The 56,440-nt window shown below is 63.4% G+C and carries 54 protein-coding genes (1 of these 54 cut by a window edge); 14 read left to right on the top strand and 40 right to left on the bottom strand.

All coding sequences use genetic code 11. The features are described from left to right. Positions 1 to 196: 196 nt before the first annotated feature. The 12 genes from NKJ78_RS21415 to NKJ78_RS21470 form a co-directional block, all read right to left on the bottom strand. Positions 197 to 472, bottom strand: a complete 276-nt coding sequence (locus NKJ78_RS21415) for a sarcosine oxidase subunit delta (protein ID WP_023732171.1) — start codon at positions 470 to 472, stop codon at positions 197 to 199. Positions 473 to 482: 10 nt separating this feature from the next. After that, on the bottom strand, positions 483 to 1,736 hold the full coding sequence (locus NKJ78_RS21420; RefSeq protein WP_023732170.1) for a sarcosine oxidase subunit beta family protein: 1,254 nt from the start codon (positions 1,734 to 1,736) through the stop codon (positions 483 to 485). Positions 1,737 to 1,772: 36 nt separating this feature from the next. Then, positions 1,773 to 3,080, bottom strand: coding sequence for a type III glutamate--ammonia ligase (gene glnT / locus NKJ78_RS21425; protein ID WP_023696631.1), 1,308 nt, complete (start codon positions 3,078 to 3,080; stop codon positions 1,773 to 1,775). 30 nt (positions 3,081 to 3,110) lie between these two features. Then, on the bottom strand, positions 3,111 to 4,439 hold the full coding sequence (locus NKJ78_RS21430; protein WP_352460077.1) for an FMN-binding glutamate synthase family protein: 1,329 nt from the start codon (positions 4,437 to 4,439) through the stop codon (positions 3,111 to 3,113). Positions 4,440 to 4,445: 6 nt separating this feature from the next. Beyond that, positions 4,446 to 5,174 (bottom strand): GltB/FmdC/FwdC-like GXGXG domain-containing protein, encoded by a 729-nt coding sequence (locus NKJ78_RS21435; protein WP_023668551.1) that lies wholly within the window; start codon positions 5,172 to 5,174, stop codon positions 4,446 to 4,448. Positions 5,175 to 5,178: 4 nt separating this feature from the next. Further along, positions 5,179 to 6,075: a class II glutamine amidotransferase gene (locus tag NKJ78_RS21440; protein ID WP_023668550.1), complete on the bottom strand. Its 897-nt coding sequence runs from the start codon at positions 6,073 to 6,075 to the stop codon at positions 5,179 to 5,181. Positions 6,076 to 6,159: 84 nt separating this feature from the next. Continuing rightward, on the bottom strand, positions 6,160 to 6,483 hold the full coding sequence (locus NKJ78_RS21445) for a hypothetical protein (protein ID WP_023738434.1): 324 nt from the start codon (positions 6,481 to 6,483) through the stop codon (positions 6,160 to 6,162). After that, positions 6,480 to 7,169 carry a hypothetical protein gene (locus tag NKJ78_RS21450; RefSeq protein ID WP_023738435.1) on the bottom strand — a complete coding sequence of 230 codons (690 nt, stop codon included), beginning with the start codon at positions 7,167 to 7,169 and terminating at the stop codon, positions 6,480 to 6,482. The genes NKJ78_RS21445 and NKJ78_RS21450 overlap by 4 nt, the downstream gene beginning before the upstream one ends. A gap of 42 nt (positions 7,170 to 7,211) precedes the next feature. Then, entirely contained in the window at positions 7,212 to 8,606 is a 1,395-nt protein-coding gene (locus tag NKJ78_RS21455; RefSeq protein ID WP_023668547.1) for an APC family permease, read from the bottom strand. Positions 8,607 to 8,620: 14 nt separating this feature from the next. Continuing rightward, the gene (locus tag NKJ78_RS21460; protein ID WP_023668546.1) at positions 8,621 to 8,782 is read right to left on the bottom strand and encodes a hypothetical protein; all 162 of its coding nucleotides are present in this window, start codon (positions 8,780 to 8,782) and stop codon (positions 8,621 to 8,623) included. A gap of 27 nt (positions 8,783 to 8,809) precedes the next feature. Next, positions 8,810 to 9,187: a hypothetical protein gene (locus tag NKJ78_RS21465; protein WP_023668545.1), complete on the bottom strand. Its 378-nt coding sequence runs from the start codon at positions 9,185 to 9,187 to the stop codon at positions 8,810 to 8,812. Between the two features lie 28 nt (positions 9,188 to 9,215). Next, positions 9,216 to 9,503 (bottom strand): hypothetical protein, encoded by a 288-nt coding sequence (locus NKJ78_RS21470; RefSeq protein WP_352460076.1) that lies wholly within the window; start codon positions 9,501 to 9,503, stop codon positions 9,216 to 9,218. 283 nt (positions 9,504 to 9,786) lie between these two features. Between NKJ78_RS21470 and NKJ78_RS21475 the strand changes: the two genes are divergently transcribed. Genes NKJ78_RS21475 through NKJ78_RS21490 form a run of 4 tightly spaced genes read left to right on the top strand, consistent with a single transcriptional unit; the run spans position 9,787 to position 13,571 of the window. Beyond that, a complete protein-coding gene (locus NKJ78_RS21475; protein ID WP_023668543.1) occupies positions 9,787 to 10,920 on the top strand; it encodes an aminomethyl transferase family protein in 1,134 nt (377 codons plus the stop codon). Between the two features lie 42 nt (positions 10,921 to 10,962). After that, positions 10,963 to 11,559, top strand: a complete 597-nt coding sequence (locus tag NKJ78_RS21480; RefSeq protein WP_023668542.1) for a dimethylamine monooxygenase subunit DmmA family protein — start codon at positions 10,963 to 10,965, stop codon at positions 11,557 to 11,559. Continuing rightward, positions 11,556 to 12,521 carry a PDR/VanB family oxidoreductase gene (locus tag NKJ78_RS21485; RefSeq protein ID WP_352460075.1) on the top strand — a complete coding sequence of 322 codons (966 nt, stop codon included), beginning with the start codon at positions 11,556 to 11,558 and terminating at the stop codon, positions 12,519 to 12,521. The genes NKJ78_RS21480 and NKJ78_RS21485 overlap by 4 nt, the downstream gene beginning before the upstream one ends. Positions 12,522 to 12,530: 9 nt before the next feature. After that, complete coding sequence (locus NKJ78_RS21490; protein ID WP_023687065.1) at positions 12,531 to 13,571, top strand: heme-dependent oxidative N-demethylase family protein; 1,041 nt, start codon at positions 12,531 to 12,533, stop codon at positions 13,569 to 13,571. A gap of 122 nt (positions 13,572 to 13,693) precedes the next feature. On the opposite strand, the gene NKJ78_RS21495 is transcribed toward NKJ78_RS21490, so the two are convergent. After that, positions 13,694 to 14,404, bottom strand: coding sequence for a helix-turn-helix domain-containing protein (locus NKJ78_RS21495; RefSeq protein ID WP_023687066.1), 711 nt, complete (start codon positions 14,402 to 14,404; stop codon positions 13,694 to 13,696). Positions 14,405 to 14,671: 267 nt separating this feature from the next. Here NKJ78_RS21495 and NKJ78_RS21500 point away from each other — a divergent pair, with 267 nt between their 5' ends. After that, on the top strand, positions 14,672 to 16,030 hold the full coding sequence (locus tag NKJ78_RS21500; protein WP_023709929.1) for a trimethylamine monooxygenase: 1,359 nt from the start codon (positions 14,672 to 14,674) through the stop codon (positions 16,028 to 16,030). A gap of 79 nt (positions 16,031 to 16,109) precedes the next feature. Here NKJ78_RS21500 and NKJ78_RS21505 read toward each other — a convergent pair whose 3' ends face one another. The 11 genes from NKJ78_RS21505 to NKJ78_RS21555 form a co-directional block, all read right to left on the bottom strand. Then, positions 16,110 to 16,865, bottom strand: a complete 756-nt coding sequence (locus tag NKJ78_RS21505; protein WP_352562628.1) for a hypothetical protein — start codon at positions 16,863 to 16,865, stop codon at positions 16,110 to 16,112. A gap of 154 nt (positions 16,866 to 17,019) precedes the next feature. Then, the gene (locus NKJ78_RS21510; RefSeq protein WP_023726364.1) at positions 17,020 to 17,157 is read right to left on the bottom strand and encodes a hypothetical protein; all 138 of its coding nucleotides are present in this window, start codon (positions 17,155 to 17,157) and stop codon (positions 17,020 to 17,022) included. Between the two features lie 4 nt (positions 17,158 to 17,161). Next, positions 17,162 to 17,962: a hypothetical protein gene (locus tag NKJ78_RS21515; RefSeq protein ID WP_023738438.1), complete on the bottom strand. Its 801-nt coding sequence runs from the start codon at positions 17,960 to 17,962 to the stop codon at positions 17,162 to 17,164. 7 nt (positions 17,963 to 17,969) lie between these two features. Further along, on the bottom strand, positions 17,970 to 19,949 hold the full coding sequence (locus NKJ78_RS21520) for an ABC transporter permease (protein ID WP_023735615.1): 1,980 nt from the start codon (positions 19,947 to 19,949) through the stop codon (positions 17,970 to 17,972). Beyond that, entirely contained in the window at positions 19,946 to 21,025 is a 1,080-nt protein-coding gene (locus tag NKJ78_RS21525) for a quaternary amine ABC transporter ATP-binding protein (RefSeq protein WP_352562629.1), read from the bottom strand. The genes NKJ78_RS21520 and NKJ78_RS21525 overlap by 4 nt, the downstream gene beginning before the upstream one ends. 70 nt (positions 21,026 to 21,095) lie before the next feature. Next, on the bottom strand, positions 21,096 to 22,070 hold the full coding sequence (locus tag NKJ78_RS21530; RefSeq protein ID WP_352562630.1) for an ABC transporter substrate-binding protein: 975 nt from the start codon (positions 22,068 to 22,070) through the stop codon (positions 21,096 to 21,098). A 423-nt stretch (positions 22,071 to 22,493) separates the two neighbouring features. Next, positions 22,494 to 23,279 (bottom strand): glucose 1-dehydrogenase, encoded by a 786-nt coding sequence (locus NKJ78_RS21535; RefSeq protein ID WP_023696617.1) that lies wholly within the window; start codon positions 23,277 to 23,279, stop codon positions 22,494 to 22,496. 9 nt (positions 23,280 to 23,288) lie between these two features. Then, positions 23,289 to 24,053: an SDR family oxidoreductase gene (locus NKJ78_RS21540; protein WP_023684416.1), complete on the bottom strand. Its 765-nt coding sequence runs from the start codon at positions 24,051 to 24,053 to the stop codon at positions 23,289 to 23,291. 106 nt (positions 24,054 to 24,159) lie between these two features. Continuing rightward, entirely contained in the window at positions 24,160 to 25,668 is a 1,509-nt protein-coding gene (locus tag NKJ78_RS21545) for a sugar ABC transporter ATP-binding protein (RefSeq protein WP_352460072.1), read from the bottom strand. 29 nt (positions 25,669 to 25,697) lie between these two features. Beyond that, complete coding sequence (locus tag NKJ78_RS21550) at positions 25,698 to 26,636, bottom strand: sugar ABC transporter substrate-binding protein (protein WP_023668529.1); 939 nt, start codon at positions 26,634 to 26,636, stop codon at positions 25,698 to 25,700. Positions 26,637 to 26,765: 129 nt separating this feature from the next. After that, the gene (locus NKJ78_RS21555) at positions 26,766 to 27,749 is read right to left on the bottom strand and encodes an ABC transporter permease (RefSeq protein ID WP_050587411.1); all 984 of its coding nucleotides are present in this window, start codon (positions 27,747 to 27,749) and stop codon (positions 26,766 to 26,768) included. A 284-nt stretch (positions 27,750 to 28,033) separates the two neighbouring features. Here NKJ78_RS21555 and NKJ78_RS21560 point away from each other — a divergent pair, with 284 nt between their 5' ends. Next, a complete protein-coding gene (locus tag NKJ78_RS21560) occupies positions 28,034 to 28,996 on the top strand; it encodes a sugar-binding transcriptional regulator (RefSeq protein ID WP_023668527.1) in 963 nt (320 codons plus the stop codon). 16 nt (positions 28,997 to 29,012) lie between these two features. Here NKJ78_RS21560 and NKJ78_RS21565 read toward each other — a convergent pair whose 3' ends face one another. From NKJ78_RS21565 to NKJ78_RS21600, 8 genes are all read right to left on the bottom strand, one after another. Further along, positions 29,013 to 29,606: a hypothetical protein gene (locus NKJ78_RS21565; protein WP_156929750.1), complete on the bottom strand. Its 594-nt coding sequence runs from the start codon at positions 29,604 to 29,606 to the stop codon at positions 29,013 to 29,015. A 97-nt stretch (positions 29,607 to 29,703) separates the two neighbouring features. Further along, on the bottom strand, positions 29,704 to 31,191 hold the full coding sequence (locus tag NKJ78_RS21570) for a xylulokinase (RefSeq protein WP_352460070.1): 1,488 nt from the start codon (positions 31,189 to 31,191) through the stop codon (positions 29,704 to 29,706). Positions 31,192 to 31,211: 20 nt separating this feature from the next. Continuing rightward, the gene (locus NKJ78_RS21575; protein WP_023709918.1) at positions 31,212 to 32,534 is read right to left on the bottom strand and encodes an NAD(P)H-dependent oxidoreductase; all 1,323 of its coding nucleotides are present in this window, start codon (positions 32,532 to 32,534) and stop codon (positions 31,212 to 31,214) included. Positions 32,535 to 32,695: 161 nt separating this feature from the next. Further along, positions 32,696 to 33,799: a mandelate racemase/muconate lactonizing enzyme family protein gene (locus NKJ78_RS21580; protein WP_352460069.1), complete on the bottom strand. Its 1,104-nt coding sequence runs from the start codon at positions 33,797 to 33,799 to the stop codon at positions 32,696 to 32,698. A 17-nt stretch (positions 33,800 to 33,816) separates the two neighbouring features. After that, the gene (locus NKJ78_RS21585; RefSeq protein WP_352460068.1) at positions 33,817 to 34,524 is read right to left on the bottom strand and encodes a GntR family transcriptional regulator; all 708 of its coding nucleotides are present in this window, start codon (positions 34,522 to 34,524) and stop codon (positions 33,817 to 33,819) included. Between the two features lie 180 nt (positions 34,525 to 34,704). Beyond that, positions 34,705 to 35,859 carry an efflux RND transporter periplasmic adaptor subunit gene (locus NKJ78_RS21590; protein ID WP_352460067.1) on the bottom strand — a complete coding sequence of 385 codons (1,155 nt, stop codon included), beginning with the start codon at positions 35,857 to 35,859 and terminating at the stop codon, positions 34,705 to 34,707. Positions 35,860 to 35,873: 14 nt separating this feature from the next. After that, positions 35,874 to 39,062 carry an efflux RND transporter permease subunit gene (locus tag NKJ78_RS21595; protein ID WP_023687080.1) on the bottom strand — a complete coding sequence of 1,063 codons (3,189 nt, stop codon included), beginning with the start codon at positions 39,060 to 39,062 and terminating at the stop codon, positions 35,874 to 35,876. Next, positions 39,056 to 39,316, bottom strand: a complete 261-nt coding sequence (locus NKJ78_RS21600; protein WP_023668519.1) for a hypothetical protein — start codon at positions 39,314 to 39,316, stop codon at positions 39,056 to 39,058. Before NKJ78_RS21600 ends, NKJ78_RS21595 begins: the two co-directional genes overlap by 7 nt. A 242-nt stretch (positions 39,317 to 39,558) precedes the next feature. Between NKJ78_RS21600 and NKJ78_RS21605 the strand changes: the two genes are divergently transcribed. Beyond that, a complete protein-coding gene (locus NKJ78_RS21605) occupies positions 39,559 to 40,140 on the top strand; it encodes a TetR/AcrR family transcriptional regulator (protein WP_023668517.1) in 582 nt (193 codons plus the stop codon). Positions 40,141 to 40,476: 336 nt separating this feature from the next. Here the strand turns inward: NKJ78_RS21605 and NKJ78_RS21610 are convergent, their stop codons facing one another. The 7 genes from NKJ78_RS21610 to NKJ78_RS21640 form a co-directional block, all read right to left on the bottom strand. After that, on the bottom strand, positions 40,477 to 41,499 hold the full coding sequence (locus NKJ78_RS21610) for a LacI family DNA-binding transcriptional regulator (protein WP_352460066.1): 1,023 nt from the start codon (positions 41,497 to 41,499) through the stop codon (positions 40,477 to 40,479). A 136-nt stretch (positions 41,500 to 41,635) separates the two neighbouring features. Continuing rightward, positions 41,636 to 42,430 carry an ATP-binding cassette domain-containing protein gene (locus NKJ78_RS21615; protein WP_023668515.1) on the bottom strand — a complete coding sequence of 265 codons (795 nt, stop codon included), beginning with the start codon at positions 42,428 to 42,430 and terminating at the stop codon, positions 41,636 to 41,638. A gap of 4 nt (positions 42,431 to 42,434) precedes the next feature. After that, entirely contained in the window at positions 42,435 to 43,421 is a 987-nt protein-coding gene (locus tag NKJ78_RS21620) for an ABC transporter permease (RefSeq protein ID WP_023668514.1), read from the bottom strand. Positions 43,422 to 43,530: 109 nt separating this feature from the next. Further along, the gene (locus NKJ78_RS21625; protein WP_023687083.1) at positions 43,531 to 44,463 is read right to left on the bottom strand and encodes a substrate-binding domain-containing protein; all 933 of its coding nucleotides are present in this window, start codon (positions 44,461 to 44,463) and stop codon (positions 43,531 to 43,533) included. A 296-nt stretch (positions 44,464 to 44,759) separates the two neighbouring features. After that, a complete protein-coding gene (locus tag NKJ78_RS21630; RefSeq protein WP_198024918.1) occupies positions 44,760 to 45,788 on the bottom strand; it encodes an ABC transporter permease in 1,029 nt (342 codons plus the stop codon). Next, complete coding sequence (locus NKJ78_RS21635) at positions 45,785 to 47,329, bottom strand: sugar ABC transporter ATP-binding protein (protein ID WP_352460065.1); 1,545 nt, start codon at positions 47,327 to 47,329, stop codon at positions 45,785 to 45,787. Before NKJ78_RS21635 ends, NKJ78_RS21630 begins: the two co-directional genes overlap by 4 nt. A gap of 137 nt (positions 47,330 to 47,466) precedes the next feature. Beyond that, positions 47,467 to 48,624 carry a fumarylacetoacetate hydrolase family protein gene (locus NKJ78_RS21640; RefSeq protein ID WP_352460064.1) on the bottom strand — a complete coding sequence of 386 codons (1,158 nt, stop codon included), beginning with the start codon at positions 48,622 to 48,624 and terminating at the stop codon, positions 47,467 to 47,469. A 175-nt stretch (positions 48,625 to 48,799) separates the two neighbouring features. Between NKJ78_RS21640 and NKJ78_RS21645 the strand changes: the two genes are divergently transcribed. The 6 genes from NKJ78_RS21645 (at position 48,800) to NKJ78_RS21670 (ending at position 54,907) form a co-directional block, all read left to right on the top strand. After that, positions 48,800 to 50,077, top strand: coding sequence for an NAD(P)/FAD-dependent oxidoreductase (locus tag NKJ78_RS21645; RefSeq protein ID WP_352460063.1), 1,278 nt, complete (start codon positions 48,800 to 48,802; stop codon positions 50,075 to 50,077). A gap of 96 nt (positions 50,078 to 50,173) precedes the next feature. Continuing rightward, complete coding sequence (locus NKJ78_RS21650) at positions 50,174 to 51,055, top strand: ABC transporter permease (RefSeq protein ID WP_352460062.1); 882 nt, start codon at positions 50,174 to 50,176, stop codon at positions 51,053 to 51,055. After that, positions 51,052 to 51,879 carry an ABC transporter permease gene (locus tag NKJ78_RS21655; RefSeq protein WP_023709184.1) on the top strand — a complete coding sequence of 276 codons (828 nt, stop codon included), beginning with the start codon at positions 51,052 to 51,054 and terminating at the stop codon, positions 51,877 to 51,879. Before NKJ78_RS21650 ends, NKJ78_RS21655 begins: the two co-directional genes overlap by 4 nt. A 25-nt stretch (positions 51,880 to 51,904) precedes the next feature. Further along, positions 51,905 to 53,011, top strand: coding sequence for an ABC transporter substrate-binding protein (locus tag NKJ78_RS21660; protein ID WP_023668506.1), 1,107 nt, complete (start codon positions 51,905 to 51,907; stop codon positions 53,009 to 53,011). 212 nt (positions 53,012 to 53,223) lie between these two features. Next, on the top strand, positions 53,224 to 53,832 hold the full coding sequence (locus tag NKJ78_RS21665; RefSeq protein ID WP_352460061.1) for a helix-turn-helix domain-containing protein: 609 nt from the start codon (positions 53,224 to 53,226) through the stop codon (positions 53,830 to 53,832). After that, positions 53,822 to 54,907: an ABC transporter ATP-binding protein gene (locus NKJ78_RS21670; protein ID WP_023687090.1), complete on the top strand. Its 1,086-nt coding sequence runs from the start codon at positions 53,822 to 53,824 to the stop codon at positions 54,905 to 54,907. Before NKJ78_RS21665 ends, NKJ78_RS21670 begins: the two co-directional genes overlap by 11 nt. 440 nt (positions 54,908 to 55,347) lie before the next feature. Here the strand turns inward: NKJ78_RS21670 and NKJ78_RS21675 are convergent, their stop codons facing one another. Beyond that, positions 55,348 to 56,052 (bottom strand): SOS response-associated peptidase, encoded by a 705-nt coding sequence (locus tag NKJ78_RS21675; protein ID WP_352460060.1) that lies wholly within the window; start codon positions 56,050 to 56,052, stop codon positions 55,348 to 55,350. Between the two features lie 186 nt (positions 56,053 to 56,238). Here NKJ78_RS21675 and NKJ78_RS21680 point away from each other — a divergent pair, with 186 nt between their 5' ends. Beyond that, positions 56,239 to 56,440, top strand: partial view of a nuclear transport factor 2 family protein gene (locus NKJ78_RS21680; protein WP_023684393.1) — the 5' portion only. The gene runs 152 nt beyond the window's last position; only the first 202 of its 354 coding nucleotides appear in the window; its start codon is at positions 56,239 to 56,241; its stop codon lies beyond the right edge, outside the window.

Here is a 56,440-nt window from a genome sequence, read left to right on the forward strand (position 1 = left end):
GGTATCAATCTGGGCGCGGGCGCCCCGCGGCCGCCCCGCCCCCGCCGCGCCCGCCGCGGGGGGGGCGGGGCCGCGGGCGCGGGGGGGGGGGGCGCCGCGGCACCGACCCCCACCCGGACCTGCGGTCCGACCTCCCCACAAGGGGGAGGTAGGGGGCTGGCGCTTTTCGCGACGGCTACGATTTCGACAGGATAGCTCATTTCGCCACCTGCCTCGCCCCGGCGCCCGCCGCCGGCTCCACCGCCGAGATCTCGTGCGTCAGCGTGTTGCGGGTGACCTTCAGCCAGGCCCGGCAGCCACCGCCGTGATACCAGTTCTCTGCCATCACGCCGGCGATGTTGTCGCGCAGATAGACATAGTCGTAGACGGCATCTTCGCCGGCATCCGCCGCCGGCCGTACAGGCTTGGCGTCGCCGAGATAGCTGAACTCGCCGAGTTCGCGTTCGCCGCAGAAGGGACAGACAATACGCATCTCGCCAGCCTCAGTGCAGGTTCGGTTGGGCGCCCTGGCCCTTTTCGTCGATCATGGCGCCAGTCCGGAAGCGGTCGAGGCGGAAACGAGCCGCCTCCTTGTGCGTTTCGTCACGCGCCAGCAGATGGGCAAAGACCAAGCCCGACCCCGGCGTCGCCTTGAAGCCGCCATAGCACCAGCCGGCATTGAGATAGAGTCCGTCGACCGGCGTCTTGTCGATGATCGGCGAGCCGTCCATCGACATGTCCATGATGCCGCCCCATTGGCGCAACAGCCGCACGCGACCGATCATCGGGATCAGCGCCATGCCGCCCTCGCAGACATCCTCCATGACAGGCAGATTGCCGCGCTGGGCATAGGAATTGTAGCCGTCGATGTCGCCGCCGAAGACCAGCCCGCCCTTGTCCGACTGGCTGACATAGAAATGGCCGGCGCCGAAGGTCATGACGCCGGGAATGAGCGGCTTGATCGCCTCCGAGACGAAGGCTTGCAGCACATGGCTTTCGATCGGGAGGCGCAGGCCAGCCATTGCGGCGACGCGCGAGGAGGAACCCGCAACCGCCATGCCGACCTTGCCGGCGCCGATCTTGCCGCGCGAGGTCTCGACACCGGCCACCTTGCCGTTGCCATCCCGGACAAAGCCGGTGACCTCGCAGTTCTGGATAATGTCGACGCCGAGTTCGCTCGCCGCATGGGCATAGCCCCAGACCACCGCGTCGTGGCGCGCCGTACCGCCGCGGCGCTGCAGGAGGCCGCCCTGCACGGGAAAGCGCGCATGGTCGAAATTCAGGAACGGCAGCATCTTCTTCAGCGCCGCCTGGTCGAGCAGTTCGGCATCTATGCCATTGATGCGCATGGTGTTGCCGCGCCGCGCATAAGCGTCGCGCTGCGCATCGGAATGATAGAGGTTGAGGACGCCGCGCTGGCTGACCATGGCGTTATAGTTGAGGTCCTGCTCCATCCGCTCCCAAAGCTTCATCGAAAGCTCGTAGAAGCCGGTATTGCCGGGCAGGCCGTAATTGGAACGGATGATGGTGGTGTTGCGGCCGGCATTGCCGGAGCCGATCCAGCCCTTTTCCAGCACGGCGACGTTTCTGATGCCGAACTCGCAGGCGAGGAACCAGGCGGTGGCGAGCCCATGGCCGCCGCCGCCGATGATCACCACATCGTAGTGGTCCTTGGGCGGCGCATCGCGCCAGGTGCGCTGCCAATTCTTGTGGCCGGAAAGGGCAGCACGGGCGAGCGAGAAGATCGAATATTTCATCAGGTCATTCCGAGGTCGCTCGCACAGCTGGGACGATTATATGTCCAGCGTGTGGTCGCGCTCCCATTGCGTGAAGTGCGAAGCATAGGAATTCCATTCCTGGTGCTTCAGCTTTAGATAAGCCGACGAGAATTCCTCACCCAGCGCCGCCTTGAGCGATTTGTCCTTGTCGTATTCGCGAAGCGCGTCGAGCAGATTGAGCGGCAGCTTCGGCGCGCCTTTCACCGTGTGGCCGTTCTGGTACATGTCGATGTCGTAGCGCTTGCCGGGATCGGCCTTGGAGCGGATGCCGTCGAGACCGGCGGCAATGATGACGGCCTGCAGCAGATAAGGGTTTGCGGCGCCGTCCGGCAACCGCAGCTCGAAGCGGCCGGGGCCGGGCACGCGCACCATGTGGGTGCGGTTGTTTCCGGTCCAGGTCACCGTGTTCGGAGCCCAGGTGGCGCCCGAAATGGTGCGCGGCGCGTTGATGCGTTTGTAGGAGTTCACCGTCGGGTTGGTGATGGCGGCCAGCGCCGAGGCATGTTTCATGATGCCGCCAAGGAAATTCTTGCCCTTAGCCGACAGGCCGAGCTCCATCGCATTGTCGGCAAAGACGTTGACCTTGCCGGCCTTGTCCCACACCGAAATATGGGCGTGGCAGCCATTGCCGGTCAGGCCCTGGAAGGGCTTAGGCATGAAGGTCGCGCGCAGGCCGTGCTTTTCCGCCACCGACTTGACCATGAACTTGAAGAACGAGTGCTTGTCGGCGGTCGCCAGCACATCGTCGAAGGCCCAGTTCATCTCGAACTGGCCGTTGGCGTCCTCATGGTCGTTCTGGTAGGGGCTCCAGCCCAGCGCCAGCATATGATCGCAGATCTCGGCGATGACATCGTAACGGCGCATCACCGCTTGCTGGTCGTAGCAGGGTTTTGAAGCCGTGTCGTATTTGTCGGAGATGACGCTGCCGTCCGGCGAGATCAGGAAGAACTCAGCCTCGACGCCGGTCTTGACATGCATACCGTCAGTGGCGGCTTCCGCAATCAGCCGGCGCAGCGTGTTGCGTGGCGCCTGCTCGACTTCCTTGTCGTCCATGATGCAGTTGGCGGCGACCCAGGCGACATCGCGCTTCCACGGCAGCTGGATCACCGAATCCGGATCCGGCACCGCCAGCATATCAGGATGCGCCGGCGTCAGGTCGAGCCAAGTGGCGAAACCGGCGAAGCCGGCGCCGTCCTTCTGCATGTCGGCGATCGCCTGCGCCGGCACCAGCTTGGCGCGCTGGCCGCCGAACAGGTCGGTGTAGGAAATCATGAAATATTTGACGCCGTTCTCTTTGGCGAATGCGGCGAGATCGTTCCCCATTATAGTTCCTCGCTTATTTTGATGTGTTTTTTAGAAGCCGTTTTTCCCCGGTATCCAGTTGGTGCCGGCCAGCGGCACGCCGGCCATGGCGGCGGCTTCGATGGTGAGGGCTACGAGATCCTCGGGCTCGAGATTGTGCAGGCTGTTCTTGCCGCAGGCACGCGCAATGGTCTGCGCCTCCAGTGTCATCACCTTGAGGTAGTTCGCCAGACGCCGTCCCGCGGCGACCGGATCAACCCGCTTCATCAGTTCGGGGTCCTGCGTGGTGATGCCCGCGGGGTCGCGGCCCTCGTGCCAGTCGTCATAGGCCCCGGCGGTGGTGCCGAGCGCATTGTACTCCGCTTCCCAGCGCGGATCATTGTCGCCGAGTGCGACCAGCGCTGCCGTGCCGATCGACACCGCGTCCACGCCGAGCGCCAGCGCCTTGGCGACGTCGGCGCCATTGCGGATGCCGCCCGACACGATCAGCTGCACCTTGCGGTGCATGCCGAGATCCTGCAGCGCCTGCACCGCCGGCCTGATGCAGGCAAGCGTCGGCTGGCCGACATTTTCGATGAATACTTCCTGGGTGGCCGCCGTGCCGCCCTGCATGCCGTCGACGACGACGACATCGGCGCCGGCCTTCACCGCAAGTGCTGTGTCATAATAGGGGCGGGCGCCGCCGACCTTGACGTAGATCGGCTTTTCCCAGTCGGTGATCTCGCGCAGCTCGAGGATCTTGATCTCGAGATCGTCCGGCCCGGTCCAGTCGGGATGGCGCGAGGCCGAACGCTGGTCGATGCCCTTCGGCAGCGTGCGCATTTCGGCAACGCGATCGGAGATTTTCTGGCCAAGCAGCATGCCGCCACCGCCCGGCTTGGCGCCCTGGCCAACGACCACTTCGATGGCGTCGGCGCGGCGCAAATCCCTGGGGTTCATGCCGTAGCGCGACGGAAGGTACTGGTAGACCAGTTGCTTGGAATGGCCGCGCTCTTCCTCGGTCATGCCGCCGTCGCCGGTGGTGGTCGACGTGCCTGAGAGTGTGGCGCCACGGCCGAGCGCTTCCTTGGCCGGGCCGGACAGCGACCCGAAGCTCATGCCGGCAACGGTGATCGGGATTTTCAGCTCGATCGGCTTCTTGGCATAGCGCGAGCCCAGCACCACCGACGTGGCGCACCGCTCGCGATAGCCTTCCAGCGGATAGCGCGAGATCGAGGCGCCGAGGAACAGCAGATCGTCGAAATGCGGCAGCTTGCGCTTGGCCCCGGCGCCCCTGATGTCATAGATGCCGGTCGCCGCGGCGCGGCGGATTTCGGAAAGCGTGTAGTCGTCGAAGGTCGCGGATTTGCGCGGCGTCGTCGGCGGGTTCTTGTAGGTCATGCTGCCTCAATACGCGTCGGCGTTGTCGATATTGAAATTGTAGAGCGTGCGCGCCGAGCCGTAGCGCTTGAATTCCGACGGCTTGACGCCGGTGACGCCGGCGCGGTCGAGCAGTCCCTGCAGCAGTTCGATATGCTCGGGCCGCATCTCCTTGGCGATGCAGTCGGCGCCCAGGCTTTCGACCTTGCCGCGCACGAACAGCCGCGCTTCGTAGATGGAATCGCCAAGTGCGTCGCCGGCATCGCCCAGCACCACCAGATTGCCGGACTGCGCCATGAAGGCCGACATGTGGCCGATATTGCCGTGCACGACGATGTCGATGCCCTTCATCGAGATGCCGCAGCGCGACGAGGCGTTGCCCTCGATGACGAGCAGCCCGCCCTTGCCGGTGGCGCCGGCATACTGGCTGGCGTCGCCCTTGATGACGATCGAGCCCGACATCATGTTTTCGCCGACGCCAGGTCCGGCCGAGCCGTGCACTGTGATCGCAGCGCCGTCATTCATCCCGGCGCAGTAGTAGCCGACGCTGCCGCGCACATCGATGCTGACCGGCTGGTCGACGCCGACGGCAACCGAATGGCTGCCCTTCGGGTGCAGCACTTCCCACGCCGTTTCGTTGGAGCCGGGCGTCAGATTGTGAAGCGCCTGGTTGAGCTCTCGCAGCGACGACACATCGAGATCGAAGACCCGGGACGCCTGGTCTTGCGCCGCCTTCGAAAGTTTGGTTGCCGGCATGGGCTCAATGCTCCCAGAAATAGACGGTTGCGGGTTCCGGTTCCCAGACCCTCGCATTGTCTATGCCGGGCAGTTTGGTCAGCGCGCGATATTCCGAGCCGAAGGCGACATACTGGTCGGTCTCGGCCATGACGGCGGGCTTGCAGGCGATCGGATCGCGCACCACGCCGAAACCGTTCTTGGTGCCGACGACGAAGGTGAAGAAGCCGTCGAGGTCGGACAGCGTACCTTCCAGCGCCTCGCCGAGGTTCTTGCCATGCGCCATCTGCGACGAGAGATAGGCGGCGGCGACCTCGGTGTCGTTCTCGGTCTCGAATTTCATGCCCTCCCGCACCAGCTCACGTCGCACATTATTGTGGTTGGACAGCGAGCCATTGTGTACCAGGCACTGGTCGGCGCCGGTCGAGAACGGATGCGCGCCCATCGTGGTGACGGCCGATTCCGTCGCCATGCGGGTATGGCCGATGCCATGGGTGCCGGTCATCGAGCGGACGTCGAAACGGTCGACGACCGCTTCCGGCAGACCGACTTCCTTGTATATTTCCACCGCTTCGCCGGCGCCCATGATGCGCACGTCGGGGCGGATTGACTGCAGCGCTTCGCGCGCGGCATCGACCTTGTCGGGCGCGGTCCGGAGCACCGCATGCGTCGACTTCACTGCTATGCTCACCGGCGCGCCGATGGCCTTCGCGAGTTCGGCGTCGAGGCCGCGGAAATCGCGCTCGGGCTTCGCGGACTGGATGGTGATCTTGGCTTCATTCCTGGAAGGCGCGCCATAGATGGCAATGCCGGCGCTGTCGGGGCCGCGATCGCTGAGCGATATCAGCATCTGCGACAGCATCGAGCCGAGCTGCGGCTCAAGCGACTTGTCTTTCAGAAAAAGTCCGACGATTCCACACATGTCAGCCTCCCGGCGTTACCACTAGACGATGATGTATCGAATGCGTCGTGCGAATTCAATCATATGAAAAAAATATTCCTGTAGTTACGTATCCGGCTCGATGCGGCCTTGTGAACTATCGCCGCCGTCGCGGGCGCTGTGAATCCATGTGGCGGTGCGGATGCGGGCTATTCTGTAGGCATCGAGGATCGACAGCGCATAGATCAGGAAGCCGCCGGCGTGGCGGCCGACGAAGCTGGCATCGGCCGGCGCGATCTTGGCCGTCACCCAGGCGAGGATCACTATGAAGAACAGGAATTGCAGGCCGCGCACAGGCACGCCCAGAATGACGTGGCCGCTGGCCGGCAAGACGATGGCCGCGCCGAGCACGAGATACGGGTTTGTTGGAGCGGGAGAGGGAGCGCTCATGCCACCTGCCTTTCCTGTCGGTTGATGGCACCGCGCAGCGCCGATGCTGAGGTCAGCAGTCTCTCGACCAGCGTTGGATCCAGCCTGGCGCCGCCGAATGCGGCCTGCCGGAACACGCCGTAGCGCGCCCGCTCGGCCTCGGTCAGCAGCCAGACGATGCGCACGCCATTCGGTGTGATCAGAAGTTCCTTGGCGCGGCCTTCGGCAAAGATGTCGAGATGGCGGGCGATGAGGTTCTGCGGAAAGCGCGCCGCCCTGAGGTTGGTTCGCAGCACCGCTTCGGCCGGGAAGCCGGGTGCCTTCGGCAGTGTGTGCTGGAGGTGGTCGAAATTGGAGAAGGTCGTCGGCGAGCCCGGCCGCATCATCATGTCGAAGGTCGCCGGCACCGCAACCGGCTCTGTGATCGTGACACTCAACCATCGCGCCGGCAGCTTTCGCGTCGCCAGCGTGTCGACGATGGTGCGCAGCTGCACGCGCTGTCCGTTCCACGAACCCGCCCAGGTGACAACGCCGGCTGTGTTATCGGAGACATCAACGGCATCTGTGATGACGGTCCGGATGCTGGCTGCCTCGGCTGCAAGATCAGCCTTGGCCTTTTTGCGGCTGGCGCGCGCATGCCAGGCGAGGTGCAGGACGAGAGCCACGGCGACCGCCCCGGCCAGCAATGCTGTCGTCACGTCAGACACCTCGTCACGCCATGCCCGCCCAGACCGGCAGGCCCTCTCCTGTCAATAGCCCTGCGGCTTCGGCCACGGCATGGTGAACTGGTCGCCGCGGCGCACATAGCGGTAACGGTAGAAGTGGAACCACAGCGAGATCAGGAAGTAGAAGGCGACCATGGCGATCAGCTGCGTGCCGTAGCCGAGGAAGATCGCAAAGAAGGTCACCACGCAGAGGCAAAACAGCACGATCGCCGGGATCGGGTGGAACGGGTGCGTATAGCCGCGGCGGATCGTGCCCAGCGGCCACTTTTTGCGGAACATCATGATGTTTATGCTCATGAAGGTGTATTGCAGCACGCCCGACAGGATCGAGAAGGTGATCGCCTGGTTGAGGTCGGCTATGAAGGCGAAGGCGAGCGCGATCGGCAACAGGAACAGGATCGAGCGATAGGGCGTGCGGTATTTCGGGTGCACGGCCGAGAACCATGTCGGCAGATAGCGGTCGCGTCCAAGCGAGAACCACGCGCGGGCCGCATCGTTGATACAGCCATTGGCCGACGCCAGTGCCGCGAGCAGCGTGGCGACGAACAACAGGTTTTCCAGCAGCGGGCTGCCGGTCAGCTTGCCGGCGTCCCACAAGGGATAATAGGTGATACCGAGGTACTCCCAGGGCATCAGCGAGGCGCAGACATACCAGGTCATGGCGGCGGCGATCAAAAGCGTGATCATGCCGGCCATGGTGCCGTAAGGCAGCGAACGCGCCGGCGAGCGCACTTCCTCGGCGGCCTGCGTGGTGCCTTCGATGCCGAGATAGTACCAGATGCCGAACTGGAAGGCCGCGATGACGCCGATCCAGCCATAGGGCAGCGCATTGCCGGGGGTGACCAGTTCGTTGAGCTTCAGCACAGCACCCTGCGTCCAGGGGCTGACCGAGAAGAACAGGATAACGATCGAGACATAGGCTATCGCCGTGATGACGAAGTTGACGTTGAGCGTCATCAGCACGCCGCGATAGTTCAGCCATGCCAGCACGACGATGGTGGCGGCAATGAAGGAGTTGTGGGTGAGCCCTTCGACGCCGGCCTTGGCGACGATGGTGTCGCCGAGCAGGATGGCGTCCGAAACCTCCAGCATGGTGTAGGCAAAGACCAGGAACAGCGCGACGTTGAAGGCCATCAGCGGCCCGACAATGTGCTTGGCCTGCGCGTATTGGCCGCCGGCGGCGGCAACCGTCGATGTCACCTCGGAGTCGATCATGGCGACCGAAGTGTACAAGAGCCCGACCACCCAGCAGACGATCAGCGCCGCCAGTGCGCCGCCCTTGTCGGCCGAGAAATTCCAGCCGGTGAATTCGCCGACCAGCACGATGCCGACGCCAAGCGCCCAGACATGGGCCGGGCCGAGCACGCGTAGCAGTGAAACCCTGTCGCCGTGTATTGCCGGTTCAAGCGTGATCGTCATTGTTCAATCCCCACTCAGATCCGGTGTTTTTCGGAAGCGGCTTCAAGCTCGCCTTCGCGCGAGGAAGTCAGCACCTCCTCGGAATAGGTCGTGTCGATCTTGAACCAGTCGTAGAGCATCCACAGCGCAAGCACGACCGAGATGCCCCACGATGCGTAAGAGAGTGCGACCCACATGAGCGTGCTTCCCCAAAATCTCTGGCGTTACTTGTCGTCGAACTTTTCGTTGATGACGTCGCGATATTCGCGGTCGGAGGCGCGGAACAGGAAGACGAAATAGCCGATCAGCACCGCCGCCATGATGATCAGCGTCGGCCAGTCGATGATGTAGTGGAAGCGGTTCTGGATGATGTCGTGCGCGGTCTCCGGCGTATAGCCGAGCTTTTCCCAGATCGAGGCCATGGTCGGGTTCTGTCCCAACGCTTCCCAGGTTTTGGCATCGAGCGCGTCGATGGATTTCGCCGCACCCGCCAGGCCGAGTTTCAATGGCAGCCACAGCGCCACGAAAATGGCGACCACGACGACCACGATATCGAAAATCTGCCCGGCCTTGCCTTGTTCCGGCGGCGTGTAGCGCGACATGACTTCTACCCCTCAGGACGTTCTGTTTTCAGGACTTGCGGTTGCGGGCCGCGTCGGCGTTCTTGATGTCGAGACCGTAGATGAAGTCCTTGTCTTCCTTGTAGTGATTGACCATCGCCAGGATGGCGGCCGTATTGAAGATCAGCACGGCGGCGGCAGCGATGGCGACGACGATCTTGATCCCGGTGTCCGGGATGTAGCGCCATGTCATGACAAGCACGAAGAGGATCGTCGCCCAAAGGCAGATGATCAGGAGCGCGGATCCGCGCAGGTCGGAACGGTACAGCGCTTCGATGCGCTGCTGCAGGTCTGACATCGGTTTCCCCTTTTCCAGCGCCCGACCCCGAATTGGCCGCCCGCTGCCCTCTTTCAACAGAGTGAAATTTTTTTCATAAATTCGGGCCGAATCCAGCAATTGTCAAGCCGATTTTACGTTGGGTTAACCGTTTGTCCCCAGCCGCGAATTTTGCCTGACAATGAAATTATTTGCTTCCGGGTATTGCGGCATCAGGACGTTTGCGATCAATATTCGACCAAATGCTCCCGCCTCGCGCAGGGAGCCGGGAACACAATAGAATTTTCGAACGGAGGATTTGCGGATGACGGCATCCTGGAGATTTTCGACCCTGGCGGATCGCCATCGCGCGTTAGGCTCGAAGCTCGAAGACTGGAGCGGCATGGGCACCGCCTGGACCTACGACAAGGACGCCGACGAGGAATACACCGCCATCCGCACCAGGGCCGGGCTGATGGATGTGTCGGGCCTGAAGAAGGTTCACATCACCGGGCCGCACGCCTCACACCTCATCGACCTGGCAACGACGCGCGACGTGGAGAAGATCTATCCCGGCAAGTCGGCCTATGCCTGCATGCTGAACGAGGCCGGAAAATTCACCGACGACTGCATCCTCTACCGCACCGGGCCGAACGCCTGGATGGTGGTGCACGGCTCCGGCACCGGCCATGAGGAATTGCAGCGCGCTTCCGTCGGCCGCGACGTATCGCTGCGCTTCGACGACAATCTGCACGACCTGTCGCTGCAGGGACCGACCGCGGTCGACTATCTCTCAAAGCATGTGCCGGGCATTCGCGACCTCAACTATTTCCATCATATGCAGACGCAGCTGTTCGGCTTTCCCGTCATGATCTCGCGCACCGGCTATACCGGCGAGCGCGGCTACGAGATATTCTGCCGCGGCCAGGACGCCGGCACGATCTGGGACAGGATCCTCGACGAGGGCAAGAGCGCCGGCATCATTCCGTGCCGCTTCACCACGCTCGATATGCTGCGCGTCGAAAGTTATTTGCTGTTTTATCCCTATGACAACTCGCAGAAATATCCGTTCGAGAACGAAGGCCCCGGCGACACGCTGTGGGAGCTCGGCCTCGACTTCACCGTCAGCCCCGGCAAGACCGGCTTTCGCGGCGCCGAAGAGCATTACCGCCTCAAGGGCAAGGAGCGCTTCAAGATCTACGGCGTGCTGCTCGACGGCAAGCAACCCGCGGATGAGGGCGCGCCGGTCTATCGCGACGGCAAAAAGGTGGGCGTGGTCACCTGCGCCATGTATTCGCCGCTGGTCGAGAAATCGATGGGCATCGCCCGCCTCGACGTCGACTGCGCGGTCAAGGACACCAAGCTCGAGATCCGCAACAAGAGCGGTTCGATCAGGGCGACGGCGCAGCCTCTGCCCTTCGACGATCCCAAAAAGACCAAGCGCACGGCGAAAGGCTGAGGCACAATCGACAGCGAGGGGTTTCGAGGTACGAAGTAGAGAATGGCAGCCAAAACGATCATCAGCCGGCCCATTTACGGAACCCTGTCCCCGCAGCCCGGCAAGCATCATCTTTTCGTGGCGGATGCGGAAGGCGCGCTGGCGATCGTCGATATGGCAAGGACGGCGCCCCCCGGCTTCTTCGACGGCGCCGAAATCGTCTTCATTCCCGGGGCCGACGGCAAGCACGTTGCCGCTCTTGAGGCACTGAAGTCCGCGCAATTTCATGTCGCGCCAACCTTCGCCAGCCTGCTGCCCCGGCTGAAGCAGACGCTTGCCAACGCGCATATGGGCCTGCGCCTCTATCTCGCCGGCACCGAAGGGCTGATCGGCCAGGCCATGCAGGTGGCGCTCGAAGCCGGCATCGATCATACCTCCATGCAGACCGAGCATCGCGGCTCATTGGCGCGGCGCATGCAGTGCGTGCATTGCAAAGGCATCACCGAAAATGTGACGACGCAGCCGGCCACCTGCGCGCATTGCGGCCTGCTGCTTCTGGTGCGCGATCATTATTCGCGACGGCTGGCCGCATTCCAGGGCGTCTGCATAAATGCCGAGGATCGCTCGGAGATACCTCCCATCGAGGAGGTCTTCCCATGAGCGCCGGCACCACCAAGCTCGATGTCGTCGTCAGCGACGTCGTCCCGGTCAACGAACTGGTGACGCGCTTCCATTTCCGCCGCCGTGACGGTGAGCTTTTGCCGACCTTTTCCGGCGGCGCCCATGTCGTGGTCGAGATGCGCGATGGCGACCGCACAAGGCTCAATCCCTATTCGCTGATGGGATCGCCGCTCGACACCCGCGAATACACCATCTCGGTGCGCCGCGACGATGTCGGCCGCGGCGGCTCGTTGTTCATGCACCGGAGCGTCAAGCCCGGCCTGGAGATGGTGGTCAGCTACCCCGTCAATCTGTTCTCGCTCGACCTCAGGGCAAAGAAGCATCTGATGCTTGCCGGCGGCATCGGTATCACGCCGTTCATGGCGCAGACCGCGCAGCTCGCCGGGTCCGGCGGCAATTTCGAGCTGCACTACACCTGCCGCACCGCCTCGCTCGGCACCTATGCCGATGTGCTGCAGGAGCGCTATGGCCGTCGCGTCCGGCTCTATCACGACGACCGCGGCGAGCGCATCGAACTCGACCGTCTCTTGTCCTCGCAGCCGCTCGGCACCCATCTCTATGTCTGCGGCCCGGCCGGCATGATCAACTGGGTGCGCGAGCGCGCCGCGGCTCTCGGCTGGCCGGCGGAGACCGTGCATTACGAGCATTTCGCGGCACCCCAGCCCGGCCTGCCGTTCGACGTCACACTTGCCGTCAGCGCCAAGACCATCCGCGTCGGCGAGCAGCAGAGCCTGCTCGAAGCCATCGAGGCCGCCGGCGTCGATCCGCCCTATCTCTGCCGCGGCGGTGTCTGCGGCCAGTGCGAGACCAACGTCGTCTCGTATGACGGCAAGTTCATCCACAACGACCACTGGCTGAGTGAGGAAGACCACCGTTCCGGCTGCAAGATCATGCCGTGCGTGTCGCGCTTCGAAGGCAAGTCACTGGTCCTGGAAAGATAGGAGGCGAGCTTGGGCATCACCTTTCGCAAGGAAACGTTTCGGGACGATTTCACCTTCAGGAACAGCCCGGAACACATCAGGCGGTTTCCGTTCCCGTTCCACGAAGACGCCTACATGTATGCGGTCAACATCGAGCCGCATGTGGTTGGCCCCAAGGGCAGCGTTCTGGAAAACCTGATCGACGTCGACGAGCACTATGTCGCCGAGATGCAGGACCGTGCACTGGTGCTGGCCGACGATCCGCTGCGCTGCCAGTCGCTGCCGCATATGACGCTGGCCGGCTGGGACCTGCTCGAACTTTTGATGGAGCAACAGGCACTTGGCTATCCCGAGCATTTCACCCTGACCCGCGACGGCGACCGCTGGCGCTGGATCAACCGGCCGCTCGGCATCGACGACACCTTCACCTTCGGCGACACCTCGACACTGCCTTACGGGCCGATGGAGTACATCACCCGCCAGAGCCAGGGTGATTTCTGCATTCTCGATCAGCGCGACGGCAATCTTTGGATGGACGCCGGCATGGTCACCACTCAGGCCGACTGGTCGCTCGATTTCGACATCGGCATGAATTTCTTCGAATGGCACGCGCCGGTGCCGCTGGCGCATGAGAAGGGGATTTTCGTCAGGGCGCTGAAGTTCCTCACCAACATCCAGCAGGGCAAGCCGGCGCGGCGTCTCAACTGGACGATGACCATCAACCCGCGCCTCGACACCAGTCCGGAGAATTACCACAAATGGGGCCCGGACCGCGCGACGGTGACGCCCGAAAATGTCGGCGACAAGGTGCATCTGCGCGTCGAACTGCAAAGCTTCTGGCGCCTGCCGCGCTCGAACGGCATCGTCTTCCCGATCCGCTGCTATCTGATCAAGATGGACGAACTGGTGACACAGCCGAAATGGGCAAGGCGACTGCACCGGGTGATCCGGGATTTGCCGGAAGAGCTGGCCACCTACAAGGGCCTGACGCGGTATCGGCCGACATTGGTGGAATGGCTGTCGAAGCTGGATGATGGCAGTGCGACGTCACCGGGGTTCGGGCCGGACTAAAGGCCCCCTCATCCGGCCGCTGCGCGGCCACCTTCTCCCCGAGCGGAGAAGAGATCGCCAGCGCTGACGCCAGACTCCTCTCCCCTCGGGGCAATCCGGGTGAGCGGGCGGCGGCGGTCCGACTACCCCGCGCTCTGCGGATAGCAAATAATCGACAGATACCGCATCGGAAGTTTCGTCAGTTGCTCCGGCCCGTGCGGCGCGTCGGCGTCGAAGAACAGGCTGTCGCCCGGCTTCATCGGATAGAGGTTGCTGCCGTGCCGGTACACCACCTCGCCCTCCAGCATATAGAGGAATTCCATGCCCTCATGCTGGAAGGTCGGGAACACATCCGAATCCTCGGTCAGCGTAATCAGATAGGGCTCGACGACGACGCCGCTGGTGTTGGAGCCGATATGGCCGAGCAGATTGTATTGATGGCCGGCGCGGGTGCCGCGGCGTTCGACATCTAGCCCTTCGCCGGCCTTGACGAAGACGGCGCTGCGCTCTTCCTCGAATCGGCGGAAGAAGGCGGTGACGGGAACGCCGAGCGCCCTCGACAGCGCCTGCAGTGTGGTCAGCGACGGCGAGGTGATGCCGTTCTCGATCTTCGACAGCATGCCCAGCGAAATATCGGTGGCGACGGCGAGATCGGCGACGGTGATGCCGAGCTTCTTGCGGAAGGCGCGCACCTCGCGCCCGATCGCCACCTCCAGCACTTTTTCGCGCGTGTCGCGAATGGCGTGCGGATTCTGCGTCAGCGGCGCGCGGATGGTTTTTCCGTCCACGGAGGCCTTTGCCGGTGGCTTTGCCCTTGTCGAAGCAGTCTTGGAATCGGAACTTGTCTTCGCCATCTCGCCTCCGAATCCCCATGATTATTTCACTCCAGGTGAACATATTCGGTGCCGATACAGAAACGCAACCGCGCAGCAAGCCCCTTAAGTCGAATGGTGTCCGAACAGGATTTACGCCGTCATCCGTTTTTCCGGAAATCCGCTGGGGCGAAACGCGGTTTCTCCACAAGGCCTGTTGACAGCATCCAAGAGGCAATTACTGTCCTGTGAGTGAAATTTGTTTCGTAAGAGCAATTCCAAAAATCGAATGACACCGGGAGGCCTGCCATGAAAACGCGCGTTGCCGTCATTGGAGCGGGGCCATCCGGTCTGGCCCAGCTCAGGGCCTTCAAGTCGGCTGCCGACAAGGGCGCCGAGATCCCCGAAATCGTCTGCTTCGAAAAGCAGTCGGACTGGGGCGGCCTGTGGAACTACACCTGGCGCACCGGCCTCGACGAGCATGGCGACCCCGTCCACGGCTCGATGTACCGCTACCTCTGGTCGAACGGACCGAAGGAATGCCTGGAATTCGCCGACTATACGTTCGAGGAGCATTTCGGCCGCCCGATCGGATCCTACCCGCCGCGCGCCGTTTTGTGGGATTACATCAAGGGTCGCGTCGAGAAATCAGGCCTGCGCAAATGGGTGCGCTTCAACAGCCCGGTGCGCATGGTCACCTTCTCGGACGAGAGCAGGAAATTCACTGTCACCGCGCATGACCGCACCAACGACGTCACCTACTCCGAAGAGTTCGACAATGTCGTCGTCGCTTCCGGGCATTTCTCGGTTCCCAACGTTCCCTATTTCGAAGGCTTTTCGACCTTCAACGGCCGTATCCTGCACAGCCATGATTTTCGCGACGCCATGGAGTTCAAGGGCAAGGACATACTGATCATCGGCCGCTCCTATTCTGCCGAGGACATCGGCTCGCAATGCTACAAATACGGCGCCAGATCGATCACCTCCAGCTACCGCTCCAAGCCGATGGGGTTCAAATGGCCGGAGAACTGGAAGGAAGTGCCGCTGCTGCAGAAGGTCGTCGGCAAGACGGCGCACTTCAAGGACGGCACCACAAAAGATGTCGACGCCATCATCCTGTGCACCGGCTATCTGCATTCCTTCCCGTTCCTCACGGAAGAGCTGAAGCTGAAGACCGCCAACCGCATGTGGCCGGACGGGCTCTATGAGGGCGTCGTGTGGGAGAAGAACCCGAAACTGTCCTATATCGGCATGCAGGACCAGTTCTACACTTTCAACATGTTCGACGCCCAGGCCTGGTTCGCCCGTGACGTCATCATGGGCCGCATCAAGCTGCCGTCGGGACAGGCGATGGCCGAGCACGGCGCCAAGTGGCGGGCACGCGAAGAGACGCTGGAAGACGCCGAGCAGATGATCTGGTTCCAGGGCGACTACACCAAGGAACTGATGGACCAGACCGACTATCCCGGCTTCGACGTCGAGGCGGTCAACCAGACCTTCATGGAATGGGAGCACCACAAGGCGGAAGACATTATGAGCTTTCGCGACCACGCCTACCGCTCGCTGATGACCGGCACCATGGCGCCATTGCACCATACGCCCTGGCTGCAGGCGCTGGACGACTCGATGGAAAGCTATCTCCAGGTGAAGGGCGTGGCGGCGGAATAGGTCGGCGTGATGCAAAACAATGCGCCGGCACCGGCCCAGTTTCAATTCAGAGGGTAGTCGGGAGCCGCATCGGTCTCCGTCACCTTGACCCACACCAATTCGCTATAATAGGCACCCTCCGGGCCGGTGCCGTACATAGACAGCCTGTCAGCATCAGCAGATGTGTCATGTCGTTGAGTGCCCGGCCGGTCGGCTCCTCGGGCCAGGCGAAGACGCCGTCGGTTTTGGCGCCGAACCTCACATCGGTGCATCCGAAATCGATCTCGACCTTCCACGACAGCAACGGCCTGATATCGCTGAGCGGCGGGCGCGGCGGATCGGGCTGCTCGAAGTGATGGTCGACCGAGACTCTCGTCGGCACTGCCGGCGTGATGCCTTTGGCTTTGAAGGAGGCGATGGCGTCGTCGCCAAATCGTGCGAGCAGGCCAGCGTGCCATAACCGGTAGGTCGCGCGGAAAAAGCCGCTGACCCGGATAGATTTGCCATCGTTGTTGAAGACGTTCACAGCGGCGTAGAAACGGCGCAGTCGTGGCGCCAGCGCCCGCCAGTCGCATTCGGCCGGTGTCCCCGGCGTCGCGATGAAATCGTTAAGCAGATCGCTGCCGCGCACATTGGCGTTCAGCACCGTGCAATCCTCACCATGGATATGCCAGTGCCGCCGGAGCTCGGCTGCTGCGATGCCAGGCTTGCGCAGCTCTTCCACCGAGGCGCGAACCCGAGCAATCGCGTAGGACGTAGCCGCATCCAACGTCTCAAACCCCGAAACCACATGCTCGCCGGTTTTGGCCATGTCGAAGACGACGACAGTAAAAGGCGGTTTGCGCTGATCGGGCATTCGGCAGCAAGCTCAGGCTGGTCGAGGATGAAGCAGCTTTCCGCGCGAAAATGCGTCAAAGTCAAGAGCTGGAGCGCGGCCTGCCATTTCCAGAAGAGGCGAACTCCAGAAGAGGCGAAACCGTCTATCCGAGCCGTGCTTGAGCTTTCGCGGCTCAGGGGTCGAAGACCGACCGCGATGATGTCGATGGCAGGTTGTTGCCAGCCCGCGACAATGCCGCGACTTTGGACAGTGCGACCAACACTTCCTGGCCGAGATCGCGTGTGCCGGCCACGGGGCAGGTGATGATCATCACTTCAATCCAGCGGATAGTCGGGAGGCGCCTCCGTCTCGGTCACCTTGGCGGTTAGTATCTCGCAGTCGTTGGCCCAGTCGGGGCCATCGCCGCGCATGGCCATCATGTCGGCCATCAGCAGGAACTGCATGGTTCTGAGCGCCCAGTCGGTGGGCTCTTGCGGCCAGGCGAAGATTCCGGCGGCGTCGCCGCCGAACTTCACGTCATGGCAGACAAAACCGACCTCGACCTTCCAGGATCGCAGCGTCACGCCTGGCGGCGGGTAGGGCGGGTCGGGAAGCTCGAAGTAATTGGCGACCATGAGCTTCGTCGGCTCCGCCGGCTCGATCCCCTTGGCCTTGAAGGCGGCAATGGCGTCGTCGCCAAAGCGCTCGAGGAGGCCGTCTCGCGTCAGCCTGTAGGTCGAGCGAAAGAAGCCGCCCGCCCAGACGGATTCGTTGTTGCCGTTGGAGATCAGCAGCGAGGCGCGGAAGCGGCGCAGCCTTGGCGCGAGAACTTGCCAGTTGCATTCGGCCGGCATCGACGGCGTCGCAATGAAATCGTCGAGTAGATCGCTGCCGCGCCCTCCGGCGTTCAGCACCGAACAGTCTTCGCCATAGAGGTGCCAGAGCTGGCGAAGCTCAGCAGTGGCGATGCCGGGCTTGCGCAACTCCTCCACCGAGGCGCGAACCCGCGCAATGGCGTAGGACGTCGCCGCCTCCAGCGTCTCAAACCCCGAAACTACGTGCTCCCCGTCCGGCTCGCCGGTCTTGGCCATGTCGAAGACGAGTACGGCAAAAGGCGGTTCGCCGGGATTGGACATTCAACAATTATCCTAGTCTTGCCCGCGCCTTCGCCGTCCAGGCATTGAACAGCCGGTCTGCGACGATGCCGATGAAAGCGATGGCGAGACCCGCGACAATGCCGCGTCCGGAATCGGCCTTGGACAGCGCGATGAAGACTTCCTGGCCGAGGTCGCGTGTGCCGACCATGGCGCAGATGATGATCATCGCCAGCGCCATCAGGATCGTCTGGTTGACGCCCAGCATGATTTCGGGAAGCGCCAGCGGCAATTGCACGCGAAAGAAGGTCTGGCGCGGCGTGCAGCCGGAAACCTTCGCCGCCTCGATCAGCGCCGGCGGCACTTGCCGGATGCCGTGATTGGTGTAGCGGATCGCTGGCACCACGGCGAACGCGACCGTTGCGATCATGGCGGTGACGTCGCCGACCCGGAACAGCATCACCACGGGAATGATGAAGCAGAAGGACGGCAGCACCTGCAGCGTGTCGATGATGGGCGTGACGATCTTTTCGAAGCGGTCGCTGCGGGCGGCCGCGAGACCGATCGGAATGCCGATCAGGCAGGCGATGAAGGCCGAGATGCCGCAGAGATAGACTGTGGCCATAGTCTTTTCCCAAAGGCCGGTGACGGCGCAGAAGGCGGTCAGCGCCGCGACAAGGGCGGCCAAACGCAGGCCACTGAGCTGATAGCCGGCGAGGCCGAGCAGGGCCACCGCGCCGAGCCACGGAAAGCCTTCGCAGAAGGCGCGCAGCGGGTTCAGTACATTGAGGATGAGCGCCACGCGAAACGCTTCGATCACGTCGAAGAAGTTGATCGTCACCCAGCTCACCGCCGCCTTCCACAGTGGCGCGGTGGTGAAGGTGATCTCCTTCGGCACCGCTGCGAAGGCCGGTACGAACAGGCCGAGCAGCGTCGTCACGACCAGGATGGCGATGGCCAGCGACAGATTGGGATAGCGCCGCCAAACGCTCTGGTTCGCCTGCCGTTGAACGTGGCCTTTTGCCTGCTTATGCGCGATCGCCTGGCTCAGCCGGTCGAGCGCGATTGCGAGCGCCACAATGGCGAGCCCGGCTTCCATCGCTTCGCCGACCTTCAGCGCACGCAGCGCCAGCAGCACATCATAGCCGAGGCCGCCGGCGCCGATCATCGAGGCGATGATCACCATGTTCAGCGCCAGCATGATCACCTGGTTGACGCCGATCATCAGTGTCGGCCGCGCCGACGGCAGCTGCACGCGCCACAATTTCTGCCGCGCCGTGCAGCCGGCCATCTCTGAGAAATCGTCGATCTCGGAGGGCACCCGCGACAGACCCAGCATCGTTGCCCGCACCATGGGCGGCGTGGCGAAGATGGCGGTGGCGATCATCGCCGAGACCGGGCTGTTGCCGAACAGGAGCAGCATCGGGATGAGATAGGCGAAGGTCGGGATGGTCTGCATCAAATCGAGGGCAGGGGAGATGATCAGCCGCTCGGCCCATGGCTTGCGCCACGCCCAGATGCCGGCGAACAGGCCGGTGACGATGCAGAACGGCACCGCGATGGAAATCAGTGCCAGTGTCAGCATGGCGCTGGTCCACTGGCCGAACAGCGCGGTGTAGAGGAAGCAGCCGCCGACCAGCATGCCGAGTTTTCTACCGCCCACGGCGTGCCCGGCGATGAAGGCGGCTACGCAGACGCCGATCCAGGACAGGCGCGGCAGGACATAGGCATCGGCACCGTGACCAATCTTGAAATTCTTGGCCAGCAGGTCGAGCGCGAAATCGAGGGGAACGCCGAGCACCGCGGTGATCGAGCGGGTCAGCCAGGACAAGTTCGACTTGATCCAGCGCATCAGCGCACTGACCCAGTCGGCGACGGGAACGACCGCATCGGCCGGATAGTCGACCGCCCATGGCAGCCTCTCCTGCAGCAGGAATACCACCAGCACGGCGGCCAGCGCCAGCGCCCAGATCAGCAGCCAGCGCTGAACCGGTGGCCTCGTTTGGCTGGCGCTTGCAGTCACCGTCATGCGCCGGCTCTTTGCTTGTCGATGCCGGCCAGCAGTCCGATCACGGCTTGCGGCGTCACCTCGCCGATCGACTTGCCGCTGCCGTTGACCACCGCGAACGGTTTTCCCGAAGCGACGATGCTGGCCGAGAAGCTGGCGATCCTGGCGTCGGGCGAAACCGTGCCGCCATGCTCGGAGCCATCCAGGGCACGCATCAGGCTGAGCGCCGAAATCACCTTGGCGCGGTCGACATCCCGGGTGAATTCGGCGACATAGTCGGTCGCCGGATTGACCACCAGTTGCTCCGGTGTGCCGATCTGGATGACCTCGCCGTCCTTCATGATGGCGATGCGGTCGGCCAGCCTGATCGCCTCGTCGAAATCATGGGTGATGAAAACGATGGTCTTGTGCAGCATGGTCTGCAGCCGCATCAGCTCGTCCTGCATCTCGCGGCGGATCAATGGGTCAAGCGCCGAGAACGGCTCGTCGAGGAACCAGATCTCCGGCTTGGTCGCGAGGCTGCGGGCAATGCCGACGCGCTGCTGCTGGCCGCCGGAGAGTTCGCGCGGATAGAAATGCTCGCGGCCGCGTAAGCCCACGAGATCGATCACCTCCCGCGCTCTCGCTTCGCGCGTCGGCCGGTCTTGGCCCTGGATACTCAGCGGGAAGGCAATGTTCTCCAGCACGTTCAGATGCGGCAGCAGCGCGAAATTCTGGAACACCATGCCCATGCGATGGCGCCGCAGTTCGATCAGCGCCGAATCGGAAATCTTGAGCAGATCGTTGCCTTCGAATTCGACCTTGCCGTGGGTCGGCTCGACCAGCCGCGACATGCAGCGCACCAGCGTCGACTTGCCGGAGCCGGACAGCCCCATGATGATGAAGATCTCGCCCTGGCGGATTTCGAGATCGACGGCGCGCACCGCGCCGACCAGTCCGGCCGCGGCGATGTCGGCCATGCTGGCCTTGCCGTCACGCTCGCGGATGAAGCTGGCCGCGTTCGATCCGAACAGTTTCCAGACATTACGGCAGGCAAGCTTTATCGGCCGCACATCCTCCGGCGTGCCAGTTGCCTGCGGTTCAGTCGCTTCCGTCATCCAATGGTCCTTCTGGAAAATGGAGATAAGACCCGGCCGCTAGGGCCGGGTCTGGCTTCCAGTCAGGCGATCACTGCGCCCAGGCTTTCCAGTCTGCTTCGTGGGCGGCGATCCAGGCGGCGGCGACATCTTCGGGCGTCTTGCCGCCGAGGTCGATCTCGCCGCTCATCTTGTTGAGCTCATCGGTGTCGATCGTGTACGCCTTGGCCACCTTGTAGGCGACCGGCCATGTGTCCTTCATGCCGGACCAGGAGTATTTCCAGATTTCGCCATGCGGTTTGCCGCAATCATATTTGGCATCCGGGTTGGTGCCCCATTTCGGGTCGGTGTAGCACTCGGGCGTATACTCCGGGAATTCGACCCACTCGCCCTTGTACTTGGCCGGCGCCCAATGCGGCGAATAGATCCACAGCATGATCGGCGCCTTGCGCTGATAGGCCGAGTCCAACTCGGCGAACATCGCCGCGTCGGTGCCGGCATGGATGACGGTGAAGGGCAGCTTCAGCGCCTCGACGCGCTCGTCGTCAAAGCCTTCCCAGGTTACCGGGCCGCCGAGATAGCGGCCCTTCGGCGCCGTCTCCGCTGTCGAGAACGCCTCGGCGCATTTCGGGTCCTTCAGCGCTTCCCAATTGGGCAGGCCGGGGCATTTCTCCTTCATATATTCGGGAAACCACCATTCCTCCTTGGCCTTCGGCCCGAGCTTGCCGAGCCGCTCGGTCTGGCCGGTGGCGTCTGAAGCCTTCATCGCTTCGCCGGCCGTCGTGTCCCAGAACTCGAGGCCGACATCGAGGTCGCCATTGGTGAGGCCGGTGGTCAGGCTGGAGAGGTAGTCGGCTGTCGGATATTCGACGGTATAGCCGAGCTTTTCGAGGATACCGCCAAGGATCTTGGCGTTGAGGTTGACGCTGGTCCAGTCGAACAGCGCGATCTTGATCGGGTCGTTGGATTCAGGTGCTGCTGCGTGGACCGGTGATGTAAGCGCACTTGCGGCGGCAAGCGCCAAGGCTCCCATTGATAGGTTCGAAATCACACTGCGAAATGACATGCTTGTTCTCCTGTCAAACCATGTGGAAATTTCTTGATCGTTCCCTTCTTGCGTCTTTTCTTGATTGTGTTGGAAAGGCGGGTCGTTACGCAAGCTCGTTCGCACCAAGCCAGTGCCGCGGCCGCAACTTGCGCAGGCGAAATGGTTGCTCGACTTGGTGTTTATGTGATGCCGGGCGGGCCCGCGTCATGGCATCGGATGGATTGCTGCGTGAGCAATCGTCAACGGATCGATCGCCGCTCCAGCGGCGCTCTCAGACGTGCGAGCCATCAAGGTCCCATGGTCTCGGCCGGCAAGCCCCATCCCCGCCAGGCCGTTTCATGGGATGAAATTATATATACCAACGTTCATGCGGCGCAACGGCTGATGCCCTGTGCACTGCGGAATTTCAGACTGGCGATTGCCAACCGCCAGAGCTGACGTTCACGACATGATCAGGCCGCCATCGACATTGATGGTTTGGCCGGTGATGTAGGTGGCGTCGTCGCTGGCGAGAAAGCTGACCAGGCCGGACACGTCCTCGCCGCTGCCGGCGCGTCCCATCGGGATGTTCTTCACCCATTCGGCCATCAGCTCGCCGGGCTTGTAGTCACCCATCAGCTTGCCCCACGCTGCGTCATTATAGGCCCACATGTCGGTGTCGATGATGCCGGGGCAGATGGCGTTGACGGTGATCTTTTCCTTGGCCACTTCCTTGGCCAGGCTCTGGGTGATGCCGACGACGCCGAACTTCGACGCCGCGTAGTGCGGTGTGTAGATGAAACCCTGCCGCGCCTGGCCCGATGCCGTGTTGATCAGCCGGCCGCCATCGCCATGCTTGCGGATGCGGGCGATCGCTTCCTGACAGCACAGGAACACGCCCTTTGTGTTGACCGCCATCACCTTGTCCCACTCGGCTTCGGTCATCGCCTCGATCCGGGCGATGGTGATGACGCCGGCATTCTGCACCGAAATGTCGACGCGGCCGAATTCCTTCTCGGCGAGGTCGTAAAGCGCGGTGACCTCATCCTTCCTGGTAACGTCCATGCGCATCGACGCGACCTTGGCGCCTGCCGCTTTCAGGCCGGCGGCGACGTCCTCGACGCGGGTATCGATGGCGCTGACCACGACCGCGGCACCTTCCTCGGCGAAGCGCTTCGCCATCGCCGCGCCGATGCCACCGCTCGCGCCCGTGATGACCGCAGTCTTGCCTTCAAAACGCTTCTGCATCTTTTCTCCTTACCAGCAGACAAAACCGCCATCGACGATCAGGTCGATGCCGGTGACGTAACTCGCGGCGCGGCTGGCCAGGAACACGGTCGGGCCGACCATCTCTTCCGGCGTCGCCATGCGCCCCATGGGCGTGTCGCGTTCGAAGATCTTGATCTGTTCGGCGACCTCCGGCCGCTTGTTCATCGGCGTCAGCGTGTAGCCTGGGCTCACCACATTGACGCGCAGGCCGCGATCGGCCCATTCCATTGCGAGGCTTTTCGACATGTGGATGACCGCCGCCTTCGACGAATTGTAATGCGCCTGGGTCAGGCCGCGATTGACGATCGAGCCCGACATCGAGGCGATGTTGATGATCGAGCCCTTGCGCCGCGTCAGCATGGCGCGCGCTTCGGCCTGGCAGGACAGGAACACGCCGCTGACATTGACGTCGTAGATTTTCTGCCACTTCTCCAGCGACAGCGTCTCGGCGGCCTCGGCTCCTGCAATGCCGGCATTGTTGACGGCGATGGTCAGCGCGCCGAGCTCCTTTTCCGTGCGCTCGACTGCGGTCGCCAGGTCGGCCTCCGACGTCACCGTCCCGGTCAGCACCACCGCCTTGCGGCCAAGCGCGGCGATCCTGTGCGCGGTCTCATCCAGCCCGCCTTTCGAGGCATGGCCGAAACAGGCTATGTCGGCGCCGGCTTCGGCGAGTCCGATGGCAATGGCCTGGCCAATGCCGCTGCCGGCGCCTGTTACCAGCGCTACGTCGCCGCTGAGATCGAATAGTTTCATGTTGTTCCCCCTCCTGAAGTGAAGGGGCGCCAGTCTTTGCTGGCGCCCCGCGCGGTCCGGTCCTTGGGAGGATACCACCTGCTGCGCTTTGTTCCGACTCCTGTCCTCAGCTCGTGGCGAGTTCCATCACCGCGACATTGCTCGCCTCGCTGCGGTCGAGAATGCCGCGCTGGCGGCCGCGGCTCAGCACCAGCACCCGGTGTGACAGGCCCAGCACCTCCTCGAGGTCGGAGCTGACCACCACCACCGCCATGCCGGAGCGGGCGAGGTCGGCGATCACGTCGTAGATCGCCGCACGCGCACCGACATCGATGCCGCGCGTCGGCTCATCGAGGATGAACACCTTCGGCGGTCGCGACACCCATTTGGCGATGATCACCTTCTGCTGGTTGCCGCCGGAAAGCTTGCTGACCGCCTGGCCAGGTTTGCCCTTGACCCCGAGCCTTGCGATGCCGGCTTCGGCGAATTTCTGCACCGCTTTCGGAAACACCCAGCCTTTCGGCGCGACATGGTCGAAATTGCCGAACGCCAAATTCTCGCCGATGGTCTGGTCGAGAACGACGCCTTGCGCCTTTCGGTCTTCCGGCACCAGCACGACGCCGGCCTTGATGGCTGCCGCTGGCCCGCTGAGATGCACCGGTTTGCCGGCAACGCGCACCGAGCCCGACGAGATCGGATCGGCGCCGGCGATCGCCCGCACCAGTTCGGTGCGGCCGGCGCCGATCAACCCGGCAATGCCGAGGATCTCGCCTGCTTTGACCGAGAAGGAAACGTTGTTGAAGCTCTTCTCCGGCGAGGACAGGTTGTCGACCTCGAGCAGCGTCTCCTCGCGCGGTGGCGACAGATGCGGGAACATCCGCTCGACCGAGCGGCCGACCATCTGCTCCACCACTGTGCGCACGGGAATATCGGCGCGCTCGTGGCGGGCGACGATGCGTCCGTCGCGCATCACCACCACGCGGTCGGCAATCTGCGCGATCTCGTCGAGACGATGGCTGATATAGATGAAGGACATGCCTTCCGCCTTGAGCTTGCGGATCTGCTGGAACAAAAGCTCCGTTTCCTCGCCGCCAAGCGCTGCGGTCGGTTCGTCGAAGATCAGCAATTCGGCATTCAGCGTCAGCGCCTTGGCGATCTCGACCTGCTGCTGGGCGGCGATGCGCAGCGTGCCCACCTTGCGCTCGGGCGAGACGCCGAGGCCAAGCCGCTTCAACTGCGCCGAGGCATTGGCGTTCATTGCTGCGCGGTCGATGCGGCCGCCGCGCATCGGCAGGCGCCCGACATAGACGTTTTCCGCCACCGACAGATCCGGCAGCAGCTTCAGTTCCTGATGGATCATGCCCACACCGGCATCGATTGCCGCGGCAGGCGAGGCGGGGGAATAAGGTTTCCCCCGCCAGATGATGGTGCCCGCGTCGGGCCGGGTCGAGCCGGCGATGATATTGGACACCGTCGACTTGCCGGCGCCGTTTTCGCCGAGCAGCGCCACAACCTCGCCCGGCCGCACCTCAAAGCTTGCATCGGCCAGGACCTGGACCGGTCCGTAGCTCTTGCAAAGGCCGTTGACGAAGAGCCCGTTGTGCGGGCTTTCGCTGTGGCGAGGATCAGGAGACATCGTGGCGCTCTCTTAAGCGGTGCCGGTCGTTACGGATGCTTGGCGATGAACTGCTCGACATTGTCCTTGGTGGTCAGCGTCGCATCCTGCAGCTGTTCGGCCGGAACGCTCTCGCCCGCCACCAGCTTGATCGCCGCATCGACGGCGAGCCGGCCCATGCCTTGCGTCTGCTGCGTCGCGGTGACGTCGAACACGCCGTCCTTCAGCGCCTTGAGCGCGGCCACGTCGCCATCGAAGCCGGCAACCCAGACCTTGTGGCCGGGATTGGCGACCTTGACCGCCTGTGCCGCACCCAGCGCCAGCGCATCGGCCTGGCCGATGACGATGGAGACATCGGGATGCGACTGCAAAAGGTCCTGCGTCAGCTTGAAGCCTTCGTCCTGGTGCCAGCCTTCGCTCCACAATTCGCCGACCACCTTGATATCGGGATAGGCCTTGAGCGCTTCGCCGCAGCCCTTCGAGCGATCCACTTCCGGCGTGGTGCCCTTCTGGCCGTGGATGATGATCAGTTCGCCTTTGCCGCCGGCCTGCTTGGCGATGTAGTCGCACACCGCCTGCGCCGAGGCGACACTGTTGGTGGCGATGAAGGTGTCGCCGGGCGCGCCGTCGGCGTTGCGGTCGACATTGACGACCGGGATGCCGGCAGCCTTGGCGGTCTTGGTCGGCACGGTGGCGGCTGTGGCGCCGGCCGGAATGTAGATCAGCGCGTCGATGTTCTGCGTGATCAGATCCTGCACCTGGCTGACCTGGGTCGCTGAATCGCCCTTGGCGTCGACGGTGACGATCTCGATGCCCTTCTCCTTGCCGTAGGCTTCGACCGACTGCTTGATCTGGTTGAAGAAGTCGGCCTGCAAATTGGCCACGGCGAGGCCGAGTTTCTTGGCCTCCTTGGCCGAGGCCATGTCGGTCAGCCCGAGCATAGGAATGATGGCGGCAGCGGCGAGCAGCAGTGAACGTTTGGTCAGCATGTTTTTCCTCCGTTGATAGTCAAACTGTCCCGCCAGCGCATCGCGCCCCTTGGAACATCCCAGTTTCGGATCGACCGATCCGTCTATCGCCCGGACGCTCCGGGCGAATTCTCAATTGTGCCCCGTTCTCTATCGCGCCCTGCGCCGCCAGGTATCGCTGGCGACCGCCAGCGCGATCACCACGCCGATCACCACCTGCTGGATGAAGGGCGAGACGCCGAGCAGATTGAGCCCGTTGCGCAGCACGCCGATGATGAGTACGCCGACCGCGGTGCCGCCGATCGAGCCGATGCCGCCCGACAGGCTGGCGCCGCCGATCACCACCGCCGCGATGGTGTCGAGCTCATAGCCGAGGCCGGAACTCGGCTGCACCGAATCCAGCCGCGCGGCGAGCACGATGCCGGCAAGACCCGCAAGTACGGCGCAGATGGCGTAGACCCAGTTGGTCAGTGACTTCACCGGAATGCCGGAGAGCCGCGCCACCTCGGCGCTGCCGCCGATGGCGTAAAGGCTGCGGCCGGTGGCGCGGTAGTTGAGGAAGATGGCGAAGACGATCGCCAGCACCATCATCACCCCGACTGTGACCGACAGGAAGCCGAAATGGCGGATGATCGACAGGCTGGTGAACCAGTCGGGAAAGCCGACAATCTGCGAACCGTCGGTGATCATATTGGCAAGACCGCGCGCCACCGACATCATCGCCAGCGTCGCGATGAACGGCGGCAGCCGGGTGACGGTCACCAGCAGGCCGGACACCAGTCCGCAAAGGCCGGCGACGACCAGTGCTGCGACGACGCCGGCCGCAAGGCCGAGATTGAGATAGTCGGGGTGGGAGACAAAGCCCATCACCATGGCGGCCAGCGCCAGCACCGAGCCGACCGAGAGATCGATGCCGCCGATCAGGATCACCAGCGTCATCCCGATTGCCATGATGCCGAGCACCGTGATCTGGTCAAGTACGTTGAGGATGTTGCGCACGGTGAGGAACGTGTCGGTGGTCAGCGTCAGCGCCAGGCAAAGCAGCAGCAGCCCGATCAGCGGCCCCATGGTTCCGGCAAACAGCGCCGAAAGCTTCGCGGCCGTCGCACCTTGAGTGCCGGGCGCGGCTTTCAACTCGCCAGCCTTCGACTCGCTTGCATCATTACTCACGGCCACTTCGTCTCCTCCGTCAGCGAAACGACGATGGCCTGCCGTCCGCTCTTGTTCACCAGGCACCTCCCTGTGAACAATTTATCTTTGATATGCAATTTTGTTCAGCTAAACTGTTCATTAGAAAATTGTCAAGAGCCGTTGCGCCATTCGGCGGTGGTTTGCGCCACAGGGCGGTTTGTCCTAGGGAAGGCCAGGGGGCGGCGCTTGCGGAAAGATTTCCGAAATCTGCCGCGGGAGGGCAAAAGATGGCGACCGTCGAAAACGAGAAGGCCTCGCGCTTCCCCGATGCCGAGCTCAAGGCCCGGGCCGCCTGGCATTACTATGTCGAAGGTCTGACGCAAGAGCGCATTTCCGAGATCCTCGGCGTCGGCCGCATCAAGGTGCACCGCATTCTCTCCGCTGCGCGAGAGGAGGGCATCGTGCAGTTCCGCATTCGCGACAGTGTCGTCGAATGCGTGCAGCTCGAGGAGAGCCTGAAGCAGCGCTTTGGGCTAAGCCAGGCGGTCGTGGTGCCGTCGGCCGCCGACCGCAGCAACGCGCCGCTGATGATCGGCCACGCGGCTGCCGCCTATCTCGCCGACAACGTCAATGCCGGCGACGTCATTGCGCTGGGCTGGGGCCGGACGCTGAAATTCGCCATCAACGAATTGCCGAGGCGGCCGATTGCCAGGACGACGGTCGTCTCGATGCTCGGCGGCCTTACCCACGCGCAGCCGCTCAACCCGACCGAAAGCGCCTGGGAGTTCGCCGAAAAGATCGGCGCTGAATGTTTCCTGCTGCCGGTGCCGGTCTATGCCGACAAGCCGGAACAGCGCGATGCCTTCATGAGCCAGCGCAGCGTTCAGGATGTCGTCTTCCGCGCGCGCCGCGCCAACATCGCCGTGCTCAGCGTCGGCTCGTTTTCCAAGGACAGCCCGATCGCCAATTACGGCTTCATCAAACCGAGCGAACTCGAGGAATTGCAGGCGGCCGGCGCGGTCGGCGACCTCTTGTGCCATTTCATCGACGCCGAGGGCCACCCTGTCGACCATGAGGTCAACCGCCGCGTCTGCGCCTATCCGCTGCAGGATCTGTCCGATATTCCGAGCATCATCCTGGTGTCAGGCGGTCAGGAGAAGGTCGCCGTCATGCGTGCGGCGCTCGCCAACACCAGGATTTCGGTGCTCATTACCGATGAGGATGCGGCCAAAGGCCTACTCAACCGTTGAGCGCTGTCGGCCTCGGTCAGAATTCGCAGGGCTCCGGACGACTGTCGTCCGACCAGTCGGCCAGTGCGATCGGCACGAATTTTCCCGCGACCGGTTTGCCGTCGTCCAGGTCCTTTGAAGCGGTGCCTTTGCCGGTGAGAAAATTGATGTCGCAGCCGCCCAGCGTCGTCTCGACCGAGCCGTCGGCTTTCTGCACATTCCAGTCCCAGTCGCGACTGTAGCCGGCGACAAGGAATTTACCGCCGCGCCAGACGATGGTCAGCGTCGCATCCCATGATTTGTTGGCGCCGCAGCCGAAGCACGAGGTGACGACAAGCGATCCCTTGCCCTTGCTTTCGAACCCGAGAATACGGTCCTGCGTCAGCGCCTTTTTGACAAAATCAGGCTTGCGCGAAGGATCGAGCTTTCCTTCGCCGGCAGCCAGATAGATCGAGAGATCCGCCAGCCCGGTGTCGGAATCCGCCGCGATCGCGGCCCGATCCATCCGGCCGTCATTGTCCATGTCGAGCGTGACCTCAAAGGGCGGCTCGTCCTGCGCACGCGCCGTCATTGGAGCTGCCGCAAGCGCGACAATCCAGGGCAGGGCGGCAAGGTGAAATACTGCTTTCATGAGCCCGATGAGTCTAGCATTGGCCGGGCAGGACGCAAAATCGGCAAGCTGGGCAGGTTGGGCATGGGAGCCTCACGCAGGCAAGCTGCGCTTGAACTCAGATCGCACCGAGCCGCGCGTGGATGTCGCGTGTCGCGTGATAGAGGTCGCGGTAGATCGCCTTGCGCGCCCGGTAAGCCGGCACCAGCGTCATATCCGGATCGACACGCCTGGCCGGCGCCGCCGCCATTGCCTTGGCGGCGTCTTCCGCCGAGGCGAACCAGCCGATCGCCGAAGCAGCCAGCATGGCCGCGCCAAGGGCCGCCGCCTCGTTGACCGGCGACACGAACAGCGGCCGCTCCAGCACGCTGGCCATGATCTTCATCAGCAGCGCCGAATTGGTGCCGCCGCCGGCGGAAATCATCTCTCCCGACTTGCCGCCGCTTTCGGCCTCCATCGCCTCGCTGGCGATGGCCTGCTCCAAAGCGATGCCTTCCAGCGTGGCGCGGAAGAGATGCCTGGGCTCATGGTCGAGCGACAGGCCAACAACGGCGCCGCGCGCCGCGCCATCCCAATAGGGGCTCATGACGCCGGCCCAATAGGGCATGACCAAAAGACCGTCGCCGCCGGCCGCAACATCGACCGCACCCTTCTCCAGTTCTGCCGCGGAAGACGCGCCGGTGGTGCGCACGATCCAGTCGACCAGTTGCATGCCCGAGCGCAGCACGGTTTCCAGCATGAAGCCGGAGCCGGTCGGCGAGACCAGCGTGCGAAACGCATCCGAAGTGGTGACCGTGCCGGAATAGCAGCCGCTGACGACGCCGGAGCCGAGCGAGAGATAGCTCTTGCGGGCACCATAGACGCCCATGCCGAGACCCATGGCCTGGCCATCGCCGGCGCCGGCGACAATTGGCGTGCCCGCTTTGAGGCCAGTCAGCTGGGCAATGCTTTCGGCAAGGCCGCCGCAGATTTCGCCTGGGCCGATCAGCGCCGGCAACTGCCGTGGCTGCAGCCCTGCAGCCGCCACAAGCTCAGCGTGCCATTCGCCTGTCGCGACATCGAGCAAGCCGAGCGGGTCGGCACTTGCCGTGCTGGTTACCAGCCGTGCGGTCAGCCGGTGAACGAAGAAGCCATGAACATCGACCAGGGCGGCGGCGTTGGCCAGCACCTGCGGCTGGTGTTCCGCCAGCCAGGCGATGGCATAGAGCGCCGGCGTCGGATCCGGCGGCTTGCCGCTCCAGTCGCGGATCGTCTCGCGGCCAAGCTCGGCCGACAGCTTGGCGACTTGAGGCCGGGCGCGCTCGTCAAGCCACAGGATCGCCGGGATGAGCGGCGTGCCGGCCTGATCGATCAGGGTGAAGGTCTCGCGCTGATGGGCTATGGCAATTGCCGCCACGCGCGCGGCGCCGACCTTGTCGGCGACCTGCTTCAGCGCACTGATGAGGGCTGCCCACCAATGTTCGGCATCCTGCTCGAAATGGCCGGGCTTCGGATTGGCCAGCGGATAGGCCTCGCGCGCCTGGAACAGCTCCGCGCCGTCGCGGGTGAAGGCGATTGCCTTCACCGCCGTCGTCGAGGCATCGATCCCGATAACGACATCGTCCATCACAGGGAGATCCCGAAGGTTCAGGCGGCGTTGGTCACAAACTGTCCGTCCGACTGGTCGAGACGGCGGCGGATCTGCGTTATCACCATCGAATCGTCGGGTACACAATTTTCATAGGTGAGGAAGTCGCCGGTCTTGACCGGCTTGACCACCTTGGCGCGTTCGGCAATCCCGAGCGGCAGCGCGCCCTTGGCGCGGGCGTCCTCCCAGGTCATGGCGAAGCCGCGATAGTCGTTCTCGCCGATCATGCCGAGCGATTGGCCCGCGCCGAGATCGCTCTTGGCCACCGCCACCGCTTCGGCCACCGGGTGGTCGAGCGGCTCCATGTCGGCGCGTTTGTAGACCACGGCGCGCGCCGCCGACAGTGGCACTTCAAGGCTTGTCAGGTGATAGGGACGGTAGATCGTGAAATAGGGGCCCTTGCCGACCTTGAGGTCGACCATGCGCTCCAGCACGCGCGGATGCCTCGTTTCGATGATGCAGAACACGCCGGGCGCCACGCCCTTGCCGATGGAATAGTCGACCACGCCCTTGCGATGCAGCACGCCGCCATCCTCGCGCGGGCAAAGCACGCTGGCCAGTTCCTCCAGCGTCGCCGTCGGGCCGTGCATGCCCGGCACGTCGGGCACCAGCCCGGTGGCGTTGGCGATAGCCACCATCTCGATCGCCGTCTTGGAACCGTCGACGAACTCGACCAGCATGCGCGCATTCATGTTGCGCTCGGCCGCTTCCTTCTCGTAGTCGGCGGGCATGGCGTCGATCTTGAGCGGGTTGTTTTTGCCCTTGCCGGCGGCGATGATGTTGAAGCCGAGGCTCTTGGCGAAGCCGATGATCTCCAGCGTGCAGGCGGGTTCGTCGCCGGCCGCACCGGTGTAGACCACGCCGGCCTTGCGCGCTTCCTCCTTGAGGAAGCGGCCGATCGTAATGTCCGCCTCGACATTGAGCATAACGATGTGCTTGCCGTTCTTCATCACTTCGAGCGCAAACAGCGTGCCGATGTTGGGATTGCCTGTCGCGTCGATGATGACATCAATGCGGCCGGCCGCGGCCAGCGCATGCAGATCTTCGGTGACAGCGATCTTGCCGGCCTCGATGGCGCGGTCGATGGCAGAGGCGTTCGCAGCCTGGACGATGCCGGAGCGGTCATGGCCGGCGAGCAGTGCGGCATCGATCGCCGCTTGCGGCCGCACCTCGGAAATGGCACCGATCCGCATGCCCGGCATCAGCGCCACCTGGACGACGATGTCGGTGCCCATCTGCCCGGCGCCGGCGAGTCCGATGGTGATAGGCCCTTGGGCTTCAGCGCGCTGCAGAAGTTCCGCTGCAAATTGCGGATGGGCCATATCGCTTCCTCCAGTCATGACGCGCCGCAGCGTCAAATCATCATTTTGAACATTCCTATTTCCATTTGAAAAATATTTCAACCCGCAAATCGGAGAATGGCTGCAGGGCCAAACCTCCCACGGAGGATTCGTCGGGTGACAGCTTCATGCTGGGCTTGATCTCAGCCGATCTCTAGGAAAGGATTGCCGAGCAGGTCGGGCACGACATCGACGCCGAGGCCGGGCCCGTCGGGAATGCCCATGTGGCTGCCGGTGACCGGTGGCGCGTTGGAGGCCGTGCGCACCGTCACCCACTCATGGAAGGCGATGGCGTGCAGCCGGCGTTCTTCCGGCGTCGACAGCGACAGATGTGCCATCGCCGCCGTGTCGATCTCGGCGCCGCCCGTATCCTCGACGGTGATCATGAAACCGAGATCGACGGCGACGTCGCGGATTTGCCTTGTCCTGGTTACGCCGCCAAGCCGCGAGATCTTCAGCGTCAGCCCGTCGGCGGCGCCCAGGCGGTGGATTTCCAGCATCGCCTCGAGCGAGATGACGCTCTCGTCCAGCACCATCGGCTTGTCGAGCATGCGGCGCACCGACATGTTCTCCTCAATCGACGTGCAGGGCTGCTCGAACGTGTAGTCGATGCCGCGCGTGGCGTCGGCGAACTGCCGCGCCTGGTAGGGTGTCCAGCCGGCATTGGCGTCGCAGAAAATCACCGTGCCTTTCGGCACGGCCGAAGCGACTGCGCTCACCCGCTCGATGTCTTCATGCACATTGCCGCCGACCTTGACCTGCAGCCGGCGGCAGCCTTCCGCGATGATCCTTTTGGCCAGTGCCGCCATCTGGTCGAGCGTGCCGTGGGTGACGACGCGGTAGGTCTCCGCCATGTCGCTCTCGCGGCCGCCAAGCATGGTCACAAGCGGCACGTCGGCGGCGCGGGCGGCCAGATCCCAGCAGGCCATGTCGAGCGCCGACTTGATGTAGGGATGGCCCTTGAACACCGTATCCATCAGCCGGCCGATGCCGGCGAGAGCACGCGGGTCCTGGCCGATCAGGTGCGGCGCGATCTCGACCACGCCCGCGCGCGTTCCCGCCGGAAACGCGGCCGAATAGAAATTGCCGAGCGGCGCCATCTCGCCCCAGCCGGTCACGCCGCTGTCGGAGGTGATGGCGACGATCACCGCGTCGAAACAGTCGGCCACACGCCCCTTGGACATGCGGTAAGGCCCGTCCACGAAGGGCTGCACGACGCGATAGGCCTTGATGGATTTGATCTGCACTTGTCTGTCCGTTGTCTCTAGGTGTTGAGGAGGGTCAGCCCTTCGATGTTCCGCTGCTCGAGGCCACGCGCATAGGCAAGCAGCTCTTCGAAATCGAGGTCGATATGCTCGCGCGCATGGCGCTGGGCAGCGCGCATGTCGGCGCCCTTCAAGAGCCGCACATAGGTTTCGTGGAGATCTTCGGCCGGCACCGGCTCGTTGCGGGCCTGCTGGTGCAGGGCAAAGTACATCTGCAGCCGGCTGGTCAGCCGCTGCCAGGTTTCCAGCAGCACCGAATTGTCGGCCCATTCATAGATCAGCCCGTGCAATTGCAGTGCGGTCTCGATCTGGCGGGTGGTGTCGCGCGCGCGCGTTGCCTGCTTCACCGCTTCGTGGCGGCGGTCGAGTTCATCGAAGAAGCGCTGGTCGCGCAGCTTCCATGTCCGCTCGATGGCGAATTCATCGAGCACCTTGTTCAGCGAGTAGGCGTCGTCAATGTCCTTGGCGGTGACATCGATGACGAAGGTGCCGGCATAGGGAATGCTGGTCAGGATGCCTTCCTGCACCAGCTCGCGCATAGCTTCGCGCAAAGGCGCGCGGCTGACCCGCATCTGCTCAGCGATCCTCAGCTCGCTCAGCTTTTGGCCGGGTTCCAGCTGGCCGGTCAGGATCGCCCGCCGCAACAGCGCAACGATCTCGGCTCGGCGTGTCGTATCCGCGATCGGATTGAAGTCCAGCTTGGCCATTCCGTCACTCCAGTGAGAGCCGGAAACAGACAAGCAGATTGTCGACAATCCTACAATATGTCTGTTCCGGATTCTTGTGCCTTGCGGTTACTCCAAAAACGGCGTGCGGCGCTCCATAAAAAAACGGCGCCCTCGGCGTGGAAGCCGAAGGCGCCGCAGGACCGGGGCTGATAGGGGTTATCAGCTGGCCGGTTTCTCCTGGGGCAACGGCGAGATCGGCATTCCTGGTCCGATCTTCTGCAGATTGCCCGTTATCACCTGGTCGCCTTCGGCAACGCCGCTGAGGACCGCCACAAGGTCGCCGCTGGTCGCGCCAAGCGAGACGATGCGCTGGTCGACCGTGTTGCCCTTGCCGACGACATAGACATATTTGCCGAGCTGGCTCGAACCCAGCGCCACCTGCGGCACCATCAGCGCGTCGGGCAGCTGCTTGATGTGCAGCCGCACGCGGACATACTGGCCCGGCAGCAGCGAGAACTTCGCATTGCCGATGGTGGCGCGAGCCGTAATCGTGCCAGTCGAGTGGTCGACCGTGTTGTCGATGAAGGTGAGTTCGCCCTTCTGGCTGGCTTCGGTCTCGCCGGGCAGCAGCACCTCGACCTCGATCGGGCCGGCGGCCCGGGCCCGTTCGATTTCGGCCAGGTCCGTCTCGCTCGGATTGAAGGTGACGTAGATCGGGTCGAGCTGCACCAGCGTGTTCAGCACCGTGCCGGCGACGCTGACCAGCGTGCCGACCGAAGCCTGGTTGCGGCCGACGCGGCCGGCAAACGGAGCGTGGATTTCGGCGTAGCTCAAATTGAGCTCGGCCGTGCGCACCGCCGCCTGGTTGACGGCAAGCGACGCTTCGGCCTGGCGCAAGGTGCTCGTACGCTGGTCGAACCCATCCTTGGCCAGATAGCCGCTCTTGGCGAGTTCGGAGCCGCGGCCGAGATTGGAGCGCGCATAGTCGAGGCTCGCCTGGTCGCGCTGCACTTCGGCCTTGGCCTGGTCGAGAGCCGCCTTGAAGTCGTCAGGCGAGATCTTGTAGAGCAGATCACCCTGGCGCACATCCGCGCCGTCCTTAGCCGTCTGCTCCTGCAGATAGCCGGGCACGCGGGCCTGCAAGGTGACGCTGCGGATCGCCTCGATGCGGGCGGCGTAGTCAAGGTAGATCGGGATCGTCTTCTTGACCACGCTCGTCACCGGCACCGGCATGACGAATGCCGCAGGTGCTGCCGTCGCTGCCGCCGTGCCGGCATTGAGGCTGAGATTGCCCATGTCGAGGAAGTGGACGCTTGCCACCGAGACCGCTCCCAGGGCGACGGCCGTTCCCAAAGCTATTTTCCATTTACGCATTTTGGTCTCCAATTCTATTCGGCTGCTTCGGCCAGGCGCATCGGCGCTGGTTCGGCAGTCGGTTCATTATTGTCCTGGTCATGAGCAGCGTTCGGTTCGCTGCGCACGCGGCCTTCGCGCAGCTGTTCGATGACCGCGTAGAAGACTGGCACGAACACCAGCGACAGGATGGTCGCCGCGACCATGCCGCCAAACACGGTGGTGCCGATCGACTGCCGGCTTGCCGCACCCGCACCCGTCGCAAACATCAGCGGCAGCACGCCGAGGATGAAGGCGAAGGCCGTCATCAGGATCGGCCGCAGCCTCAGCCGCGCAGCTTCCATCGCCGCGTCGACAATGCTCAGTCCCTCCTCGCGCCGCCGCCTTGCAAACTCGACGATCAGGATCGCGTTCTTGGCGGCGAGGCCGATCAGCATGACGAAGCCGATCTGCGAGTAGACGTCGATCTGCATGCCGCGCAGGAACAGGGCTGCGAAGGCGCCGAACAGGGCCAGTGGCACCGCCAGCAGCACCATGAACGGCATCGCCCAGCTCTCATACTGCATCGCCAGGATCAGGAAGACGAAGACGATGGCGAGGCCGAAGACGACCGACGCGATCGATCCTGCCTTGAGCTCCTGGAAGGTGATGCCGGTCCATTCGAAACCGAAATCCCTGGGCAAAGCGGTGGCGGCGGCCCGTTCCATCGCGGCAACCGCCTGGCCCGACGAGAAGCCGGGGGCTGCGCCGCCATTGATCGTGGCCGAGGCGTTGTTGTTGTAGTGCGGCACGGTTTCCGGGCCGACGAACGGCACCAGTTTGCCCAGTGTGCTCAGCGGCACCATGCCGCCGGAGGCGTTGCGCACATAGAGCCGCGAAAGGTCGCCTGCGTCGGCACGTGCATCCTTGTCGGCCTGGATGGTCACCCGGAAGGTGCGGCCGAACAGGTTGAAGTCGTTGACGTAGAGCGAGCCGAGATAGATCTGCAGCGTGTTGAAGACGTCGGGCAGGTTGAGGCCGAGCAGTTTGGCCTTGCTGCGGTCGAGGTCGTAGTTGAACTGCGGCGTCGAGGTCGAGAACGGCGAGAACAGCTGCTGCGGGTTGATTTCCGGCTGCTTGCGCGCCTCGGCGATCACGGCTTGCGTCGCGTCGTTGAGGGCTGAACTGCCGCGCCCGGTGAGATCCTCGACGACGAATTCGAAGCCGCCCGTGGTGCCGATACCCGGGATCGAAGGCGGATCGAAGGACAGCGCGAAGGCTTCCGGAATCTGCATCAGCTTGCCGCGCACGTCGGCGACGAGCTTCGACGCGCTCTGGTCGGGGCCGCGCTCTTCCCACGGCTTCAGGATGGCGAACTCGACAGCCGAGTTCGACTGCGCCGCACTGGTCAGGAAGTTCAGGCCGCTGATCGAACCGACAATCTCGACTCCGGGCGTAGCTTGGAGGATGTCGCGCGCCTTCTGCGCCACCGCATCGGTGCGTTCCAGCGAGGCGCCGTCAGGCAGCTGGATGACGACGAAGAAGTAACCCTGGTCCTCGACCGGAAGGAAGGTCGAGGGCAACTTCTGCCAGACGAAGTAGGTGGCCACCAGGCCGGCCGCGAACAGGCCGAGCATGATCCAGCGCAGCCGGATGAGGATACGCACGCCGTGCGCATAGGCATGCGACAGTCTGTCGAAGCCCGTGTTGAACCAGCGGAACGGGGCGAACTGCGTCTCGCCGCGATGGCGCAGGAAGGCGGCGCTCAGCGCCGGGCTGAGCGTCAGCGAGTTGAAGGCGGATATGCCGACCGAAATCGCCACCGTCAGCGCGAACTGATTGTAGAGCTTGCCGGAGACGCCGGGAATGAAGGCAACGGGCACGAAGACGGCCATCAGCACTGCGGTGGTGGCGATGATCGGTCCGGTGACCTCGGCCATCGCGGCCTTGGTCGCCGCCAGCGGTTTGAGGCCCGCCTCCAATTGTCGCTCGACATTTTCGACCACCACGATGGCGTCGTCGACGACGAGGCCGATGGCCAGCACCATGCCGAGCAGGGAGAGCATGTTGAGCGAGAAGCCCATCATTTCCATGACCACCATCGTCGCCACCAGCGACACCGGAATGGCGATGGTCGGGATGATCGTCGTGCGCCAGCTCTGCAGGAAGATGAACACCACGGCCACGACCAGCACCAGCGCTTCGCCAAGCGTGATCAGCACGTCATGCATCGATGCCGACACGAAGCGCGTGGTGTCGTAGTGCATGGCGTAGCTGACGCCCTTGGGAAAACGGGCCGACAGTTCCTGCATCTTGTCCTTGACGTGCTGCTGCAGATCGAGCGCGTTGGAACCCGGCATCTGGTAGACGGCGAGCACCACCGTCGGGTCCTTGCCGAAGAAGGCCGACGACGAATATTGCAGCGCGCCGAGTTCGATGCGGGCGACGTCGCGGAGCCGCACCAGCGAGCCGGTGCCGGTGTTGGCGCGCACGACGATGTCGCCGAACTCCTTGGGGTCGCTCAGGCGGCCGACGGCGTTGACCTGCATCTCGAAGGCGGTGCCGGCGGGCGCCGGCGACTGGCCGATCTTGCCGGCGGCCACCTGGACGTTCTGTTCCGAGATGGCATTCTGGACGTCGACGGCGGTGATGCCAAGATTGGCGAGCTTGTCCGGGTCGAGCCAGACGCGCATCGAGTAGCGGCGCTCGCCGAATATCTGGACGTCGCCGACGCCAGGCAGCCGCTTCAGCGGATCGACGACCTGCAGATAGGCGAGGTTGCTCAGCGCCACCGGATCGACCGAACTGTCGGGCGAGGTCAGGTTGACGATGAGGACGAAATTTGGGTTCTGCTTCTTGATCGTCACGCCGCCCTGGTTGACGATCGCCGGCAGCGAGGAGGCCGCTTGCGAGACGCGGTTCTGGACGTCGACGGCCGCGGTACTCAAGGAATAGCCGACATCGAAGGTGATGGTGATGGTCGAGGAGCCGTCATTGGAGCTCGACGACGACATGTAGGTCATGCCTTCGACGCCGTTGATCTGCTGCTCCAGCGGCGTCGTCACCGTATCGGCGACCACTTGCGCGCTGGCGCCCGGATAATGGGCGCTGACCACGACCTGCGGCGGCGTGATGTCGGGAAACTGCGAAACCGGCAAAAGGAAATAACAAATCGTCCCGGCGAGCACCATGATGATGGCGATGGCCGAGGCGAAGATCGGACGATGGATGAAAAAGTTTACCACGACACGCAAACCTCTTTAGAAGAACCGGCCTCTTTAAAAGAATGGGCAGACCGGGACAGCCGCCTGCTGCGCACCGAACCCGGGTCCTGCAAAAAATACGAAGACGGCGCCGCGCCGCTGAGGCCCTGCTCATCGGCAACGGTCCTCAGCATCGCTTCGAAGGCGCGCGGGTTGACGCGGTCCGCTTTCATCACCAGCCGGATCATCGGATCCCGGATGGCTTCATCGATGGTCAAATCCTTGCGCTGCGACATTGGAGCGTCTCCATTCCAGCGGCCCGCATCGGACGATCGCGAACCGGTTTTCATCTCTTCACCGGCCGGAGCCGCATGACCTGCAATTTTCACCCCGTGTGATCTGGCAGGACCAGTTCACGGCCTTGTTATTGACGGAAGGCCACATAGGTGTTACCAGTAAGTAACATTCGGATAGTTACAGACCGGTAACACCCTAGTCAAGAGGTGAACCGAATTTTTAGGGAGACAAGGAGACTGCGATGGCAGACGGCATTACCGATCGTGTGCGCCCCCGGGATCGAATCCTGGAGACGGCGCAGGACATGTTTCACAAGCATGGCATCAAGGGCGTCGGTGTCGACGCCATCACGGAAGCCGCCGGCACCAACAAGATGACGCTCTACCGTCATTTTGAGTCCAAGGACGAACTGATCGTCCAGTGCCTGCGCGCGTCGGCGGCTAAAGGGGCCGCGATGTGGGACCAATTCGAGGCGGAGCATCCCGGCGACAAGCTCGCCCAGTTGCATGCCTGGATTCGCATGGCCGCTGCTTGCCTGGCGGCTGACGGTCGCGGCTGCGACATGGCCAATGCCGCCGCCGAATTGACCGAGCCGGACCATCCCGCCAGGAGCGTGATCAAGGAGCTCAAGAGCGCTCAGCGCGATCGCCTCGTTGCGCTGTGCCGGGATGCGGGCATCGGTCAGGCCGAGCTTCTGGCCGATACGCTGTCGCTGCTGTTCGAAGGGGCGCGCGTCAGCGTGCAGACCATGGGCTGCCAGGGCCCCAGCACGCAGTTCGTGCGCATGGCTGAAGGCCTGATCAGCTCTTTCAGGGCGCGCTGAATTCCAGCTTTCGGAGTTGAGGAGTCCCCATCATCCGGCGGGGCTTTTGGCTATTCTCCGAACTTGCCCGTCAACTTTAATTTAGATTCATTTGAGAATGAAAAAAGCCCGCTGCCGGGAGGAGGTGGCAGCGGGCTCGATTTCGAACGAGATGCGGGAGGAGGTGCACCGCGCTCAGCGTCGGCATCGCATCTGGGAGGAGTAGATGGCCGACACCCAGATGAGTACGGGTTGCCCAATGATTCGGCAACAATGAAAGTTGCATGGCTGCTGTGCAGATTTGCGGCATCTACCCCGACTTGTCGTACAAATCGGAGAAACCGCCACGGCGCGACTTCACTGCACCGGCACGTTTTCCTTGAAGATCAGCCGTGGCTCGATGAACTTCTTCGTCAGGTAGGGCGCGGCGGACGCGATCGAGCCGAGCAGGCGGATCACAGATTGCTCCGCGATCAGCCGCGCATTCTGGTCGATGACGACATCGGCGAGGTCGTCGACGAGATAGCCGCGCGTTTCCTTGGTCAGGTCGTGGCAGATGAAGACCGGCTTCTTCTTTGGCTTGGCCTCGAGCAGCGCTCTCGCCACACCTGAGCGCCCGGCCCCGACGCAATAGATGCCGAGCAGTTCCGGCTCGTTGTGCAGCGCCTGCATCGTTGCTGTGTAGCTGCCTTCGGGTTCGTCATTGATCTCGACCGCACTCGAGACGGTGAGATTGGGGAATTCCTCTGTCAGTACCGACCGAAAACCCATTTCGCGCTCCTCGTGCCCGCGATAGGAACGCGAGCCGACGACCATCGCCAGATGACCCTGGCGGCCATTGAGGAAGCGCCCCATCAACAGCGCCGCCGTGCGTCCGGCAACCCGGTTGCCGATGCCGACATAGGCCGAACGCGGGGCGGCTGGAACGTCGGAGACCAGCGTGACAAGGCGGATGCCTGCCTCGACCACATCGCGCAATATGTTGCGCGTTCGCGGATGATCGACGGCAATGACGCCGACGCCATTGGCCTTCAGCGACAGATTTTCAACCGCCGCCTGCAGCGCTGCCGGCGAGATGCCGCCGAGATTGTGGATCCGGCACGAGGCGACCAGCGGCAGGCGCCCCGCATAGTCCTCGATGTGCCCGGCGAGGTCGATCATGAAACCGTTGGCGCCGATCGGCAGGAAGAATTCAAGATGCGCCGGCCGCGACGGCAGCGTCACCTGATCGACCACCGGCAAATAGCCGAGCTGCTTGGCCGCCTCCATCACCCGTTGGCGGTTGGCGGCGCTCGCGCCGGCCCGGTTGTTCAGAACCCGGTCGACGGTCGCGGTCGACAGGCCGCAGCTCCTGGCTATGTCGGCAACGGTGGCTTTCATGGCTGTAGTCATAGAGCATGATCCCGAAAAGTGGGAACCGGTTTTCTCGGACAAACGGGAACCGTTTTGTCAAAAGGTCATGCTCTACAACGAGTTAGAGCGGATGCGTTTCCGTGCCAGACGGCGCGAAGACGGTTCAGCCGTGCGATGGCCCGCCTTCGATGATGGCGTCGCGGATCTCCTTGTCCGACATCCCGGTGATGATGCGTTCGACCTCGGCCACGCTGGTCTTCTTCGGGTCGATGTCGTCGGCCACCACCTTGCCCCGACGCATGACGACGATGCGGTCAACCACCTGGAAGACATGGTGGATGTTGTGGGCGATGAAGATGCAGGAATGCCCGGAATCGCGCGCGTTGCGCACGAAGCTCAGCACGCCTTGCGTCTCGGCGACGCCGAGATTGTTGGTCGGCTCGTCGAGGATGATCAGGTCGCTGTCGAAGTGCATGGCGCGCGCGATGGCGACGGCCTGCCGCTCGCCGCCGGACAGGGAGCCGATCGGCGTCGTTGGCGGGATGTTCTTGGAGATGCCGACCTGTTTCAACAGGTCGCGGGCGACATTGTTCATCGCCTCCTGGTCCATGCGGTTCAAAAAACGCGGCGGCTTGATCGGCTCGCGGCCGAGGAACAGGTTGCGCGCGATCGACAGCTGCGTCACCAGTGCCGAATCCTGGTAGATCGTCTCGATGCCGTGCGCGATGGCGTCGCTGGTGCTGCGCAGATTGACCTTCTTGCCGCGGATGAAAATGTCGCCGCTGGTCAGCGGCACCGCCCCCGACAACACCTTGATCAGCGTCGATTTGCCGGCGCCATTGTCGCCGAGCAGGCCGACGATCTCCCTTTCGTTGACATGAAAATTGGCGTCTTCGAGCGCCTGCACGCGCCCGTAGGACTTTTTGATGTTGGACATGCGGATGAGCGGTTCAGCCATGGTTCTAGGTCCCTGCCTGATGCCGGCGTTCCAGCCATGAGTGCAGCGCCATCATGCCGAGGATGATGGCGCCGATGAAGATGTTGTAGGCCAGCCCGGGCACGCCGATCAGAACGATGCCGTTGCGCATGACGCGCAGGATGAGGATGCCGAGCACGGTGCCGATGATGGTGCCGCGCCCACCGGTCAGCGCCGTGCCGCCGATCACCACCATGGCGATGACTTCGAGCTCGTAGCCGGTGCCGCTGTTGGGGTTGGCGGCCGACGTGCGCAGCGACGAGATGACGCCGGCAAGCGAAGCCATCACCGACGACAGCACGAACAGGCCGATCTTGACGCCGCTGACGTTGACGCCGCGCGCCCTTGCGGCGCCTGGATTGCCGCCGGCTGCCTGGATCCAGTTGCCGGTCCGGCTTTGCGTCAGCACGTAGCCCAGCGCGATGGCCGCCGCGATGAACCAGAAGAGCGACATGTAGATGCGGAACGGGCCGATGAAGAAATCACCGACCAGCGCTTCGGCCAGCCAGCTGCCCTCGGCGCTCCACGTCCGCTGCGGAAAGCCGTCAGTGACGAACAGCGCGGTGCCGCGCACCACCAGCAGCATGCCGAGCGTCACCAGGAAGGATGGGATTTTCAGCTGCGTGACGAACCAGCCATTGACCAGGCCGATGAAGGCCGCGATCAGCAGCGCGGCGAGGAAGCCGACCTCCAGCGAGGTCAGGCCGCTGTTGAACAGCGTCCACATCAGCACCGGCGAAAAGCCGAACAGCGAGCCGACCGACAGATCGAATTCACCCGACGTCATCAACAGCGTCATCGCCAGCGCGATCAGCCCGAGCTCGACGGTGAAGGCCAGCGTGTTGGAGATGTTCTGCGGCGACAGGAAATCGTGGTTGATGCTCCAGAACACCGCGATTTCGACGATGAGCAGAACGAAGGGCCCGAATTCCGGCCTCGCGATCAGGCGTTGGATGAGCGAACGGTTTTCCACTGATAACCTGCGACAGGAAGGGGAAGGCTGAGCCCAGCGCGCAACGCGAAGGGCTCGGCGAAAAGACAGTCGCGACCGCGGCTGCGGCCGCGACTGTTGAAGGTCTGGGTTATTTACCGGACAGGATGTCGTCGTAGACCTGCGCGGTGTCCTTTTCATAGAGCGCGCCGGTGATGACGTTGAAGCCCGGGGGAATGCCTGACGCCGCCATGTTGGCCAGCGACAGAGCGACATAGCTGGTCGCCTGCGGGTCCTGCCACTGGCCGGCATTGACGTAGCCGGTCAGCACTTCCTGGGTGGTGTCGAGCGAGTTGCCCCAGCCGACGACCGGGATTTCGCCCGGCTTGATGCCGGCCTGGTCGAACACCCGCTTGATCGAGCCGGTGACCAGATCGCCGAGGCCGATGATTGCCTTGACCTTGGCCTTGTTGGCGGTGAGATAGTCGACCATGCGGTTGATGGCCTCGGCCTGGTCGAGGGTCGCTTCGGTGATCTCATAGGTGATCCCCAGCGGTTCGAAGACGCTCTTGATGCCTTCCTCTTCCTGGACGCCGTAGGTGGCGCCGGGGATTTCGACCGGCATCCAGACGAAGTCGCCCTTCTTCACCAGGCCCTTGTCGACCAGATATTGCGCCCAGTGCTTGCCGAAGGTGACGTTGTCGCCGCCGACATAGGCGTCGAAGCTTGCCTTGGGATCGGGCGTGTTGAAGTTGATGATCGGGATCTTGGCCGTGTTGGCTTCCTTGGCGATTTCGATCAGGCTGCCCGGATCGGGGCTGGTGGTGACGATGCCGTCGGCCTTGGCCGAGATCGCGGCGCGCACGGCCTCCTGCTGCGAGGCAACGTCGCCATTGTGGAACGAGGTGTTGACGGTGTTGCCGGTGTCCTTCGCCCATTGCTTGGCGCCGGCCAGGAAGTAGGTCCAGACCGGGTCGGCCGGGCCGCCATGTGAAATCCAGTAGAACGTCTTGGCCTGTGCCGCCGCCGGAACGGCCAGCGCCACAATCAAGCCAAGCACGAGTAATCGTAGCCTCGTCAGCATTTGCTTTCCTCCCATGTTGAAAAACGACCTCCACGTCCGACGATGATCCGGGCCATGCCCTTGATCCTCTCCTCCTGCCAGCGCCGACCCGGATGCGCAGAGCATCTTCTTTTGCGGCCGATGGCAAGCCTCTATCCGCCCAATGGATGGTGGCGCGATGCAACGCGCCATCATCGATCCCATCAGATCGCATCAGTTAGAGGGCAATTCCAGGAAAAGTGTGAAACGGTTTTCCGTCCGGAATTGCGTCAACCAAGAGATAGAGATATTTCCCGGCAAGCAGGCGGGGCTTAAACTCAGGCGCGCGGATTTTCCTGGAAGCGCTCGGCCTGGCGGATGCGCAGCACCTTGTCCAGCCGGTCGAGCGCGAGCGCCAGCACCATCACCGCGCCGATCACGAAGGGGCTCCATGCGGCGTCGATGCCGAACAGGGTCACGCCGCTCAAGATGACCTGGACGATCAGCATGCCGATCACCGCACCGAAGACGGTGCCGCGCCCGCCGGAAAGCGAGGTGCCGCCGATGATCGCCGCGGCAATCGCCATCAGCACGAAACCGCGGCCTTGGTCGACGTCGGTAACGGGAGAGCCAAGCCACAGCGCGCCCGCCAGCCCCGAGACGATGCCCATCAGCACCAGCGTCTGCAGCCGCACAGCACCTGTCGGGATGCCGGCATAGAGCGCCGCCTGCGGATTGCTGCCGACGGCCTGGATCCGGTAGCCGAAGCGGCTGCGGTGAAGCACGAGGTGCATCACCACCGCCATTGCGACGAAGACAAAGACAGCCGTCGGCACAAGGCCGAACAGCTTGCCGTGAACGATCTCAAAGAAGTCGCCGCCTGGGCTGGCCGGAGCTGTCGCTTGCATCTTGACGGCCACCGCCGCCAGGCCCCGGAACATTGCAAAGGTGCCCAGCGTAACGACGATGGCCGGCAGTCGCAGCGCCACCACCAGCAGGCCGTTGACGAGGCCGAGCCCGGCGCCGAGCAGCACGCCGGCAAGGGCGGCAAGCCACGGGTCGATGCCGGCGGCCAGGAGGAATGCGGTGAGAAGGGCCGCGAGATGGAATATCCAGCCGACGGAAAGGTCGATCTCGCGGAGTGCGAGCACGAACACCATGCCGATCGCCAGCATGCCGGGATACGCAGCGGTTTCCAGCAACGACAGCACATTGGCCTCATCGAGGAAATCCGGCCGGGCAAAGCCTGTAATCGCCACCAGGACAACGAGCCCGATGAGCGGCCTGAGTTCGACAGGCAGGCGAAGGCTGCGCTTCGGGTGGGCAGCCGAACCGGCAAGCTGTAGCATGGGATCCAATCGTGTCATGCCATGGCTCCCACGAGTTTCTTTTTCGGCCGCTCCGCCTCCGGCATCTCGCCGGTGGTGGTCAGTTGCAGCACTGTCCTTCGCTTCATCTCGGCGCCGGACAGCTCGCCGGCGACCCGGCCGCGGTGGAAGACAAGGACGCGGTTGCTGAGGTTGGTCAGTTCGGACGGCTCGACCGAACGCAGCAAAACGATACAGCCATTGGCTGCCATCTGCCGGATCAGCGCATAGATCTTGCGCTTGGCAGCCGCCTCGATACCGCCAGCCGGATTGTCGAGGAGCAGCACTTGCGGCGCCGTCTCCAGCCATTTGGCGATTACGATCTTCTGCTGATCGCCGGCCAGCAGCGAATTCACCGGCGCGTCCGGCAGGCCCTTGATGCGCAGCGCGTCGATCTGCCTTGCGGCGGCGGCGATCGCGGCCTTGGGCGAGCAGCGGCGCGACCCCCAGTTGCGGGCGCCGGTAGCGATGTTGCCTATGTTGAAGGCCAGCGACCGGTCGGGCATCAGGCCGTTGCACAGGCGGTTGGCCGGCACCAGGCCGATGCCGCGCCGCGCCGCTTCGGTCGGATTTCCAGGCAAGCCGTAGCCGTCGGGGAGCCGCACCCTGCCGCTTTGCGCCTCGCGCAGGCCAAACAGCATCTCGAACAGGTGTTCAACGCCTGACCCCTCAAGCCCGGCCAAGCCGAGGATCTCGCCGGAGCGGGCGGTGAAGCTGACGCCGGAAATCCGGCCGCCGCTCAGACCCTCCACCGTGATCCGCGGCCTTATCGTGCTGGCATTGGCCGGCAGTGCAGGCGGGAACAGGCTGCCGCGCTGCTGGCCGATCATGGCGTCGATCACATCGGCTTCGCTCAACGCCGAGCGCTCACTTGTCAGCACGTCACGGCCGTTGCGCATCACGGTGACCTGGTCTGCGATCGCAAACACATCCTCCAGCCGGTGCGAGACATAGAGCACGCTCGTGCCCTTGGCCTTGAGGTCACTTAGTACGGTGAACAGGTGCTCGGTCTGGCGCCGGTCGAGCGCAGAATTCGGTTCATCGAGGATCAGCAGCCTCGGGCCTTCCAGAATTGCGCGGCCGAGTTCGACATATTGCCGTTCGCCCATGCCGAGTTGTCCCACAGGAGCGTGGACATCGAGGTCGAGCTTGAGTTGCCGAAGCAAGGTGCGGCTGCGTGCCTCCATCTCGCGCCTGGAGACGAAGCCATTGCGCAACGGCTCGCGATTGACGAACAGATTGGCCAGTACCGAGCGGTCGGCAAACAGGCCGAGCCCCTGGTGGACGACGCCGAAGCTGTGCTTGCGTGCAGCGATCGGGCTGTCGACGGTGACGATCTGGTCGCCGACGCGGATGGTGCCGCTGTTGGGCCGGAGCACGCCGGCAAGCACCTTCACCAGCGTCGACTTTCCGGCGCCGCTTTCACCGACGACAGCATGGATGGTCCCCTGTCCGACAGACAGGTTCATATCCCTGAGCGCGACAACGCCGCCATAACGCATGGCGAGATTGCGCACCGATATCATCGGCAAACCGAGCATGCGATTCGGCCCCCACAGACCGCGCCCCGATCCTGGAGCGAATTTCCGATACAGTCACCCGGATTCCGCTAACAAACGGCTTACAGGGACCGGATACGAACGTTTATCGGCTATCCGTTCGTCCCGCTGCTCCGAAATCAGATCAGGTCGGCCTTGGCGAGGTCCCGCATGAGATGGCTGGCGCCGTAGGTCCAGTGCGGGCAATCGGGCGACAGAAGCACGCGGTTCACCAGCGCGCCGAATTTCTCCGACGAGATGGTGACGATGTCGCCGATCTTGTGGGTGAATCCCTTGCCCTTCTCGCCGCGATCCTTCGACGGCACGAACATGGTGCCGAGATAAAGCGCCAAGCCGTCGGGATACTGGTGGTGCGGCCCCATGGCGGCCGCGACCAGCTCTTCGGGCGAACGGCTGATCTCGGCCATCGAGCTCGCGCCCTCCAGCGAAAACCCGTCCTCGCCCTCGACCTTCAGCCGCACAGTGGCGCGCTTGACATCGTCGATGGAAAAGCTTGCGTCGAACAACCGGATGAAGGGCCCAAGCGAGGCCGAGGCATTGTTGTCCTTGGCCTTGCCGAGCAGCAGCGCCGAGCGTCCCTCGACGTCGCGCAGATTGACGTCGTTGCCGATGGTCGCGCCGACGATCTTGCCGGTGCTGGCGGCGATCATGGCGATCTCCGGCTCGGGGTTGTTCCAGGTGGAGACAGGATGCAGCCCGACATCGGCGCCGAAGCCGACGGACGCCATCGGCTGGCATTTGGTGAAGATCTCGGCGTCGGGGCCGATGCCGACTTCCAGATATTGCGACCAGGCGCCGCGCTGGATGAGCTTGGCCTTGATCTCCATAGCTTCGGGCGAGCCGGGCTTCAGCTTCGACAGATCGTGGCCGATCAGCCCGGCAATGTCGGCGCGGATGGCGTCGGCCTTTTCCGCCGAGCCGCGCGCCTGCTCCTCGATGACGCGTTCGAGCAGGCTGACCACGAAGGTCACGCCCGACGCCTTCACCGCCTGCAGGTCGACAGGCGAGAGCAGATAGGGTTTTGCCGGGTCGCGGGTGGCCTGAAAACTGTTGGCGGCGATCGCATCGAGCGAACCGATCGGTTTGCCCTTGGCAGAGCGCACGTGTCCGGCCGGATCGACCATCTCGCAAATGTCGCGCACGGTGGGTGCGGTGGTCGAGGTGATGTTGAAAACAATGCCGTCGCGCACGGTGACCACCAGCGGATGCGAGGCATCGCTTGCCCTGGCTCGGCCGATGAAGAGCCCGTCGGCGGGAAGCTGCGTTGGGTTCGTCATGGCTTACGGTCCTTTGATGATCGAGATGGCAGCTGGGCCGCTGCACTTTCACCGGATTCACGCCAAAGGTCTATCCCGTGGCGCAGGCAATTGTCGGTTCTGACATGAGGCCCGCTCTTTCAAAAAATGAAACTGGCACTAGAATTTTCATTTTCCGCATACTCCAGGTGAAGCCTTGCCCGCACCGTTTTCCGTTCCGATCTGGCAGAAGCCGCAGACCGCATCCGCCTTCCAGTCGCTCGTCACTGCGCCGGTCGACGTTGCCATCGTCGGCGGCGGCTTCATGGGCCTGTCGACCGCCTTGCACGCGGCCCGGCTCGGTCTCGGTGTACAGGTGCTGGAGGCTGGCGAGATCGGCCAGGGCGCCTCGGGCCTCAATGGCGGCCAGGTCATTCCCGGCCTGAAATATGATCCCGAATGGCTGCTCGAGCATTTCGGCCCCGAGCGTGGCCAAGCGCTGGTCGATTTCGCCGCCTCGACGGCGGATACGGTGTTCGATCTCATCCAAGACGAAAAGCTGGCGGTGCCGTTCACCCGCAATGGCTGGATCCAGGCCGCGCATACCGAAACCGCATTGAAAGCGGCGGCGAACAGGGATCGTCAATGGCGGGCGCGTGGCGCCGATGTCCGGCTTCTGAATGAAAGCGAGATCGCCGCTATGACCGGCGCGCAAGGCTATCTCGGCGGCTGGCTCGACCGCCGCGCCGGTATCATCGATCCGCTCGCCTATACAGTGGAACTGGCGCGCATCGCCGCCGCCGCCGGCGCCAGCATTGCCGAGCGGCAGAAGGTGGTGAAACTCCGCAAGGAGGCCGGCCTTTGGCGTGTCTCAACCGAAAGCGGCGCCGAGGTGCGGGCGAAAGCGGTTGTCCTGGCGACGAACGCCTATACCGATGGACTGCTTCCGGGCCTCGCGGAAACGATCGTGCCGCTGCATTCCTTCCAGGTCGCGACCGCGCCGCTGTCATCCAACCTTGCGGCGACGATCCTGCCGGAAGGGCAGGCGGTGTCCGACTCCAGGCGCATTCTCGTCTACTACCGCAAAACAGCCGACGGCCATCTGGTGCTTGGCGGCCGCGGCCGCATGGCGCGGCCGAGGAGCGAGGCCGACTGGGCGCATCTGCAGCGCGCGCTGGTGCGGCTTTATCCGGCGCTCTCCGATGTCGTCATCGAGAAGCGCTGGTTCGGCCGCGTGGCGATGACACCGGATCACCTGCCGCACATCCATGAGCCGGAAAAGGGCCTGCTCGCCGTGGTTGGTTGCCAGGGCAGGGGCGTCGGCCTGATGACCGCGCTGGGAAAACGCATGGCGGGCTACCTCGCGGGCGGCGATGTCAATCAATTGCCGTTCCCGCTGTCGCCGGTCCGGCCGATTCCGTTCCACGCCTTCCGCCAGGTCGGCGTCGCCGCGACCATCGCCTGGTACCGGATGCTCGACGCCTTCGAGCGCTGATTGGGCGCCGGTCGCCTAGGCCTCGTGGATTCAGCTTGACAGTTTCACAAATATGAAAAAAGCTAAGCCGATTTCATATTTCCGTTGAGCAGTCCGATGTCGAGCATCGTTGCACCAGAAGCGCCGGCAGGGTCGTCCCGAGGCTTCCGCTTCGCCATGTTGCTGCCGGGCGGGCTCGTCACCTTCTTCCTGATCCTGTTTGCCCTCGGCCTGGTGCTGTTCCTCGCTTTGCGCGGCAATGACGGCTCGCTGCTCGGCGCCGGCTTCACGGCAGGCAACTTCATCACCGTGGTCTCCGATCCGCTCTACTGGACGGTGACGCTGCGCTCGCTGGTGATCGCCGGCCTGGTGACGCTGGCGACCGTCGTCACCGCCTATCCCGTCGCCTACTATCTCGCCTTCCATGCCGGCCGCCGCCGCAGCCTGCTTTTGTTTCTCGTGACCCTGCCGTTCTGGACCAGCTATCTCCTGCGCGTCTTCGCCTGGAAGATCGTGCTCGCCTACAACGGCGTCTTGAACTCGGCGCTGATCGAAAGCGGCATCTGGTCGGAGCCGACGCTGGCCTTCCTCAACACGCCGGCGGCGGTGGTCGTCACGCTGGCGCATGCCTATGCGCCCTTCGCCATCCTGCCGATCTATGTGGCGCTGGACACCATCCCGAAATCACTGCTCGAAGCCGCCTCCGATCTCGGCGCCAGACCGTTCACGGCGTTTCGCCGCGTCGTCTTGCCCAATTCGATGCCGGGCGTTCTGGCGGCCGCCCTCGTCGTCTTTGTGCCGACGGTCGGCGACTATGTCACCCCGGCCATGGTCGGCGGTCCCGCCAGCACCATGATCGGCACATTGATCCAGTCGCAGTTCGGCAAGGCCAATGACTGGCCGGTCGGGGCGGCACTTTCAGTCTGCGTGATGCTGGTCATCCTCTGCGTGGTGCTGGTCGCACGCGGCGCCGACCGCAAATTCGGCAGCCGCACATGAGCGCGGCGCGGAGAGATGATGGCCGCGGCTGGCTCGGCGTCTATGTGCTTGCCTATCTCGTCTTCCTCTATCTGCCGGTGCTGTTGATCCCGCTGTTTTCCTTCAACAACTCCATCCAGGCCGCGTTTCCGCTGCAGGGCTTCACGCTCGAATGGTATGCCACGCTCTATGGCAATCCGGCGCTGTCCGGCGCGCTTTTGAACAGTCTCGTCATTGGCGTCGTGGCCGCCGCCGGCGCCACGCTCTGCGGCATCACCGTCTCCTATATGGACCTCTACGGTCGTTCGCCGCTCGCCGCCACCATCAGCGCCATCTCCAGGCTGCCGATCCTGATCCCCGGCGTCATCGTCGGCATATCGTTGCTGATCCTCGTCAATCTCATCGGCCTCGGCCCGTCGCGCATCGCCATCGTTCTCGGCCACATACTGGTGGCGCTGCCGACCACCGTGGTGATCATGCGCAGCCGGTTTGCCGCAATTCCGAAAACCATTCGCGAGGCCGCACTCGATCTCGGCGCTTCCGACTGGACGACCTTCCGGCGGGTGATGTTGCCGCTCTCGCTGCCGGCCATCGTCTCGGCCTTCATGCTGGCCTTTCTGATTTCCTTCGACGAGTTCATCGTCGTCTTCTTCCTCGCCGGCACCGAGCCGACGCTGCCGCTCTACATCTGGAGCCAACTGCGTTTTCCTCGCTCGCTGCCTACCGTGATGGCGCTGGGGACAGCTATCCTTGCTGTGTCCGTCATCATCGCCGGCATCGCCGAAATCCTGCGCCATCGCGGGCTGAGCACAGCCCGTCGGACGGCGCCCACCAGTCCAGCCTGAACCATAACAAAAGAGGAGAACCGAAATGGCATTCGACCCGAAATCAATTACTGGGCTGAAATCGATCACTGGCCCGAAATCGATCACTGCAAAGACAGCCCGCACCGGGCTTGCCGCGCTTGCAATCGTCCTGTCGTCGACTGTCGCCTTCGCCGCCGACAAGCTGCAATATTTCACCTGGTCCGGCTATGAACTGCCCGACTTCAACAAGAGCTTCCTGACGGCCCATCCGGATGGCGTCGAGGCCTCGATCTTCGGCGACGACGACGATGCCTTCACCAAGGTCAAGGCCGGCTTCCGCCCCGATATCGCCCATCCCTGCTACGACAAGGTGGCGCGCTGGAACAAGGAAGGCCTGCTGCAGCCGATCGATACCAAGCGCATCAAGAACTGGGATTCGATCTTCCCGGTGTTCAAGAACCTGCCCGACATCCAGGCCGGCGACGGCAAGGTCTGGATGGTGCCGTGGGACTGGGGCAACACCTCGATCCTCTACCGCACCGATCTGGTGAAGAACCCGGAAGCGAGCTGGAACCTTCTGTGGGACAAGCAATATGCCGGCCGCATGGCGACCATCGATGCCGTGCATGACACGCCGATCGTTGCAGCACTTCTGGCCGGCGTAAACCCCTTCGATATGACGCCGGAGCAGATGGACAAGGTGGCGGAAAAATTGCGCGAGCAGCGTCCGCTGCTCTCCAACTACACCACCGACATGACCTCGGTCGAACAGGCGCTGGCCAGCGGCCAGCTGGTCGCCGCCATGACCTGGAACGCGTCGGCAACCTCGCTGAAGAAGCAGGGCGTGCCGGTCGAGTTCATGAAGCCGAAGGAGGGCATGCTGACCTGGGCCTGCGGCTTCGTCATGCTCAAGGACGCCAAAAACGTCGACCTCGCCTATGACTTCATCAACAGCCGGCTCGACGCCGACTCGGGTAAGTACCTGATCCAGGCCTACGGCTATGGCAGCTCGCTGAGCACCGCCTTCGCCGGCGTGGCGAAGGACGAACTGGACAAGCTGCAATTGCCGGCGGACCCGGAGGTGATGCTGAAGACCACCATCTTCACCGGACCGATGAAGCAGAATGACGATGTGGCGAAGATGTTCGAGAAGGTGAAGGCTGGGGGGTGAGCTGAGGCTGGGGTGTCCCCTTCTCCCCTTGTGGGAGAAGGTGGATCGGCGCACAGCGCCGAGACGGATGAGGGGTGTTCCAAGGAACGCCAACGTCTCACTCCGCTGGAACACCCCTCATCCGTCGCCTTCGGCGACACCTTCTCCCACAAGGGGAGAAGGGGGAGCCTATCAACCCCGCGCCGCGCCAATAAAGAGACGAGGACCCACGCATGGACATGCTTGACGACGCAACCGAGAAGCCCAAGGCCGACGCCGACATTCGCGTCGGCCGGCGCGTGCGGGCGCTGCGGCTGGAGCGCAATTTGTCGTTGGCCGAGCTGGCAGCAAAAGCCGGCGTCTCCATCGGTGCGCTGAGCCAGATCGAGCGCGGCCTGTCTTCGCTGCGCGTCAAGGTGATCTGGCCGCTTGCGGCCGCGCTCGACATCGAGCCTTCGGCGCTGATCACCGACGGCAACGAAGCCGCCAACGATCTCTATTGCGTGCGCGCCGACAAAAGGCGGCAGCTCCCGGTCAAGTCGGAAGGCATCGCCAAGGCGCTGCTGTCGCCGCCGGGCGCGGCGCTGACCGGCCTCTTGGTGACGGTGGAAGCCGATGGCGGCACGGCGGAAGCCTATGCGCATATCGGTCACGAGTTCGGCTGTGTCCTGTCGGGCGAGGTCGAACTGGTGGTGGACTCGACAAAATACGTGCTGAAGAGCGGCGACTCCTTTGCCTTCAAGAGCACGCTTCTGCACGCCTTCCGCAATCCCGGCACCGAGCCTTGCCAGATCCTCTGGGTCAACACCACCAAGCCGTCCGAGGTTCGCGATGGCGCCTGATGCGCTGGTACGCCTGGACACGGTCTCGAAGGTTTTCCCCGGCGGCATTGTCGGGCTCGACGCCGTCGATCTCGACATTATCAGCGGCGAGTTCATCACCCTGCTCGGGCCCTCGGGCTGCGGCAAGACCACCAGCCTGCGCGTCATTGCCGGTTTCGAGAGCCCGTCGAGCGGCAAGGTGCTGCTCGATGGTCGCGACATCACCGCGCTCAGGCCGTTCGACCGTCCCGTCAACACCGTGTTCCAGGATTATGCGCTGTTCCCGCATATGAACGTCGCCGAGAATGTCGGCTTCGGCCTGTCGCTGCGCAAACTGTCCGGCGCCGAGCAGGCAAAGCGCGTCCGCGAAGCCCTCGACATGGTCGGCCTCGCCGACAAGCTCGGCGCCCGCGTTTCCGAACTGTCGGGTGGCCAGCGCCAGCGCGTCGCGCTCGCCCGAGCCATAGTCTGCGAGCCGCGCGTTCTGTTGCTCGATGAACCGCTGTCGGCGCTCGATGCGCATCTGCGCGAACAGATGCAGGTCGAACTGAAGCGGCTGCAGTCGCGGCTCGGCACCACCTTCGTCATGGTCACCCACGACCAGACCGAAGCGCTGTCGATCTCCGACCGCATCGTCGTCATGAACAAGGGCCGCATCGAGCAGATCGCGCCGCCGGCCACGCTTTACGACCGGCCGGCGACGAAATTCGTCGCAAGCTTCATCGGCACCATGAACCTCTTGCAATCGCGCTTCATCGGCCGCGACGGCGACCGCCTGCGCTTCGCCGCTGGCGGGCTTTCGCTGGAAGCAACATCTGAAACCGGCGACACACCCGGCGAAGGCACTGAGCGCACCATCGGCGTTCGCCCCGAGGACTTGCTGGCCACCACCGATGCCGCCGCCGGCACCGCGCCGGCGCGCGTCAACTCCATCGTCTTCCACGGCCGCACGCTGCGGCTGCATGCTGAGCTGGGGCAGGGATTGCCGGTGGTGATCGATGCGCCGCGCCAGGCCGAGGGCTTTCAATTCAGCGTCGGCGACGTGGCGCATATCAGCCTGCGCCGTGGTGCCAACTGCCCTATGCTGCCAAGCTGATCCAACCCAATCCCTTCATCGACGGTTGGATTTAACCTGCTGTGAAGATCGCCAAGGTGGAATTAAGTGTGAATTGACTCGCAAAGGAACATATTCCTACTTTGCGGGATGCCCGAACTAAGCACCCGACCGCGCCGAAATGTGCAAACCCTCTGCTTGGCGCATGAAGTCGGGCAGCTAATTCGTGTTCGATGTCGGAACTGCAACATCACTCGACACTATCTGCCTGGCGATCTCGCAAAGCTGGTTGGTGATATCCCCTTTTGGGATGTGGAGCGGCACATGCGGTGCGAGCGCTGCAAAGGTCGTGAGCTCGATGCAGGCATCATTCTGCCAAGCGCTGCTGAACGCCTTAAAATTCGCGTCAGACGTCTTGTCGAAATCCGCATGGTTCGCCGGGTAATCTGGCGAGACGACGATTGAGGAGAGCCGATTCCGGGCTAAAACAGAGACCCTTGGGCCGGGGCCTGTGGTGGGAACTTGATCTGTGTGGCTGGCTTCTCAACGATCACCAACGCGTCGTTGGGCGCCGTCCGCTGCAAATGCCGTGCTTTCGACCATGGCGCCGTCAGCCAAGCCTCGGTTTCCTCCGGCGTGGTGAGGATCACGGGCATAGCCTTCTCATGGATCGGCGCAATGAGAGCATTAGGCTTGGTGGTCATGAAGGCGTATAGCTCGAAGTCGCCGGGACCGTCCTTGACCTTTCGCACGCCCTGCCAAGACGTCCAGAAACCAGCGAAGAAGAACAGCGGCCGGCTCTCGCCACGGGCAAACCAGTAATTTCGCTGGATTCCTGTTTCCGGGTCTTTATCGTTCGCCGCAGGGCTGGGCTCGGCAAAGCTGGTCACCGGCACGACACATCTGTGCTCGACGCCCACATATTGCTGCCAGTGCGAATATTGCGGATTGCGAACGTTGGTGGTGCCGTAGTCGGCCTTACCTTTCATGCGCTCGGGCGGCGTTGGCAAACCCCAAAGCAGTTTCGCCAGTTCACGCTCCCCATCCGTCCTGTTGCGAACGACAAGCCCAGGTTGATTGGGATAGACATCAAGCGAAGGTTCGAGGTTGCCGCTGATATCGCGCAATGTGCGGGTCCATTGGCGGACCGCCTCTTGCGTCGTCGTGATGTTGTAGAGGTTGCACATGCACCCAGCATTGCGGAATTGGCTTTTGTCTGCAACCGAAGTCGCTGTCCGACGCCGCCGCAATCGTCGTCACACAGCCGCGCTATATAATCGTCCTGACACACCTTGTCAGCTGTCGTGCGGGTAAAGGTGGCGGGCCGGCAAGCGCTTCCCTACTTCAAACCAGTCTGAACAGGAGGAACACACATGACCATCGCGGATGTTGCCAAGGATTTCACTGAAATGCTCCAGCAGGGGGATCACCTGGGTGCTGGTGAAAAGTACAATGCCGATGATATCGTCAGCCTCGAAGCCATGGAGGGGCCGATGGCCATCGCCCGTGGCAAGGAGGCTCTCAGGCAAAAGGGCGAATGGTGGCAAGAGAACCACGAAGTCCATGGCGGCTCTG

The organism is Mesorhizobium sp. M0037, from assembly GCF_040323635.1.
In the GTDB taxonomy this organism is placed as follows: domain Bacteria; phylum Pseudomonadota; class Alphaproteobacteria; order Rhizobiales; family Rhizobiaceae; genus Mesorhizobium.

Bases quoted from the DNA above. Each gene is read 5' to 3' on its own strand.
- NKJ78_RS21515 (WP_023738438.1), bottom strand. From the start codon at position 17,962: ATGTCCAATCCCGGCGAACCGCCTTTTGCCGTACTCGTCTTCGACATG.
- glnT (WP_023696631.1), bottom strand. From the start codon at position 3,080: ATGGGGAACGATCTCGCCGCATTCGCCAAAGAGAACGGCGTCAAATAT.
- NKJ78_RS21650 (WP_352460062.1), top strand. From the start codon at position 50,174: ATGTCGAGCATCGTTGCACCAGAAGCGCCGGCAGGGTCGTCCCGAGGC.
- NKJ78_RS21560 (WP_023668527.1), top strand. From the start codon at position 28,034: ATGGCGACCGTCGAAAACGAGAAGGCCTCGCGCTTCCCCGATGCCGAG.
- NKJ78_RS21570 (WP_352460070.1), bottom strand. From the start codon at position 31,191: ATGGACGATGTCGTTATCGGGATCGATGCCTCGACGACGGCGGTGAAG.
- NKJ78_RS21640 (WP_352460064.1), bottom strand. From the start codon at position 48,624: ATGACGAACCCAACGCAGCTTCCCGCCGACGGGCTCTTCATCGGCCGA.
- NKJ78_RS21475 (WP_023668543.1), top strand. From the start codon at position 9,787: ATGACGGCATCCTGGAGATTTTCGACCCTGGCGGATCGCCATCGCGCG.
- NKJ78_RS21505 (WP_352562628.1), bottom strand. From the start codon at position 16,865: ATGCCCGATCAGCGCAAACCGCCTTTTACTGTCGTCGTCTTCGACATG.
- NKJ78_RS21460 (WP_023668546.1), bottom strand. From the start codon at position 8,782: ATGTGGGTCGCACTCTCTTACGCATCGTGGGGCATCTCGGTCGTGCTT.
- NKJ78_RS21430 (WP_352460077.1), bottom strand. From the start codon at position 4,439: ATGACCTACAAGAACCCGCCGACGACGCCGCGCAAATCCGCGACCTTC.
- NKJ78_RS21630 (WP_198024918.1), bottom strand. From the start codon at position 45,788: ATGACACGATTGGATCCCATGCTACAGCTTGCCGGTTCGGCTGCCCAC.
- NKJ78_RS21495 (WP_023687066.1), bottom strand. From the start codon at position 14,404: ATGGCGAAGACAAGTTCCGATTCCAAGACTGCTTCGACAAGGGCAAAG.
- NKJ78_RS21485 (WP_352460075.1), top strand. From the start codon at position 11,556: ATGAGCGCCGGCACCACCAAGCTCGATGTCGTCGTCAGCGACGTCGTC.
- NKJ78_RS21655 (WP_023709184.1), top strand. From the start codon at position 51,052: ATGAGCGCGGCGCGGAGAGATGATGGCCGCGGCTGGCTCGGCGTCTAT.
- NKJ78_RS21470 (WP_352460076.1), bottom strand. From the start codon at position 9,503: ATGTCAGACCTGCAGCAGCGCATCGAAGCGCTGTACCGTTCCGACCTG.
- NKJ78_RS21565 (WP_156929750.1), bottom strand. From the start codon at position 29,606: ATGAAAGCAGTATTTCACCTTGCCGCCCTGCCCTGGATTGTCGCGCTT.
- NKJ78_RS21610 (WP_352460066.1), bottom strand. From the start codon at position 41,499: ATGAAAGCCACCGTTGCCGACATAGCCAGGAGCTGCGGCCTGTCGACC.
- NKJ78_RS21420 (WP_023732170.1), bottom strand. From the start codon at position 1,736: ATGAAATATTCGATCTTCTCGCTCGCCCGTGCTGCCCTTTCCGGCCAC.
- NKJ78_RS21605 (WP_023668517.1), top strand. From the start codon at position 39,559: ATGGCAGACGGCATTACCGATCGTGTGCGCCCCCGGGATCGAATCCTG.
- NKJ78_RS21445 (WP_023738434.1), bottom strand. From the start codon at position 6,483: ATGAGCGCTCCCTCTCCCGCTCCAACAAACCCGTATCTCGTGCTCGGC.
- NKJ78_RS21480 (WP_023668542.1), top strand. From the start codon at position 10,963: ATGGCAGCCAAAACGATCATCAGCCGGCCCATTTACGGAACCCTGTCC.
- NKJ78_RS21535 (WP_023696617.1), bottom strand. From the start codon at position 23,279: ATGCAGAAGCGTTTTGAAGGCAAGACTGCGGTCATCACGGGCGCGAGC.
- NKJ78_RS21575 (WP_023709918.1), bottom strand. From the start codon at position 32,534: ATGGCCCATCCGCAATTTGCAGCGGAACTTCTGCAGCGCGCTGAAGCC.
- NKJ78_RS21600 (WP_023668519.1), bottom strand. From the start codon at position 39,316: ATGTCGCAGCGCAAGGATTTGACCATCGATGAAGCCATCCGGGATCCG.
- NKJ78_RS21440 (WP_023668550.1), bottom strand. From the start codon at position 6,075: ATGTGTGGAATCGTCGGACTTTTTCTGAAAGACAAGTCGCTTGAGCCG.
- NKJ78_RS21665 (WP_352460061.1), top strand. From the start codon at position 53,224: ATGGACATGCTTGACGACGCAACCGAGAAGCCCAAGGCCGACGCCGAC.
- NKJ78_RS21510 (WP_023726364.1), bottom strand. From the start codon at position 17,157: ATGATCATCACCTGCCCCGTGGCCGGCACACGCGATCTCGGCCAGGAA.
- NKJ78_RS21590 (WP_352460067.1), bottom strand. From the start codon at position 35,859: ATGCGTAAATGGAAAATAGCTTTGGGAACGGCCGTCGCCCTGGGAGCG.
- NKJ78_RS21545 (WP_352460072.1), bottom strand. From the start codon at position 25,668: ATGTCTCCTGATCCTCGCCACAGCGAAAGCCCGCACAACGGGCTCTTC.
- NKJ78_RS21625 (WP_023687083.1), bottom strand. From the start codon at position 44,463: ATGCTGACGAGGCTACGATTACTCGTGCTTGGCTTGATTGTGGCGCTG.
- NKJ78_RS21525 (WP_352562629.1), bottom strand. From the start codon at position 21,025: ATGACGGAAGCGACTGAACCGCAGGCAACTGGCACGCCGGAGGATGTG.
- NKJ78_RS21530 (WP_352562630.1), bottom strand. From the start codon at position 22,070: ATGTCATTTCGCAGTGTGATTTCGAACCTATCAATGGGAGCCTTGGCG.
- NKJ78_RS21540 (WP_023684416.1), bottom strand. From the start codon at position 24,053: ATGAAACTATTCGATCTCAGCGGCGACGTAGCGCTGGTAACAGGCGCC.
- NKJ78_RS21585 (WP_352460068.1), bottom strand. From the start codon at position 34,524: ATGGCCAAGCTGGACTTCAATCCGATCGCGGATACGACACGCCGAGCC.
- NKJ78_RS21675 (WP_352460060.1), bottom strand. From the start codon at position 56,052: ATGTGCAACCTCTACAACATCACGACGACGCAAGAGGCGGTCCGCCAA.
- NKJ78_RS21500 (WP_023709929.1), top strand. From the start codon at position 14,672: ATGAAAACGCGCGTTGCCGTCATTGGAGCGGGGCCATCCGGTCTGGCC.
- NKJ78_RS21520 (WP_023735615.1), bottom strand. From the start codon at position 19,949: ATGACGGTGACTGCAAGCGCCAGCCAAACGAGGCCACCGGTTCAGCGC.
- NKJ78_RS21615 (WP_023668515.1), bottom strand. From the start codon at position 42,430: ATGGCTGAACCGCTCATCCGCATGTCCAACATCAAAAAGTCCTACGGG.
- NKJ78_RS21550 (WP_023668529.1), bottom strand. From the start codon at position 26,636: ATGCTGACCAAACGTTCACTGCTGCTCGCCGCTGCCGCCATCATTCCT.
- NKJ78_RS21415 (WP_023732171.1), bottom strand. From the start codon at position 472: ATGCGTATTGTCTGTCCCTTCTGCGGCGAACGCGAACTCGGCGAGTTC.
- NKJ78_RS21660 (WP_023668506.1), top strand. From the start codon at position 51,905: ATGGCATTCGACCCGAAATCAATTACTGGGCTGAAATCGATCACTGGC.
- NKJ78_RS21465 (WP_023668545.1), bottom strand. From the start codon at position 9,187: ATGTCGCGCTACACGCCGCCGGAACAAGGCAAGGCCGGGCAGATTTTC.
- NKJ78_RS21670 (WP_023687090.1), top strand. From the start codon at position 53,822: ATGGCGCCTGATGCGCTGGTACGCCTGGACACGGTCTCGAAGGTTTTC.
- NKJ78_RS21635 (WP_352460065.1), bottom strand. From the start codon at position 47,329: ATGCTCGGTTTGCCGATGATATCGGTGCGCAATCTCGCCATGCGTTAT.
- NKJ78_RS21455 (WP_023668547.1), bottom strand. From the start codon at position 8,606: ATGACGATCACGCTTGAACCGGCAATACACGGCGACAGGGTTTCACTG.
- NKJ78_RS21435 (WP_023668551.1), bottom strand. From the start codon at position 5,174: ATGCCGGCAACCAAACTTTCGAAGGCGGCGCAAGACCAGGCGTCCCGG.